The sequence below is a fragment of the Pseudomonas fluorescens genome (assembly GCF_018614655.1).
GTDB lineage: Bacteria > Pseudomonadota > Gammaproteobacteria > Pseudomonadales > Pseudomonadaceae > Aquipseudomonas > Aquipseudomonas fluorescens_BX.
In genome coordinates this window covers 173,015-214,227 of sequence record NZ_JAGGOG010000002.1, presented here as the reverse complement: position 1 = coordinate 214,227, position 41,213 = coordinate 173,015, and the positions used below count along the sequence as shown (strand labels likewise).

General features: G+C 60.1%; 33 protein-coding genes (1 of these 33 cut by a window edge). 25 read left to right on the top strand and 8 right to left on the bottom strand.

Annotated elements, in window-relative coordinates:
* Positions 1–34: 34 nt before the first annotated feature.
* Positions 35–1,561, bottom strand: a complete 1,527-nt coding sequence (gene gpmI / locus J7E41_RS01755) for a 2,3-bisphosphoglycerate-independent phosphoglycerate mutase (RefSeq protein ID WP_214989686.1) — start codon at positions 1,559–1,561, stop codon at positions 35–37.
* Between the two features lie 151 nt (positions 1,562–1,712).
* On the opposite strand from gpmI, the gene J7E41_RS01750 reads away from it, so the two are divergent.
* Genes J7E41_RS01750 through secB form a run of 3 tightly spaced genes read left to right on the top strand, consistent with a single transcriptional unit; the run spans position 1,713 to position 2,910 of the window.
* A complete protein-coding gene (locus J7E41_RS01750; RefSeq protein ID WP_214989685.1) occupies positions 1,713–2,126 on the top strand; it encodes a rhodanese-like domain-containing protein in 414 nt (137 codons plus the stop codon).
* 1 nt (position 2,127) lies between these two features.
* Positions 2,128–2,382: a glutaredoxin 3 gene (gene grxC, locus J7E41_RS01745; RefSeq protein ID WP_214989684.1), complete on the top strand. Its 255-nt coding sequence runs from the start codon at positions 2,128–2,130 to the stop codon at positions 2,380–2,382.
* Between the two features lie 42 nt (positions 2,383–2,424).
* Positions 2,425–2,910: a protein-export chaperone SecB gene (gene secB, locus J7E41_RS01740; RefSeq protein ID WP_169357450.1), complete on the top strand. Its 486-nt coding sequence runs from the start codon at positions 2,425–2,427 to the stop codon at positions 2,908–2,910.
* 163 nt (positions 2,911–3,073) lie between these two features.
* Here secB and J7E41_RS01735 read toward each other — a convergent pair whose 3' ends face one another.
* Complete coding sequence (locus J7E41_RS01735) at positions 3,074–3,529, bottom strand: tRNA (cytidine(34)-2'-O)-methyltransferase (RefSeq protein WP_003218007.1); 456 nt, start codon at positions 3,527–3,529, stop codon at positions 3,074–3,076.
* On the opposite strand from J7E41_RS01735, the gene J7E41_RS01730 reads away from it, so the two are divergent.
* A complete protein-coding gene (locus J7E41_RS01730; protein WP_214989683.1) occupies positions 3,528–3,968 on the top strand; it encodes a hypothetical protein in 441 nt (146 codons plus the stop codon). The two genes, J7E41_RS01735 and J7E41_RS01730, sit on opposite strands and share 2 nt — an antisense overlap.
* A 585-nt stretch (positions 3,969–4,553) precedes the next feature.
* Here the strand turns inward: J7E41_RS01730 and ntrC are convergent.
* From ntrC to glnA, 4 genes are all read right to left on the bottom strand, one after another.
* Complete coding sequence (gene ntrC / locus J7E41_RS01725; protein ID WP_214989682.1) at positions 4,554–5,990, bottom strand: nitrogen regulation protein NR(I); 1,437 nt, start codon at positions 5,988–5,990, stop codon at positions 4,554–4,556.
* A complete protein-coding gene (gene glnL, locus J7E41_RS01720; protein ID WP_155582945.1) occupies positions 5,987–7,072 on the bottom strand; it encodes a nitrogen regulation protein NR(II) in 1,086 nt (361 codons plus the stop codon). Before glnL ends, ntrC begins: the two co-directional genes overlap by 4 nt.
* A gap of 392 nt (positions 7,073–7,464) precedes the next feature.
* Positions 7,465–8,001 (bottom strand): chorismate mutase, encoded by a 537-nt coding sequence (locus J7E41_RS01715; protein ID WP_214989681.1) that lies wholly within the window; start codon positions 7,999–8,001, stop codon positions 7,465–7,467.
* Between the two features lie 196 nt (positions 8,002–8,197).
* Entirely contained in the window at positions 8,198–9,604 is a 1,407-nt protein-coding gene (gene glnA / locus J7E41_RS01710; RefSeq protein WP_155582943.1) for a glutamate--ammonia ligase, read from the bottom strand.
* A 334-nt stretch (positions 9,605–9,938) separates the two neighbouring features.
* On the opposite strand from glnA, the gene thiI reads away from it, so the two are divergent.
* Together thiI and typA are read left to right on the top strand one after the other, a co-directional pair.
* Positions 9,939–11,393, top strand: coding sequence for a tRNA uracil 4-sulfurtransferase ThiI (thiI, locus tag J7E41_RS01705; protein WP_214989680.1), 1,455 nt, complete (start codon positions 9,939–9,941; stop codon positions 11,391–11,393).
* Positions 11,394–11,532: 139 nt separating this feature from the next.
* On the top strand, positions 11,533–13,353 hold the full coding sequence (typA, locus tag J7E41_RS01700) for a translational GTPase TypA (RefSeq protein WP_169357454.1): 1,821 nt from the start codon (positions 11,533–11,535) through the stop codon (positions 13,351–13,353).
* A gap of 201 nt (positions 13,354–13,554) precedes the next feature.
* Here typA and J7E41_RS01695 read toward each other — a convergent pair whose 3' ends face one another.
* A complete protein-coding gene (locus tag J7E41_RS01695; RefSeq protein WP_169357455.1) occupies positions 13,555–13,989 on the bottom strand; it encodes a YkgJ family cysteine cluster protein in 435 nt (144 codons plus the stop codon).
* 241 nt (positions 13,990–14,230) lie between these two features.
* Here J7E41_RS01695 and J7E41_RS01690 point away from each other — a divergent pair, with 241 nt between their 5' ends.
* From J7E41_RS01690 to J7E41_RS01665, 6 genes are all read left to right on the top strand, one after another.
* On the top strand, positions 14,231–16,681 hold the full coding sequence (locus J7E41_RS01690; RefSeq protein WP_214989679.1) for a glycogen/starch/alpha-glucan phosphorylase: 2,451 nt from the start codon (positions 14,231–14,233) through the stop codon (positions 16,679–16,681).
* Between the two features lie 154 nt (positions 16,682–16,835).
* Complete coding sequence (locus J7E41_RS01685; protein ID WP_214989678.1) at positions 16,836–20,420, top strand: DUF2339 domain-containing protein; 3,585 nt, start codon at positions 16,836–16,838, stop codon at positions 20,418–20,420.
* Entirely contained in the window at positions 20,420–21,769 is a 1,350-nt protein-coding gene (locus J7E41_RS01680) for a DUF3999 domain-containing protein (protein ID WP_214989878.1), read from the top strand. The genes J7E41_RS01685 and J7E41_RS01680 overlap by 1 nt, the downstream gene beginning before the upstream one ends.
* A 110-nt stretch (positions 21,770–21,879) precedes the next feature.
* Positions 21,880–22,890 carry a class 1 fructose-bisphosphatase gene (locus J7E41_RS01675; RefSeq protein WP_214989677.1) on the top strand — a complete coding sequence of 337 codons (1,011 nt, stop codon included), beginning with the start codon at positions 21,880–21,882 and terminating at the stop codon, positions 22,888–22,890.
* Between the two features lie 251 nt (positions 22,891–23,141).
* On the top strand, positions 23,142–23,396 hold the full coding sequence (locus J7E41_RS01670; RefSeq protein WP_214989676.1) for an outer membrane protein assembly factor BamE: 255 nt from the start codon (positions 23,142–23,144) through the stop codon (positions 23,394–23,396).
* Between the two features lie 30 nt (positions 23,397–23,426).
* Positions 23,427–23,996, top strand: a complete 570-nt coding sequence (locus J7E41_RS01665) for a lipocalin family protein (protein WP_214989675.1) — start codon at positions 23,427–23,429, stop codon at positions 23,994–23,996.
* 129 nt (positions 23,997–24,125) lie between these two features.
* Here the strand turns inward: J7E41_RS01665 and J7E41_RS01660 are convergent, their stop codons facing one another.
* Positions 24,126–25,490 (bottom strand): formimidoylglutamate deiminase, encoded by a 1,365-nt coding sequence (locus J7E41_RS01660; RefSeq protein ID WP_214989674.1) that lies wholly within the window; start codon positions 25,488–25,490, stop codon positions 24,126–24,128.
* Positions 25,491–25,636: 146 nt separating this feature from the next.
* Between J7E41_RS01660 and hutC the strand changes: the two genes are divergently transcribed.
* The 13 genes from hutC to J7E41_RS01595 form a co-directional block, all read left to right on the top strand.
* Positions 25,637–26,347: a histidine utilization repressor gene (hutC, locus tag J7E41_RS01655; RefSeq protein WP_214989876.1), complete on the top strand. Its 711-nt coding sequence runs from the start codon at positions 25,637–25,639 to the stop codon at positions 26,345–26,347.
* On the top strand, positions 26,344–26,925 hold the full coding sequence (locus tag J7E41_RS01650; RefSeq protein ID WP_214989673.1) for a HutD/Ves family protein: 582 nt from the start codon (positions 26,344–26,346) through the stop codon (positions 26,923–26,925). The genes hutC and J7E41_RS01650 overlap by 4 nt, the downstream gene beginning before the upstream one ends.
* Before the next feature lie 300 nt (positions 26,926–27,225).
* The gene (hutU, locus tag J7E41_RS01645; protein WP_214989672.1) at positions 27,226–28,899 is read left to right on the top strand and encodes a urocanate hydratase; all 1,674 of its coding nucleotides are present in this window, start codon (positions 27,226–27,228) and stop codon (positions 28,897–28,899) included.
* Positions 28,900–29,055: 156 nt separating this feature from the next.
* Entirely contained in the window at positions 29,056–30,513 is a 1,458-nt protein-coding gene (locus J7E41_RS01640) for a purine-cytosine permease family protein (protein ID WP_214989671.1), read from the top strand.
* A gap of 68 nt (positions 30,514–30,581) precedes the next feature.
* A complete protein-coding gene (locus J7E41_RS01635) occupies positions 30,582–31,550 on the top strand; it encodes an ABC transporter substrate-binding protein (protein WP_214989670.1) in 969 nt (322 codons plus the stop codon).
* 71 nt (positions 31,551–31,621) lie between these two features.
* Positions 31,622–32,473: an ABC transporter permease gene (locus J7E41_RS01630; RefSeq protein WP_169357465.1), complete on the top strand. Its 852-nt coding sequence runs from the start codon at positions 31,622–31,624 to the stop codon at positions 32,471–32,473.
* Complete coding sequence (locus J7E41_RS01625; RefSeq protein WP_214989669.1) at positions 32,470–33,294, top strand: quaternary amine ABC transporter ATP-binding protein; 825 nt, start codon at positions 32,470–32,472, stop codon at positions 33,292–33,294. The genes J7E41_RS01630 and J7E41_RS01625 overlap by 4 nt, the downstream gene beginning before the upstream one ends.
* Before the next feature lie 152 nt (positions 33,295–33,446).
* Positions 33,447–34,970, top strand: coding sequence for an HAL/PAL/TAL family ammonia-lyase (locus J7E41_RS01620; RefSeq protein WP_214989668.1), 1,524 nt, complete (start codon positions 33,447–33,449; stop codon positions 34,968–34,970).
* 115 nt (positions 34,971–35,085) lie between these two features.
* A complete protein-coding gene (hutH, locus tag J7E41_RS01615) occupies positions 35,086–36,624 on the top strand; it encodes a histidine ammonia-lyase (RefSeq protein ID WP_214989667.1) in 1,539 nt (512 codons plus the stop codon).
* Between the two features lie 163 nt (positions 36,625–36,787).
* Positions 36,788–38,197 carry an amino acid permease gene (locus J7E41_RS01610; protein ID WP_214989666.1) on the top strand — a complete coding sequence of 470 codons (1,410 nt, stop codon included), beginning with the start codon at positions 36,788–36,790 and terminating at the stop codon, positions 38,195–38,197.
* Between the two features lie 15 nt (positions 38,198–38,212).
* A complete protein-coding gene (hutI, locus tag J7E41_RS01605) occupies positions 38,213–39,418 on the top strand; it encodes an imidazolonepropionase (RefSeq protein ID WP_214989665.1) in 1,206 nt (401 codons plus the stop codon).
* Between the two features lie 29 nt (positions 39,419–39,447).
* Positions 39,448–40,248 carry an N-formylglutamate deformylase gene (gene hutG / locus J7E41_RS01600; protein ID WP_214989664.1) on the top strand — a complete coding sequence of 267 codons (801 nt, stop codon included), beginning with the start codon at positions 39,448–39,450 and terminating at the stop codon, positions 40,246–40,248.
* A gap of 183 nt (positions 40,249–40,431) precedes the next feature.
* A protein-coding gene (locus tag J7E41_RS01595; RefSeq protein WP_214989663.1) for a choline ABC transporter substrate-binding protein crosses the window boundary here: on the top strand, positions 40,432–41,213 show its 5' portion. It continues 166 nt past the right edge of the window; the window shows 782 of its 948 coding nt (coding positions 1–782); it begins with the start codon at positions 40,432–40,434; the stop codon falls past the right edge of the window.

Below are 41,213 nucleotides of genomic sequence, written 5' to 3'. Positions count from 1 at the left end.
GCAAGCCCGCTCCCACACTGTTTTGTATGGTGCTTTAGACCAGGATTGAGGTGCCAGTCATCTCTTTCGGCTTTTCCAGCCCCATCAGTTTCAGCATGGTCGGCGCCACGTCTGCCAGTACGCCGCCTTCACGCACTTTCAGGTCGCGCTTGCCGACGTAGATGAACGGTACCGGTTCGGTGGTGTGAGCGGTGTGGGCTTGACCGGTGGTTTCGTCGGACATCTGCTCGCAGTTGCCATGGTCGGCGGTGATCAATGCTTCGCCGCCGACTTTTTCCAGGGCGTCGACGATACGGCCGACGCACAGGTCCAGGCATTCCACGGCTTTGACTGCGGCTTCCAGGTTGCCGCTGTGGCCGACCATGTCGCCGTTGGCGTAGTTGACGACAATCACGTCATAACGCTGGTGCTCGATGGCATCGACGATTTTGTCGGTGACTTCCGGCGCGCTCATTTCCGGTTGCAGGTCGTAGGTGGCGACCTTTGGCGATGGGATGAGGATGCGTTCTTCGCCCGGGAACGGTTCTTCGCGACCGCCGGAGAAGAAGAAGGTCACGTGGGCGTACTTCTCGGTTTCGGCTATGCGCAGTTGGGTCTTGCCGTTTTTCGCCAGGTAATCACCCAGCACGTTTTCCAGGCTGCCCGGGGCGAAAGCCGACGGGGCCGGGATGTTGGCGGCGTATTGGGTGAGCATCACAAATTCGACTTTCGGCTGGCGGGCGCGCTCGAAGTCCTTGAAGCCAGCATCGACAAACACGTGGCTCAGTTCGCGGGCACGGTCGGCACGGAAGTTCATGAACACCACGGCATCGCCATCTTCAATCCTGACCGGCTCGCCAATGGTGGTGGCCTTGACGAATTCATCGCTCTCGCCACGGGCGTAGGCGGCTTCGAGGCCTTCCTGGGCGGTGGCGGCGTTGAACTCGGCGTTGCCGTCGACGATCAGGTTGTAGGCCTGGGACACGCGGTCCCAGCGGTTATCACGGTCCATGGCGAAGTAGCGGCCCACCAGGCTGGCGATGCGGCCCTTGCCCAAGGCGGCAAAGGTGGCGTCCAGCAGTTCGATGGACGATTGCGCGCTTTTCGGCGGGGTGTCGCGGCCGTCGAGGAAGGCGTGCAGATAGATCTTTTCGGCGCCGCGCTTGTAGGCCAGTTCGGCCATGGCGATCAGGTGGTCCTGGTGGCTATGCACGCCGCCGTCCGACAGCAGGCCCATGAAATGCACGGCCTTGCCGGCGGCGACGGCCTTATCTACCGCCGCGCAGATGGTCGGGTTTTCGAAAAACTCGCCGTCGCGGATGGCTTTGGTCACGCGGGTGAAGTCCTGGTATACCACTCGTCCGGCGCCCAGGTTCATGTGCCCGACTTCCGAGTTGCCCATCTGGCCGTCCGGCAGGCCCACGTCCATGCCTGAACCGGAGATGAGGCCGTTGGGTACGGTGGCGGTCAGACGGTCCAGTACAGGCTTTCTGGCCGAGTACACGGCGTTGTCGTGGTGGCTTTCACTGTGTCCGAAGCCATCGAGAATTATCAGGACCAAAGGTTTAGGCGTGGTAGTCATAGATCCTCTCGCGGCGGTAATTAATGAAGGCGATTGAAAAGGGAGTGGCAGTTTAAAGCGAAGTTCCGGTGGCGTCACCGCTTTACGGGGGTTGGCCGACCATGGCGGCTGTGTATACTTACCGCCATTTTAACGCCCTGGAACCTCCTTGATGGTTGATCACCTGATTGCATTCGCCACAACCCACTATTTGCTCGCCGGTGCGTTCGTCGTACTGCTGGCACTGCTGATCGCTCACGAAATGAGCCGCGGTGGCCGCAGCCTCAGCACGGCCGAGCTGACCGCACTGGTCAACAAGGATGAGGCCGTCGTTGTCGACATCCGTCCCGCCAAGGATTTCGCCGCCGGTCACATTGTCGGTGCGTTGAACATGCCCCAGGACAAGCTGATTTCGCGCTTGGCCGAGCTGGAAAAGCACAAGGCCAAGACCATCATTCTGGTGGATGCCCAGGGCCAGCACTCCGGCACTCATGCCCGTGAGATGCTGAAAACCGGTTTCACCGCCGCCAAACTGTCCGGCGGTATCTCCAGCTGGCGCGCTGATAACCTGCCGTTGGTGAAGTGATATGAGCCAGGTTGTCGTTTATTCCAGCGATTGGTGCCCTTACTGCATGCGAGCCAAGGCTCTGCTTGAGAAAAAGGGCGTTGCCTTCGAAGAGATCAAGGTCGATGGCAAACCTCAGGTGCGCGCCGAAATGGCCCAGATGGCGGGACGCACGTCCGTGCCGCAGATCTGGATCGGTGACAAGCATGTCGGTGGTTGCGATGACCTGTTCGCTCTGGAGCGTGCCGGTAAATTGGACACGCTGCTTCACGTCTGACTCCTAAACCCTAAAAGACCCCAAGATCAAGAAGGATCTGAGATGACTGACCAACAGAACACCGAAGCGGCAGCAGAAGAGGCTCAAGGCCCACAATTTTCCCTGCAGCGTATTTACGTGCGTGACTTGTCGTTCGAAGCGCCAAAAAGCCCGGCGATCTTCCGTCAGGAATGGAGCCCAAGCGTTGCTCTGGATCTGAACACCCGCCAAAAGGCCCTGGAAGGTGACTTCCATGAAGTGGTGCTGACCCTGTCGGTAACCGTCAAGAATGGCGAAGAAGTGGCCTTCATTGCTGAAGTGCAGCAGGCCGGTATCTTCCTGATCCAGGGTCTGGACGAAGCGTCCATGAGCCACACCCTGGGTGCGTTCTGCCCGAACATCCTGTTCCCGTATGCCCGTGAGACCCTGGACAGCCTGGTCACCCGTGGCTCGTTCCCTGCGCTGATGCTGGCTCCGGTGAACTTCGATGCCCTGTACGCGCAAGAGCTGCAGCGCATGCAACAGGAAGGCGCGCCGACGGTTCAGTAAGTCATTCCGAACCCGACGCAAGTCCACATGTGGGAGCTGGTTTGTGTGGGAGCGGGCTTGCTCGCGAAGAGGGTGCATCAGTCACCAGATATATTGACTGACACACCGTCTTCGCGAGCAAGCCCGCTCCCACACAAGCCCGCTCCCACATTTGTTTTGTGTGTTACTTGAAGCCCAGTTGCCGCCAGCCTTCATAGACCGCAACCGCCACGGTGTTGGACAGGTTCAGGCTGCGGCAGCCTTCGCGCATGGGCAGGCGCAGGCGATGGCCATCGGGCAGCGCGTCGAGGACGTCTGCCGGCAGGCCACGGCTTTCCGGACCGAACAGGAAGGCGTCGCCTTCAGCAAAGCTGGCATCATGAAACGGTCGCGAGCCTTTGGTGGTGAAGGCAAACAGCCGGGGATGGTTCAGGCTTTCCAGGCAGCTGGCGAGGTCGGCATGGCGTTGCAGGGTGGCGTACTCGTGATAGTCCAGCCCGGCGCGGCGAAGGCGCTTGTCGTCCATGTCGAAGCCCAGCGGCTCGATCAAGTGCAGGTGGCAGCCACTGTTGGCGCAGAGCCTGATAACGTTGCCGGTATTCGGCGGAATTTCTGGTTGAAAAAGGATGACGTGAAACATGCACGGCTCCGAAGGCAAAGATGCGCTGCATTCTACCCCTGAAGAAGACCCCAGGCCGAAGCTATTGCCAAGGGTTTTAGGCTCGCTGGCGATTGTCGGCTTGATGGTGGGCTTGATGATCGGTCGGCTGACCACGCCTGACCCGGTTGAGTTGCAGCAGGTTGAGCCGATGGTCGATGGCGTAGTGGTGTGGTTCAACAGTGAGCCCAAGCTGCACGGCGAGCATATCGACGGCACGGTGGCGTTGTTGTTCGACGCCCTTGGCAAGGCTCAAGGCGGGCAATTGAAGGTTAACGACAAGGATGTGAACTGGCGGCTGCGCAAGACCGATGGCGGCTTGCTGCTGAATCTGGTGGCGGCCAGGCCGTTGCGCGGGGAGTGGTCGGGAGAGAAGGTCGATGGTCGCTGGCGGTTGGAGATCCATCTCCAGGAGCAATAAAAGAGGGAATCCCCGGCCTGCCTGTACCAAGGTTCCCAAAACGGGCTGGGGCTACGGGCGAGCTGCCTCATAAGCCCCGGGTATAAAGAAGGGAGTTCCCGGCCTGCCTGTACCAGGGCTCCCAAAACGGCTATGGGGCGCGACGCGATTCGCATCAAGCACCCCGGGTGTAAAGAGGGGACTCTCGGCCTGCCTGTACCAAGGTCCCCGAAACTGGGTAGTGATAGAGGTATTGCAGGGCGCGTGCCAGAGTTGCGGGGCTGTGCAAAAAAACTTGTGCAGAAAGCGCAAAGCCCCGGATTACGGGGCTTTGGTGTTTCTGGCGTGGGGTGTTTCTTACGCAAGGCGGGTGTTTCAGGCTTTGGATAAGTGCGCGATGCCGGTTCGTGGTGCATTGAAGCGGTGCACGGTCTCAAGCCTTTTGAAGATCTAAATGTGGGAGCGGCGGTGCGACGATTCGACTTGCTCGCGAATGCGGTGCATCAGTCACCAGATATATTGACTGACACATCGAATTCGCGAGCAAGTCGAATCGTCGCACCGCCGCTCCCACATTTAGATCTTCAGTGGAATGGAGGGCGGCGATCAGCCCTCATCGCTCTCGTCATCATCCCCACCGTCAACCTTCATCCCCAGCTCCTTGATCTTGCGGGTCAAGGTGTTGCGGCCCCAGCCCAGCAGCACGGCGGCATCGCGGCGGCGACCGGCGGTGTGCTTGAGGGCGGTTTCAATCATGATCCGCTCGAAGGCCGGCACGGCACTGTCCAGCAGGTTCGACTGGCCACGGGCCAACGCCTGATCAGCCCACTGGCGCAGCGCCTGTTCCCAGTTGGTCACCGGGGCCGAATCCTGAGGCAGGCTCAGCAGCTCCGGTGGCAGGTCGCTGATGTGCACCTCGCGCCCGGACGCCATCACCGTGATCCAGCGGCAGGTATTTTCCAGCTGGCGCACGTTGCCCGGCCACGGCAGGTTCTTCAGGTATTCCTCGGTTTCGCTTTTCAGCAGCTTCGGCTCAACGGCCAACTCTTGCGCGGCGCGGCTGAGGAAGTGGCGGGCCAGGGTCGGGATGTCTTCACGGCGGTCCGACATCCGTGGAATGTGGATGCGGATCACATTCAGGCGGTGGAACAAGTCTTCGCGGAATTTCCCGGCATGCACCAGGGTTTCCAGGTTCTGATGGGTGGCGGCGATGATCCGCACATCAACCTTGACCGGCGTATGCCCGCCGACCCGGTAAAACTCGCCGTCCGCCAATACCCGCAGCAGGCGCGTCTGAGTATCCGCCGGCATGTCGCCGATTTCATCGAGAAAGAGCGTGCCGCCATCGGCCTGTTCAAAACGGCCACGGCGCAGGTTGGCCGCACCGGTGAACGCACCTTTTTCATGGCCGAACAGTTCGGACTCCATCAAGTCCTTTGGAATCGCTGCCATGTTCAAGGCGATGAACGGCGACGCCGCCCGTGGGCTGTGACGGTGCAGGGCGTGGGCCACCAACTCTTTACCGGTGCCCGATTCGCCGTTGATCAGCACGGTGATGTTGGAATGGCTCAAGCGCCCGATAGCGCGAAACACTTCCTGCATCGCCGGCGCTTCACCGATGATTTCCGGGGTGCGGGTCAGGGTCGGCGGCGCTTCCTGGTTCTGCTGTTCCTGGGCGTGCTGGTTGGCACGCTTGACCAGCGCCACGGCTTCGTCGACATCGAATGGCTTGGGCAAGTACTCAAAGGCACCGCCCTGATAGGACGCGACAGCGCTGTCCAGGTCCGAGTGCGCCGTCATGATGATCACTGGCAGGCGCGGGTGCTGCTCGCGAATCCGCGCCAGCAAGTCCAGGCCACTGGCGCCGGGCATGCGGATGTCCGAGATGATCACGTCGGGCTGCTGGCGGGCCAGACGGCTCATCACCCCGTCGGCGCTGTCGAAGCTTTGGGTGGTCATGCCTTCCTGTTGCAAGGCTTTCTCCAGGACCCAGCGGATAGAACGGTCGTCATCGACGATCCAGACAGTTTCACTACGGCTCATGTCGATGGGGCTCCTTGTTCCAGTGGCAGAAAGATCGAGAAGGTGGTGTGGCCAGGATGGCTTTCACATTCGATCAAGCCCTGGTGCTGGCTGATGATGTTCTGGGTAATGGCCAGGCCCAGCCCGGTACCGTCCGGGCGGCCGCTGACCATGGGGAAGAAGATGGTTTCCTGCAGTTCGGCGGGGATGCCCGGGCCGTTGTCGATGATCTCGACCTTGGTCACCAGCCGATGGCGCACATGGCCAATGGTGAACTGGCGCAAGGCACGGGTGCGCAGGCTGATGCGGCCCAGGCGCAGCTCGTTCTGGCTGCTGATGGCCTGCATGGCGTTGCGCACGATGTTGAGCACCGCTTGAATCATTTGTTCGCGGTCGATCAACACGTCGGGAATGCTGGGGTCGTAGTCACGCACCAGAGTGATGCAGCCCTGGCTTTCGGCTTCAACCAGGTGGCAAACGCGCTCCAGCACTTCATGGACGTTGGTCATCGCCAGCGACGGTAGCTTGTTGGAGCCGAGCATACGGTCTACCAGGTTACGCAGGCGGTCGGCTTCTTCGATGATGACGTTGGTGTAGTCCTTGAGGTTTTCGTCCGGCAGCTCGCGGGCCAGCAACTGCGCCGCGCCGCGAATTCCGCCCAGCGGGTTCTTGATCTCATGGGCCAGGCCGCGTACCAGCATCTTGCTGGTTTCCTGCTTGGACAGTTGCGCCTCTTCCTTGGTGATCCGCAGTAGACGGTCACGGGGATGGACTTCCAGCAAGAGCAGCGTGGCACCGTGGCTCAGGATTGGGGTCACAGCGTAGTCGACGGTGAGGGTCTGGCCGGTGAGGGCCGTGAGCATCGCTTCGCGCTTGGTGAACGGGTGTGCCTGCTCCACGGCTTGACGCAAGGAACTCAAGGCCTCGGCGGACTCGGTGAACAGTTCGCTGATGAATTGCCCATGGCTGCGCTGACCGCTGATGGCCAGCAGCATCTCTGCCGCGGGGTTCATGTACTCAAGGCGCAGTTCGTCGTTGAGCAGGATGGTCGCGGTGGTCAGGTTGTCGAGTAGCAAACGGTGCAGTGCGTCGCTGATGGTCATTAGGACCTCTTTTGGAGCAAGGCGCAGGCTTGAGGCGCGCGCTGATACAAGGAAAATGCAAAAACCAAACCAAGGCTCCGAAAAGAAGCGTTAAAGCCCTGAAATAGGGGTTTAAGGCGCGAAACTGTGGCGTTCTGCCAGCTTGGGCGGGAAGTTTCGAACCAAAATGGGCTGGGTTAGTGGAAAGGGTGCAAGGTGTTGCACCAATATAGTGCGGTTTTGCAAAGTCTGTTCAGGAACTGCTCGACGATCGTTCCCTGTAGCCGCTGCCGAGGTACGAGGCTGCGATGCGTGTCCGCAGGACCGCCGCCTTGGGGCTGCTACGTCGGAATGCCGCATCAAGCCCATCGCAGCCTCGTGCCTCGGCAGCGGCTACAAGATTTTCAGCGGCTTCAGTTCTTGTAGATACACAGCTCGGCCGTGGCGCGGGTCATTGCCAGTTGGCGCAGCGGGTCGTTTAGAGGTTTGTGATTCGCCTGGGCCAGCCATTGCGGGCACTGCGGGTTGGTGCGTTCCGGGGTGAAATCCGCGAGCTGTTGCAGCAGGCGCTTTTGCAACTGGTCCAGTTGCGGGCGAATGGTCCCGACCAAATCAGGGCGCGGGTCATCGGGCGCCTTGCCTTGCAGTTGCCAGTCGGACAGGTGGGCGTACTGCACCAATTTATTCGCTTCGATCTGTGCCGAGAAAAATTGCTCGGCCGCCGCCGCTGCCAGTGCGTACGTTGGCGCCTGAGCGACCACGCTGGCAATCACGTCTTGCTCCCTGGCCCGGTCTTCGACAGGTTTGTGGCTGTCCCATTTGCTCAAAGCTACCTGGTCGGCAATCGCCAGGCGTTCGGCGATGCTGTTGAGCAGCGGGGCGAGGGTGGGCGGCGCGGCGGATGTACTGGCGCTGACTAACATCAAGACAAACACGAATCGAAATTTCAAAGGAGATCCCCCTGTAGGAGCGAGCTTGCTCGCGAAGGCCGTTAACGATAACGCGTAAATGTTGAAGAAATGCAGCGTATTCAAGTTTTCACGAGCAAGAACTAGGCGTCCCCCTCGCTCCTACAAAATCCAGGCAAAAAAAAGACCTCCCGAAGGAGGTCTTTCTCGTCACGCTACGTCAAGCAGCGCTACCGGATCAGCAGCTGTAGTACAGCTCATATTCCAGTGGGTGTACGAAGGTGCGGACCTTGATTTCTTCTTCGCTTTTCAGGGCGATGTAGGCATCGATAAAGTCGTCGCTGAACACGCCGCCTTTGGTCAGGAACGCACGGCCCTTGTCCAGCTCTTCCAGGGCTTCTTTCAGGCTGCCGCACACTTGTGGGATCTCTTTGGCCTCTTCAGGCGGCAGGTCATACAAGTTTTTGTCGGCGGCGTCGCCTGGGTGGATCTTGTTCTGGATACCGTCCAGACCGGCCATTACCAGGGCCGCGAAAGCCAGGTACGGGTTGGCAGCCGGATCCGGGAAGCGTGCTTCGATACGGCGAGCGCGAGGGCTGGACACGTAAGGAATACGGATCGAAGCGGAACGGTTGCGAGCCGAGTAGGCCAGCATTACCGGAGCTTCGAAACCTGGGACCAGACGCTTGTAGGAGTTGGTCGACGGGTTGGTGAAGCCGTTCAGGGCCTTACCGTGCTTGATGATGCCGCCGATGAAGTACAGGGCGGTGTCGGACAGGCCGGCATAACCTTCGCCAGCGAAGGTGTTCTTGCCATCTTTGGCGATGGACAGGTGAACGTGCATACCCGAACCGTTATCGCCGTACAGCGGCTTAGGCATGAAGGTAGCGGTACGGCCGTAGGCATCAGCCACGTTGTGTACGCAGTACTTCAGGGTCTGGACTTCGTCAGCCTTGGCTACCAGGGTGTTGAACTTCACACCGATTTCGTTCTGGCCGGCAGTCGCCACTTCGTGGTGGTGAACTTCGATGACCAGGCCCATTTCTTCCATGGCGTTGCACATGGAGGTACGGATTTCGTGGTCGTGGTCGAACGGAGGAACCGGGAAGTAGCCGCCTTTGATACCTGGACGGTGGCCTTTGTTGCCGCCTTCGATGTCCTGGTCGGACATCCACGAACCTTGTTCGGAGTAGATTTTGAACATGGAACCGGAGATGTCGGACTTGAACTTCACTTGGTCGAAGATGAAGAACTCAGGCTCCGGGCCTACGAATACGGTGTCGCCGATACCGGTGGACTTCAGGTATTCCTCGGCACGCTTGGCGATCGCACGTGGGTCACGGTCGTAGCCTTGCATGGTCGACGGCTCGATCACGTCACAGACGATGATCAGCGTTGGGTCTTCGGTGAATGGGTCGAGCACGGCGGTGCTGTCGTCCGGCATCAGGATCATGTCGGAAGCTTCAATGCCTTTCCAGCCGGCGATGGAGGAGCCGTCGAACATTTTGCCTTCTTCGAAGAAAGCATCATCCAGCGCGTCGCGAGCCGGCATGGTCACGTGGTGCTGAGTGCCTTTGGTGTCCGTGAAGCGCAGATCAATCCATTTGACGTCATGATCTTTGATGAGTTGAACCGACTTCGACATAGTGTCCTCCGGGTGGCTTCGGGCTGGGGTAGTGGAGTTAGCCCTTAGAATGTGGGTGATGCCGGCGCGAATACTCGACCAAGGCAACCTGCCTCACAAGGGAGCAAATTGCATGCCAGTGCGCCAACATGGCCTTTTTGCCTCAAAATGGCCCCTATAAAGGTGCAATCCGTTAAAACGGTACAAATTGCGCACTGCAATGTAGCGTTAAAAACCTCAAATGCCCCGTTTTAGTGCGCGCAAAGCCGTTTGTATATTAACTGGTTAAACCTTGAGCTATTTCCGCTATAATCCGCGCCCCCCTTTTTCGGCTGGCCCTGTGCGCGCTGTTTCCATGAAATTAATCGTTAAAGTCTTCCCCGAGATCACCATCAAGAGCCGACCGGTACGGATGCGTTTCATCCGTCAATTGGCCAAGAACATCCGTGCCGTGCTCCGCGATCTGGACCCGGCTGTGGTGGTGAACGGCGTGTGGGACAATCTCGAGTTGGAAACCCGCATTACCGACCCCAAAGCCTTGAAGGACATGACCGAACGCCTGAGCTGCATGCCGGGCATCGCGCATTTCCTGCAGGTTGACGAGTACCCGCTGGGGGACTTCGACGACATCACCGAGAAGTGCAAACAGCACTTCGGCGCCGAGCTCGAAGGCAAGATCTTTTCTGTGCGCTGCAAGCGTGCCGGCAAGCACCCGTTCAGCTCCATGGATGTCGAAAAATACGTCGGCAGCAAGCTGCGTCGCGAGTGCGGCGCCGCCGGGATTTCCCTGAAAGAGCCGCAAATCGAAGTGCGGATGGAAATTCGCGACCAACGGTTGTTTGTGATTCACAGCCAGCACAACAGCATCGGCGGCTACCCACTGGGTGCCCTGGAACAGACCCTGGTGTTGATGTCCGGTGGTTTCGATTCCACCGTGGCGGCCTACCAGATCATGCGCCGCGGGCTGATGAGCCACTTCTGCTTCTTTAACCTGGGCGGGCGTGCACACGAATTGGGCGTGATGGAAGTTGCGCACTATATCTGGAAGAAGTACGGCAGCTCCCAGCGGGTGCTGTTTGTCAGCGTACCGTTCGAGGAAGTCCTGGGAGAAATTCTCGGCAAAGTCGATAACAGTCATATGGGCGTAGTATTGAAGCGTATGATGTTGCGCGCTGCGTCCCGGATTGCCGATCGACTGCAGATCGAGGCGCTGGTTACCGGTGAAGCGATTTCCCAGGTGTCCAGCCAGACGCTGCCGAACCTGTCGTTGATCGACTGTGTGACCGAGAAGCTGGTATTGCGCCCGCTGATCGCCAGTCACAAACAGGACATCATCGACCTGGCGACCGAGATCGGCACCGCCGACTTCGCCAAGCACATGCCTGAATACTGCGGGGTCATCTCGGTGAACCCCAAGACCCACGCCAAGCGTCACCGCGTGGAGTACGAAGAACAACAGTTCGACATGGCGATTCTGGAGCGTGCGCTCGAGAACGCCAAACTGGTGCCAATCGATCGCGTGATCGACGAACTGGGCCAGGATTTGCAGATCGAAGAAGTCAGTGAGGCGCTGGCCGGCCAAATCGTCATCGACATCCGTCACCCGGATGCCACTGAAGATGAGCCGCTGGACATTGCTGGCATCGACGTACAAACGTTGCCGTTCTATGCATTGAACGCACGTTTCAAGGAACTGGATGACAGCCGTCAGTACCTGTTGTATTGCGACAAAGGCGTGATGAGTCGCCTGCATGCCCACCATTTGCTCAGTGAGGGGCATGCCAATGTGCGCGTTTATCGACCGAGCTAAGAGCCCGGGGCTGTTTGCCTGTGGCCTGCGTCACCGGCCCCCCGACTCTGCCGTCAAGCTGTAACGGCAAGGCCTGACTCTACTGTTAATCGCTGCCACGACCTGTCAGCACACCGAATCCTCTGATCGAGATACACAAGTGATCGAAAATCTACGCAACATCGCCATCATTGCTCACGTTGACCATGGTAAGACCACCCTGGTAGACAAACTCTTGCGTCAATCCGGCACCCTGGAGCGCAACGAGCTCAACGACGAGCGCGTGATGGACTCCAACGACCAGGAGAAAGAGCGCGGTATTACCATTCTGGCGAAAAACACCGCCATCAACTGGAACGGCTACCACATCAACATCGTGGACACCCCGGGCCACGCCGACTTCGGCGGCGAAGTTGAACGTGTAATGTCGATGGTTGACTCCGTTCTGCTGCTGGTTGACGCTCAAGACGGCCCTATGCCGCAAACCCGTTTCGTGACCAAGAAGGCTTTCGAAGCCGGCCTGCGTCCAATCGTGGTCATCAACAAGGTTGACCGTCCAGGCGCGCGTCCGGACTGGGTTCTGGACCAGATCTTCGACCTGTTCGACAACCTGGGTGCTACCGAAGAACAGCTGGACTTCAAAGTCGTCTACGCCTCGGCCCTGAACGGTATTGCCGGTCTGGAACACACCGACATGGCTGAAGACATGACCCCGCTGTACCAGTCGATCGTCGACAACGTACCTGCGCCGAAAGTCGACCGCGATGGTCCGTTCCAGATGCAAATCTCCGCACTGGACTACAACAGCTTCCTGGGCATTATCGGCGTTGGCCGTATCGCTCGTGGTCGCGTCAAGCCTAACACCCAGGTTGTTGCGATCGATGCTGATGGCAAGCGCCGCAACGGCCGTATCCTGAAGCTGATGGGTCACCACGGTCTGCACCGTGTAGACGTTGAAGAAGCAGCTGCCGGCGACATCGTCTGCATCAGCGGCTTCGAGTCGCTGTTCATCTCCGACACTCTGTGCGACCCACAGAACGTTGAAGCGATGAAGCCGCTGACTGTTGATGAACCAACCGTTTCGATGACCTTCCAGGTTAACGACTCGCCGTTCTGCGGCCGTGAAGGCAAGTTCGTCACCAGCCGTAACATCAAAGAGCGTCTGGACAAAGAACTGCTCTACAACGTTGCCCTGCGCGTTGAAGAAGGCGACACCGCTGACAAGTTCAAAGTCTCCGGCCGTGGTGAGCTGCACCTCTCGGTACTGATCGAAACCATGCGTCGCGAAGGCTTCGAAATGGGTGTTGGTCGTCCGGAAGTGATCATCCGTATGGTTGACGGCGTGAAGCACGAACCGTACGAAAACGTGACCATCGACCTGCCAGAAGAATCGCAAGGTTCGATCATGGAACAGATCGGTATCCGTAAAGGCGACCTGACCAACATGGTTCCGGATGGCAAGGGCCGTGTGCGCCTTGAGTACAACATCCCGGCACGTGGCTTGATCGGTTTCCGTAACGAGTTCCTGACCCTGACCTCCGGTGCAGGCATCCTGACCTCGATCTTCGACCGTTACGACGTGATGAAGTCCGGCGACATGTCCGGCCGTCAGAACGGCGTGCTGGTTTCGGTTGCTACCGGTAAGGCTCTGACTTACTCGCTGGAAACCCTGCAAGCTCGCGGCAAACTGTTCCTGGGTCACGGTGAAGACGTGTACGAAGGTCAAATCGTCGGCATCAACAGCCGCGACAACGACCTGGGCGTCAACCCAACCAAAGGCAAGAAGCTCGACAACATGCGTGCTTCGGGTAAAGACGAAACCATCGCTTTGGTTCCGCCTATCCGCTTCACGCTGGAGCAGGCTCTGGAATTCGTTCAAGAAGACGAATTGTGCGAAGTCACTCCTAAGTCCATCCGTCTTCGTAAGAAGATCCTGGGCGAAAGCGAGCGTACCCGCGCTGCGAAGAAGTCCGGTAACTAAGTCTCTTAGTTAGCTGACAAAAAAACGCCCCCGACCGCAAGGTCGGGGGCGTTTTTGTTTGTCTGGGGTTTGTGCGGTGACTTTGCCGGCCCCTTCGCGAGCAAGCCCGCTCCCACCTTTGACCGTGTTCCTTCAGGATGAACGCGGTCAAAGGTGGGAGCGGGCTTGCTCGCGAAGGCGGTGGTTCAGGCAACAACAAACTCAGAACTTATCGAGCGTCCGGAAATTAGTCTCGCGTACCACTTCTTTCGGCTTGTACGCGCAATACCCTGGGCGCGGCCCGATCTTGGGGTGATTGCGGCAAGTATCCGGGCGCTTGTCATAAATAGTGCAGAAACGGGTCTTACGATCCAGGTACAGGCAATCGTTGTTGCTCATGCGCTGCAGGGTGAAGATCTCGGATTTTGAGTTGAAGCGCTCGACGATGCCTTCCTTCTGCAACCGCTTGGCGATGTTCTTCGGCGGATCACCACGCTCGAACTCATCGACGATGCCAATCCGGATCAGGTCCTTGATCTTCACCTCGACCGGCAGGGTGCAGCAGCTGGACACGCAGCCGCCGCACATATGGCTTGAGTACTTCTGCCAAGTCTCGAGACGGTCGAGTTCCGCGGCGGCGATCAGTTGAGGCTTCATCAGGTTTCCAAGAGGGGCGTTATCCGGGCGCGGGATCATACCGGGATTGGTGGTTTTTTGAACAATATTTTGCAGGTTTCAGCTCAAAGGCGGCGTTGAGGAGTAAACGGGCACGCCCCCTGCATCCTTTTCCAGGCAATTGGGGATGATTGAAAAAACTGCCGAACCGCAGGCTTCGTCGTTTGTCAGACCGTCTAGGCTCCAGTATTTCCCTTCTTCTATCTCGCCCGAGGTCGCACCGATGTCTCAGGAACCGCTTGTACGAGAAGCAGAGGTAGCCGCATTTCGCGATGCCGTCTTGACCAAACTCACCTATGCGGTGGGCAAGGATCCCGATCACGCGTTCGACCACGACTGGTTCGAGGCCATTGCCTTGGCTGCGCGGGACCATATGGTCGACCACTGGATGGACCATACTCGGCATATCTACCGCAAGGGACAGAAGCGGGTCTATTACCTCTCCCTGGAGTTCCTGATCGGCCGCCTGCTCTTTGACAGCTTGAGCAACCTCGGGCTGCTGGACGTAGCGCGCGAAGCCTTGAGCGAGCTGGGTGTGGATCTGGAGCGCATTCGCCTGCTGGAGCCCGATGCGGCCCTGGGCAACGGTGGCCTTGGGCGGTTGGCCGCGTGCTTCATGGAAAGCATGTCGACCTTGGGGATTGCCGGCCACGGCTATGGCATCCGCTATGAGCATGGTTTGTTCCGCCAGGCGATTGTCGATGGCTGGCAGCAGGAGCAGACCGAACGCTGGCTGGATTTCGGCAACCCGTGGGAGTTCGAGCGGGCTGAAGTGATTTACCCGATCGGCTTTGGTGGGGCTGTGGAGACTGTGCTGGACGCCGCCGGCAAGTCGATCCAGGTCTGGACACCCAATGAAACCGTACGGGCGGTGGCCTATGACACGCCGGTCGTCGGCTGGCGCGGCGCCAGCGTCAACACCTTGCGGCTGTGGCGTGCGCGGGCGGTGGAAGACTTGCACCTGGAGCGCTTCAACGCCGGTGACCACCTCGGTGCCGTGGCAGAGGTGGCCCGTGCCGAAAGCATCTCCCGAGTGCTTTACCCGGCGGACAGCACCGAAGCAGGGCAGGAACTGCGCCTGCGCCAGGAATATTTCTTCGTCTCCGCCTCGTTGCAGGATTTGCTGCGTCGCCACAAAAACATGCACGGTTCCGTTCTGAGTCTTGGCGAACACGCGGCCATCCAGCTTAACGACACCCACCCGTCCATCGCCGTGGCCGAGTTGATGCGCCAGTTGGTGGACCTGCACGACATTCCCTGGGATGCAGCCTGGGATGTCACTGTCGAAACCCTGTCGTATACCAACCACACGCTGCTCCCTGAGGCACTGGAAACCTGGCCGGTGGGCTTGATGGAACGCATGCTGCCGCGGCACATGCAGATCATCTACCTGATCAACGCTCAGCACATCGACTCGCTACGGGCCAAGGGTATCCATGATTTCGATGTGCTTCGGGCGGTGTCGCTGATCGAAGAAGACAACGGTCGCCGTGTGCGCATGGGTAACCTGGCGTTCCTCGGCTCCCACAGCGTCAACGGCGTGTCCGGCCTGCATACCCAGTTGATGCGCAGCACGGTGTTCTCCGAACTGCACAAGCTTTACCCGGAGCGGATCAACAACAAGACCAACGGCATTACTTTCCGCCGCTGGCTGTTCCTGGCCAACCCCAAGCTCACGGTGATGTTGGTGGAAGCCCTGGGCCCGGATATTCTCGACAACATCGAGCAGCGTCTGGTGGAACTGGAAACGTTTGCCGAGAAGCAGGCCTTCCGCAAAGCCTTCGCTGAGCAGCGCCTGCACAGTAAAAGGGCGCTGGCGGACATCATTCACGAGCGCCTGGGGATTTCGGTCAATCCGGCGGCGATGTTCGACGTGCAGGTCAAGCGGATCCACGAGTACAAGCGCCAACTGCTGAACCTGATGCACACCGTCGCCCTGTACCAGGCGATCCGCGCCGAGCCGGAAACCGATTGGGTACCCCGGGTGAAGATCTTTGCCGGCAAGGCGGCGGCGAGCTATCACCAGGCCAAGCTGATCATCAAACTGACCAACGACATCGCCCGTACGGTGAACAACGATCCGACAGTGCGTGGTTTGCTCAAGGTGGTGTTCCTGCCCAACTACAACGTCAGCCTGGCGGAAAGCATCATTCCGGCGGCTGACCTGTCGGAGCAGATTTCCACTGCCGGCTTCGAGGCGTCGGGTACCAGTAACATGAAGTTCGGCCTCAACGGCGCGTTGACCATTGGCACGATGGACGGTGCCAACGTCGAGATGTGCGAGCGTGTGGGGGCCGAGCACATGTTTATCTTCGGCCTCAGCGCCCAGCAGGTGGAGGCGCGTAAGCACGCCGGCGAATTCAACGCCGGGCCGGACATTGCCGCCTCCCATCGTTTGAACGATGTGCTGCAAGCGATTCGTGGTGGCGTGTTCTCGCCGGATGATCCGGGTCGTTATGCCGGATTGATCGATTCGTTGATCGACTACGACCGATTCCTGGTATGTGCCGATTTTGACTCCTACTGGCACGCCCAGGCGCGGGTCGAGGCGCACTGGCACGACTCTAAAGAGTGGTGGCGTTCGGCGGTGCTCAACACGGCGCGTATGGGCTGGTTCTCATCGGACCGGACGATCAGGGAGTACGCGACGGAGATTTGGAAAGCGTTGGACTGAGATTTTCTAAATCTGTGTCTCAAGGCCCTACGTTTATTGGGCCTTGTCGATATACTTAGTGCCAGTTTGATCGGCACGGACCTGTAGCCGCAGCCTGCGGCAGCGGCTACAGGTTTGGCATTTGCCCGCCTTGGGCTGCTTAGGGATATCGACCATGCAATGGATCTTCATGCTGATTGGGTTGCTGTTCGGTTGGACAGTTGATGAGTCGTTCACTGATGCGCTCATCGGCGGGCTGTTTGGTTTAGGGATTGGCCAGGCGATTCGTCTCTGGATGCTGGTCTCGCAGACCAACGAGCAGGGCCGTCAGTTGGAGTCGACCAAGCATGCATTGAAGGCGGTCGAACAACGCCTGGCGTTGCTGGAAAGGCCTGGTGCAGAGCCGGCCGTATCCAGTGCTGCAGTTGAGTCCCCCAAGCCCCCCGAAGCTTTTTTTACCGAAGATCCAATTCCCGATACCCCAGCGGCAGCGCCACCCTCGGAGCTTGTCTGGGATTTGCCCGTCGATCTGGAACCTGCCTACTCCGCGATAGCGGCCGAACCGAGTCGCCCTCTGCCAGCGGACGTCTGGAGTGCTGCACCAGTTGAGCGCGCCCCTGAGCGGCCGGCTGCGCCGGTTGTGCCACGCGGCCCCAACTTCATCGAGCGCGCCATCAGCGGCGCCCGCAACTGGCTGTTCGGCGGCAATACCGTGCTGCGGGTGGGCGTGGTGCTGTTGTTCCTCGGCCTGGCCTTCCTGCTGCGCTATGCCACTGAAGGCATGGTCGTCCCAATCGAACTGCGTTACGCCGGCGTTGCTGCCTGTGCCGTGTGCTTGCTGGGCTTGGGCTGGTGGTTGCGACTGCGCAACAGCAACTACGGGTTGATGCTGCAAGGCACCGGTGTCGCCGTGCTGTACCTGACGGTGTTCGCGGCCATGCGCCTGCACCCGTTACTGGATCCAGGTGCTGCGCTCGGCTTGCTGGTAGCGGTCACGGTGTTCTCGGCAATCCTGGCGATTACCCAGAACGCCCTGGGCCTGGCGTGCGCTGCGGCCCTTGGCGGGTTCGCCGCGCCGATACTCACGTCTACCGGTGCGGGCAGCCATGTGGCGTTGTTCAGCTACTTTGCGTTGTTGAACGCGGGCATCCTGGGGATCGCCTGGTTCAAGGCCTGGCGTCTGCTCAACCTGATTGGTTTTGTCGGTACCTTCGGCATCGGCTTCGCCTGGGGCATGCGTTCCTATACGCCGGAGTTGCTCCGGAGTACCGAGCCATTCCTGGTGCTGTTTTTCCTGATGTACCTGGCTATCGGCCTGTTGTTCGCCCGGCGAAAACTGCTGGAGATGACTGACGCCCCTGAAGACTACAGCCGTGATGCGTTGCTGCGCTGGTCGGCAACCAAGGGTGATTATGTCGACGGCAGTATGCTGTTCGGCCCGCCGTTGGTGGGTTTTGGCTTGCAGTTCGCGCTGGTGCAACACTTGGAGTTTGCCGCTGCGTTCAGTGCGTTGGGCCTGGGCATCATCTACATGGGCCTGGCTCGTCTGCTTCGCGGTGGTCGTGCCTTGTTGCTGGCGGAAACCTGCCTGGCCCTGGGGGTGATCTTTGCCAGCCTGGCCATTCCTCTGGGGCTGGATGCACGCTGGACCGCGGCCGCCTGGGCGGTGGAAGGTGCCGGGATTTTCTGGCTGGGCTTGCGCCAACAGCGGCCGTTGGCTCGCGCTTTCGGCTTGCTGTTGCAGGTAGGTTCGGCGGTGGCGTTCCTCAGTGAGCTGCGTGCGGGCCAGAGCAATTTGTTGGACGGTGCACCGCTGGGCGCTTTGCTGTTGGGCGCCGCATTACTGTTCAGCTTCTATCAGTTGCGCAAAGCCCCGCTGGAGCAAGCATCAGACTGGGAGCGTCAAGGGTTACCGGTACTGGCCAGTGTCGGCCTGGGCTTCCTGTATTTGCTCGCACCATTGCTGCTGTCTACTCACGGTACGGCCATCAGTTGGGCGTTGGCGGGGCTGGTGACCTTGGTGGTCGGGCTGCGCATCGGTTCGCGGACCTTCCTGTTCACCGCGTTTACCGTGCAGTTGCTGGGCGGTGCGCTGTTCCTGCTGCGCTTGCAGGGTGCGAGCAGCGATTCGGGGGCCGTCTTCAGTGCGGGCTGGAGCGGATTGCTCACCGCCTCGTTGATTGGCCTGGCCTTGATTGGCGGCATGCTGCTGGCAGCACGGGATGACATGGTGCGCAACGATGTGCGTTTGTTGCGCGGCCTGTCGGTGGTGCTGTTGGCCGGGCTGGTGTTGATCAACCTCGCGGTGCTGTTTGTCCTCCCTTGGGAGACGGCCAGCGGCGTATGGGCGGCCAGTGGTTTGCTGATCATCTGGCTGAGCCTGTACCTGCAACAGCGAGTCAGTTTTGTCTTTGGGCTGCTGCTGCAGGTGATTGGCGGCGGCTCTTTCCTGCTGACGATACCGGACCTGTTGGGGCCGCTGACCAGCGAAGGTTTGCGCCCGCTGGGTCATAGTGGTTTCTGGACGCCGATGGTCCTGGGGCTGGCCGCGTTGGTGGGCGCTTGGCGCTTGCAACGAGGGAGCCAGTCGCCGGTGTTTGACGCGCTGAAACTGCATCAGTTGTCCGATCTGCTGCTGGTGTGGGGCGCGGCATGGTGGACGTTGGCGCTGACCAGCGAAGTGCTGCGTTTCGCGCCACAGGCTGTGCAGGACACCTTGTTGTTGGCCGTCGCCGCCGTGAGTGTGGCGATCTGGGCGGTGCTGGCCCTGCGCATGCAATGGGCGTCGCTGGGGCTGCTGTGCACGCTGTTGATACCGGCGGCGGGCGTGGTGTTGCTGGGAGCTTGGGATTCGCGTTACCACCCGGCGGCGAACTTCGCCTGGTTGGCCTGGATCGCGGTGTTTGTCGTGCACTTCATCTCCCTGCGCCGCCTGGCCTTGATCATCCCGGAAAAAATCTTGAGCGCCGCCCATGTACTGGGCTGCTGGCTATTGATTGGCGTGCTGGCGCTGGAGCTGCGTTATGGCCTGTTGCTGCTGTCGGAGCAGTACAACGCCTGGCGCTGGCTGGGTTGGGCGATTCTGCCGAGCCTGTACCTGGTGTTCGCGGCCGCGCCACGCGGTTGGCCATGGCCGGTGTCCGTCTACCCGCGCGAATATCGCGTGTTTGTCGCATTGCCTTTGGCGGTGTTGATGTTGGGCTGGTTCTGGCTGGCCAACATTTTCAGCGACGGGACTGCCGAACCACTGCCTTATTTGCCGCTGCTCAATCCCCTGGACCTGGGATTGTTGTTCGCGTTGTCGGGTGTGTATGTGTGGTCGCGCAGTGCGGCGCCACAGATGGGTGTTCGGGGTGAACAGATTGCCCAGGGCGTCGCGGGTATTTCGTTGTTCGTCTTCTTCACTGCGTTGGTGATGCGTACTGCGCACCATTGGGGCGGCGTGCCGTTCCAGCTGGATGCGTTGCTGGAGTCGATGCTGGTCCAGGCCGGTCTGTCGATTGTCTGGACCCTGATTGCCCTGAGTCTGATGATCGGCGGCCATTTGCGCCATCGTCGCGAAGTGTGGCTGATCGGTGCGGCACTGATTGCCGTAGTGGTGGCGAAGTTGTTCTTTGTCGAGCTGAGCAACCGGGGTGGCCTGGCGCGGATCGTGTCGTTTATCGGCGTCGGCGTGCTGTTGCTGGTGGTGGGTTATTTCGCACCACTGCCACCCAAACGCGTTGAGTCTGTAGTTGAAACTGAAGGAGCGTCCTCTTGATCGGCAAGCTGAGTGTGGTGGTGTTGGGCCTGTGTACAACGTTATCGACATGGGCCCGGGAAACGCCCGCTGACTTCACCACTCAGGTATCGCTGACGGTGAGTGGCGAAGGGCCGTGGTATCGCCTGGAGCTGCCGCTGGCGGTGCAATTGAGCGCTCGTCAGGCGGACTTGAGTGATGTGCGGGTGTTCAACGCCGCTGGCGAGCCTCAGGCTTATGCATTGGCCCGGCAGTCGGCGCAACTGTCGGAAAGTCGCAGCGTGGCCAACGTCAAATGGTTCCCGCTGTACGCCTCGGCCTCGGCCCGCGAGGCAACGACCAGCGTGCGCGTGCAATCCAGTGCCAATGGCACGCTGGTGCAAGTGCAGCCGGCGAGTCACTCGGAAGCGGGCGAGGAAGTACTGCGTGGCTGGCTGCTGGACGCCAGCGCGATCAAGGCGCCGTTGCAACAACTGATTCTCGACTGGGCCAGTGAGCGCGACGGCTTTCAGCGCTTCAGTATTGAGGCCAGCGACGACTTGCAAAACTGGCGATCGTGGGGGGATGGGCAAGTCGCCCGGTTGTCCTTCGCCGACGAGCGGGTCGAGCAGCATGAAGTCGGTTTGCCAGGGCAGTCGGCGCGTTACCTGCGCTTGTTGTGGAAAGGTCAGGCAGCTCCGGTCCTGACGTCGGCCCAGTTGGAGAGTGCCAGCGTCCACAGCCTGCCGTTGCCGCTGGTGTGGTCGCAGCCACTGGCGGGCAGTCGGATGAAGGCAGGAGAATACAGTTGGCAGTTGCCCACCGGGCTGAATGTCGAACGCTTGCGCATCGAATTGAGTCAGCCCAACAGCCTGGCGCCGGTGACGTTGTCCGGGCGGCGGGAGAGCAATCAGGCCTGGCAGCCACTGAGCAGCGGCTTGCTCTATCGGCTAACCCAGAACGGTCAGGACGTGGTGCAGGATGAATTGCAGTTGCCGGGGCAGACGGTGACCCAGCTCAAGCTGGACGTGGATGAGCGTGGCGGTGGCCTGGGCGTTGAAGCGCCAGCCTTGAGTTTTGCCGTGCGCGCCACGCAACTGGTGTTCCTGGCGCGGGGCGAGCCACCGTTTACCCTGGCGCTGGGCAATCCTTCAGTGAAAGGGGCGAATTTGCCGCTGTCGACACTGATTCCCGATTACAGCGTCGAGCGTCTGGCCGGTTTGGGTCAGGCCAAGGTAGCGGGGCAGGGGGTGATCAGTACGCCCGCCGCCCCAGCGCCTGTGGGCACTGACTGGAAGAAACTCGGCTTGTGGGCCGTGTTGCTGCTGGGTGTGGCGGCGCTGGGGGCGATGGCCTACAGTTTGCTGCGCAGGCCACCGGTCGAGCCTTAACGACGACTCATGAACTCTATCGGAGTTAAATCCTCTGATAGGAGGAAATACGCCTCGACTCGCGCTAAACTGCGCGGGTTTTTAGCCCCCCCCATTCTCCGGAGCCTTCCATGTCCCGCGTTACCCTGAGTCGCTATTTGATCGAGCAGACCCGCAGCAACAACACGCCTGCCGATCTGCGCTTCCTTATCGAAGTGGTGGCGCGTGCTTGCAAGGAAATCAGCCACGCCGTTTCCAAAGGCGCGCTGGGCGGCGTCCTGGGCAGCATGGGCACTGAAAACGTTCAAGGCGAAGTGCAGAAGAAGCTCGACGTGATTTCCAACGAAATCCTCCTTGAAGCCAACGAATGGGGCGGTCACCTGGCCGGTATGGCGTCCGAAGAAATGGACAATGCCTACCAGATCCCGGGCAAATACCCGAAAGGTGCCTACCTGTTGGTATTCGACCCGCTGGACGGTTCGTCGAACATCGACATCAATGCGCCGGTCGGTACCATCTTCTCGGTTCTGCGTTGCCCGAACGAATACCTGAGCCAGAACGAGCCTTTGAACGAAAAGGCCTTCCTGCAGCCAGGCACCGAGCAGGTCGCAGCCGGCTATGCCATCTACGGCCCGCAGACCATGCTGGTGCTGACCCTGGGTGATGGCGTCAAGGGCTTTACCCTGGACCGTGAAATGGGCAGCTTCGTGCTGACCCACGAAGACATTTCTATTCCTGCGACCACCCAGGAATTTGCCATTAACATGTCCAACCAGCGCCACTGGGAAGCTCCGGTCAAGCGCTACGTGAACGAGTTGATGGAAGGCGAGGAAGGCCCGCTGAAGAAGAACTTCAACATGCGTTGGGTCGCCGCGATGGTCGCCGACGTACACCGCATCCTGACCCGTGGTGGCCTGTTCATGTACCCACGTGACAGCCGCGAGCCGTCCAAACCGGGCAAATTGCGCCTGATGTACGAAGCCAACCCGATGTCGTTCCTGGTAGAGCAAGCGGGCGGAGCGTCCACCGACGGCCACCAGCGTATTCTCGACATCCAGCCTGACGGCCTGCACCAGCGTGTAGCGGTGTTCCTGGGTTCGAAAGAAGAAGTTGAGCGTGTGACGGGTTATCACAAGGCCTGATTAAGTCCCCTTGTGGCGAGCGGGCTTGCCCCGCGTTGGGCTGCGCAGCAGCCCTAAATTCTGACATTTCGTTTTTCTGACCCGCAGCAGCGCCCTTTATCGAGGGGGGCTGCTTCGCACCCCAACGCGGGGCAAGCCCGCTCGCCACAAAGGGCTTTTTTGTTTTCGTCTTTCGGGAACCAGACCCCCCTTTTCCCTTCTAAGCTTCTGGCAGACCCCCCAGGCTGCTTTGTCTCTCCAGGAGCTATTCCATGTCGTTACGCCGTCTTGCCCTGTTGTCGTTTTGCGTGCTTTTAGCCGCTTGCAGCAAGGTCACCCAAGAAAATTACACGAAGCTTTCGGCAGGCATGCCCAAGGCCGAGGTGGAGTCGTTGCTGGGTAAGCCGACTGATTGTTCCGGCGCGCTGGGCATGTCCAGTTGCACCTGGGGCGATAAAAACAGCTTTATCAGCGTGCAATTCGCCGGTGACAAAGTTCTGATGTTCTCCGGGCAAGGCCTGAAGTAAACCGGGGCGAAAGCCTGCGGGAGAAAAACAATGATGCGTTTTGTTCTCTACCTCTGCGCCAGCCTGTTTTTGGCGGGCTGCGCCAGCCATTCTGGCGATGATCTGCAACCCAAGACCGTTGGCAGCGTCAATCTCCACCGTTACCAGGGCACCTGGTACGAGTTGGCCCGTTTGCCGATGTACTTCCAGCGCAACTGTGAGCAGTCCGAGGCCCGTTATTCCTTGCTGCCTGATGGCGACATGTCAGTGTTTAACCGCTGCCTGACGGCCGACTGGAAGTGGGAAGAAGCCAAGGGTACGGCGACTCCGCAGGTTGCCGGCAAGACCGACAAACTCTGGGTTGAATTCAATAATTGGTTTACCGCGTTGCTGCCGGGCGTCACCAAGGGCGATTACTGGGTGCTGTATGTCAGCGATGACTACAAGACCGCTATCGTCGGCAGCCCGAGTCGGCGTTATATGTGGCTGCTGTCCCGCACGCCAACGGTCAGCGCGGATACTCGCGAAGACCTGCTGAGCAGGGCGCGGCAACAGGGTTACGACACCACCCGTTTGATCTGGCGAACGTCGGACAAGCAGATGGCGAAGGCTTCGCAGTAGTTTAAGAGCACCATCGATCTAATGTGGGAGCGGGCTTGCTCGCGAAGGCGTAGTGTCAGTCGCCAAATGTATTGACTGATCCACCGCCTTCGCGAGCAAGCCCGCTCCCACATTTGTTATGTGTCGCTCTTAAGCCAACAAATCCCGCAAGACCTGAGTAAACGCCCGGCTGCTGTCTTCTTCGCCAGCATGATGCCCGTCGCGAATCACCCACTGGCCGTTGACCAGTACATCCCGCACTTGGCGATCTCCTCCGGCAAACAGCCAGCGGTTCAGAATCCCGTCTTCACTGGCCGTCGCCAGGTACGGATCATTGCCGTCCAGTACCAGCCAGTCGGCGCGCTTGCCGACTTCCAGTCGACCAATCGGTTGCCCCAATGCCTGGGCACCGCCGTCGAGCGCCGCATCAAACAGCGTACGGCCGACCATCGGTTGATCGCTGCGGTACAGCCGGTTACGCCGCTGATCCCGCAGACGCTGGCCGTATTCCAACCAACGCAATTCTTCCACCACGCTCAGTGAGACATGGCTGTCGGAACCAATCCCCATGCGCCCGCCCTGGGCCAGGAAGTCCACGGCCGGGAAAATCCCATCGCCCAGGTTGGCTTCGGTGGTCAGGCACAGGCCGGCAATCGCCCGGCTCTTGGCCATTAGCGTGACCTCTTCCGGATTGGCGTGGGTGGCGTGTACCAGGCACCAGCGTTGATCGACCTCGGTATTTTCGTATAGCCATTGCAGCGGACGACGGCCGCTCCAGCTCAGGCAATCGTCGACTTCCTTTTGCTGTTCGGCGATGTGGATATGGATCGGGCACGCCTTGTCGCTGGCGGCCAACACTTCGCTGATCTGCTGCGGCGTAACGGCGCGCAGCGAGTGGAAGCACAGGCCCAGTTGCTGCGCCGGTTGCGCCGCCAGGATCGGTTGCAGGCGCGACTGCAGGTTCAGGTAGTTTTCGGTGCTGTTGATAAAACGCCGCTGGCCTTCGTTGGGTGCCTGGCCGCCGAAGCCGGAGTGGCTGTACAGCACCGGCAGCAACGTCAGGCCGATACCGCTGCTGGTTGCGGCCTGGCTGATCTGCCGGGACAGCTCTGTCGGGTCGGCGTAAGGCTGGCCGCTGACGTCGTGGTGTACGTAATGAAATTCAGCGACGCAGGTGTAGCCGGCCTTGAGCATCTCGATATACAGCTGGCGGGCGATGACCTGAAGTTGCTCGGGGCTGATCTTGCCCACCATGCGATACATCAGGTCGCGCCAGGTCCAGAAGCTGTCATTGGGGTTGCCGGCCACTTCCGCCAGCCCCGCCATGGCACGCTGAAACGCGTGGGAATGCAGGTTGGGCATGCCTGGTAGCAGCGGGCCCCTGAGCCGTTCGGCACCATCTGCATGGGCATTGGCCTCAACTTTGGTCAGCATGCCGTCGGCGCTGACTTCAAGACGTACATCATTGGCCCATCCATTAGGCAGCAGCGCGCGTTCGGCAAAGAAAGCGGACATGGTTCGTGCACCCCATCGTGTGTTATTTGTATATACATATACAGACGTTTGCCTGCTCGGTAAACTCCGGCAAGCTAGGCTTCTTTTTTCACCTGCAAGGATTTCCTGTGCCGACTCCGCCTGCCAACTCCTCGCTGGCTGCCCACATGGACGAAAGTCCGGCGCCCTTGTATGCCCGCGTCAAACAGATGATCAGCCAACAGATTCTGAGCGGAAACTGGCCGCCCCATTACCGTGTGCCATCGGAAAGCGAACTGGTCAGCCAGTTGGGTTTCAGCCGCATGACCATCAACCGTGCCCTGCGTGAATTGACCGCCGAAGGCCTGTTGGTGCGTATGCAAGGCGTTGGTACGTTCGTGGCCGAGCCCAAAAGCCAGTCGGCGTTGTTCGAAGTGCACAATATTGCTGATGAGATTGCTTCCCGTGGCCATCGCCACACCTGCAAGGTCATCACCCTCGGTGAAGAGGCGGCGGGTTCCGAGCGCGCCGTGGCCCTGGAGATGCGCGAAGGCGGGCGGGTGTTCCACTCGTTGATCGTGCACTACGAAAACGACATCCCGGTGCAAATCGAAGACCGTTTCGTCAACGCGCTGGTAGCGCCGGAATACTTGCAGCAGGACTTCACCCAGCAAACGCCGTATGCCTATCTGAACCAGGTCGCGCCGCTGACCGAAGGCGAGCACGTGGTCGAAGCCATCCTCGCCGATGCTGACGAATGCAAGCTGCTGCAAATCGAAACCGGCGAGCCGTGCCTGCTGATCCGCCGTCGCACGTGGTCCGGCCGCCAGCCAGTGACCGCCGCCCGTTTGATCCACCCCGGTTCCCGTCATAGCCTGGAAGGACGTTTCAGTAAATGAGTGAAGTGAAAGTCTGGCGCGCGTCCGATTACGTGCGCATGCCGTGGAAAAACGGCGGCGGCAGTACCGAAGAAATCACCCGCGATGCCGGTGAGGGACTGGACGGTTTTGGCTGGCGACTGTCGATTGCTGACATTGCCGAATCAGGTGGGTTCTCAAGCTTTGCCGGGTACCAGCGGATCATTACCGTGCTGCAAGGCGCGGGCATGATACTGACAGTGGATGGCGAAGATACGCGTGGCCTGTTACCGCTGGATCCGTTCCCGTTCAAGGGTGAAAGCCAAGTGTCCTGCCGGTTGGTGGGCGGGCCGATCCGTGATTTCAACCTGATTTACTCGCCGCAACGCTATCGGGCGCGGTTGCAGTGGATGGATGGGGCGCAGCGCTTCTTCAGTGCAGCGCAGACGCTGTTGGTGTTCAGCGTGGCGGATGAAGTGGCCGTGCTTGGTGAAGTGTTGAGCCGCCACGATTGCCTGCAATTGAACGGTAACACTGGCTTGCTGGATGTATCGGTCACCGGCCGATGCTGCGTGATCGAACTGACCGCCGCTCCCACATTTGATCATCACAAGGTCTGAAATCTGTTTCCCCACCCCCGCACCAACTTGTTACCGAACGCCCCAGCGTGGCGCAAAACTGTGCCTTGGTAACAAGCCTCCCTCGCTTCAAAAAACCGCTGTAAGAAATTTCATCAAGCCGCGAAGCCTTAATTTCAAAGGCTTTCACACCCCTCACTAAAAAATCTTCAGTCCTTGCCAGGCAAGTTGGCCGCTTGATTGCATATGCTTGTATGTACAAGTAAAGATGTGTGCGTAAGAGTCCATGAACATCCTCTTCGCACCAATCATGTTCGCGCATAGCGTTGAGGAGTTTTTTTCGTGACTACCAAGCCTACAAAATACCGTGACGTGGAAATTCGCGCGGCTCGCGGCAACAAGCTCACCGCCAAAAGCTGGCTGACCGAAGCGCCGCTGCGCATGCTGATGAACAACCTCGACCCACAAGTGGCCGAGAACCCGAAAGAATTGGTGGTGTACGGCGGTATTGGCCGGGCGGCACGTAACTGGGAATGCTACGACCAGATCGTCGAAAGCCTGACCAACCTCAATGACGACGAAACCCTGCTGGTGCAATCCGGCAAGCCGGTTGGCGTGTTCAAGACCCACAGCAACGCCCCGCGTGTGCTGATCGCCAACTCCAACCTGGTACCGCACTGGGCCAGCTGGGAACATTTCAACGAGCTGGATGCCAAGGGCCTGGCCATGTACGGCCAGATGACCGCCGGCAGCTGGATCTACATCGGTAGCCAAGGCATCGTCCAGGGCACCTACGAAACCTTCGTCGAAGCCGGTCGTCAGCACTACAACAGTGATCTGAAGGGCCGCTGGGTCCTGACCGCCGGCCTGGGCGGCATGGGCGGCGCTCAGCCGCTGGCCGCCACGTTGGCCGGCGCGTGCTCGCTGAACATTGAATGCCAGCAGGTCAGTATCGATTTCCGCTTGAGCAGCCGCTATGTCGATGAGCAGGCCACCGACCTCGACGACGCGCTGGCTCGCATCGACAAATACACCAAGGAAGGCAAGGCAATCTCCATCGCTCTGCTCGGTAACGCCGCTGAAATCCTTCCGGAACTGGTCAAGCGTGGCGTGCGCCCGGACATGGTCACCGACCAGACCAGCGCCCATGACCCGCTCAATGGTTACCTGCCGGCCGGCTGGACCTGGGACCAATACCGCGCGCGCGCCAAGACCGAACCGGCTGCCGTGATCAAGGCCGCCAAGCAATCGATGGCCGTGCACGTTAAAGCGATGTTGGACTTCCAGAAAATGGGCGTACCGACGTTCGACTACGGCAACAACATCCGTCAGATGGCGCAAGAAGAAGGCGTGGAAAACGCATTCGACTTCCCGGGTTTCGTTCCGGCTTACATTCGTCCACTGTTCTGCCGTGGCATCGGCCCATTCCGTTGGGCTGCACTGTCGGGCGACCCGCAAGACATCTACAAGACTGACGCTAAAGTAAAAGAACTGATCCCGGACGATGCCCATCTGCACAACTGGCTGGACATGGCTCGCGAGCGCATCAGCTTCCAGGGTCTGCCGGCGCGGATCTGCTGGGTTGGCCTGGGCCAGCGCGCCAAGTTGGGCCTGGCATTCAACGAAATGGTGCGCAGCGGTGAGTTGTCGGCACCGGTGGTGATCGGTCGCGACCACTTGGACTCCGGCTCCGTAGCCAGCCCGAACCGCGAAACCGAATCCATGCAAGATGGTTCTGATGCCGTGTCCGACTGGCCACTGCTCAACGCTTTGCTCAACACCGCCAGCGGCGCGACCTGGGTCTCGCTGCACCACGGTGGCGGCGTCGGTATGGGCTTCTCGCAGCACTCGGGCATGGTGATTGTCTGCGACGGTACCGACGAAGCGGCTGAGCGTATTGCGCGCGTGCTGCACAACGACCCGGCCACGGGCGTGATGCGTCACGCCGATGCCGGTTACCAGATCGCCATTGATTGCGCCAAGGAGCAGGGCCTGAACTTGCCGATGATCAAATAACAAATGTGGGAGCGGGCTTGCTCGCGAATGCGGTGGGTCAGTTACAGAAGTATTGACGGATAGTCCGCTTTCGCGAGCAAGTCGAATCGTCGCACCGCCCCTCCCACATTTGATTTGCGTTGCACACAAAAACAATCCATCAGAGGTTGAACACACATGGCTGCAAAAGACGCTCGTGCAAGCACTACCCCGTTGATCGAAAGACGTTCGATCGACTACATCCCGGAAGCGGAAAGACACGGTCGTCTATTTAGCCAGTTCACCTTGTGGATGGGTGCCAACCTGCAAATCACCGCGATTGTCACCGGGGCCCTGGCCGTGGTGCTGGGCGGTGACGTGTTCTGGTCGTTGATCGGTCTGTTGATCGGTCAACTGCTGGGCGGCGGCGTCATGGCGTTGCATGCGGCACAAGGGCCCAGGCTTGGGCTGCCGCAGATGATCTCCAGCCGGGTACAGTTCGGTGTTTATGGCGCGGCCATCCCGATCGTCCTGGTCTGTTTGATGTACCTCGGTTTCACCGCAACGGGGACCGTGCTTTCCGGTCAGGCGCTGGGCCAGTTGTTTGGTGTCAGCGACAGCATCGGTATCCTTATCTTCGCCAGTGTCATCGTGCTGGTCACGGTGCTCGGTTATCGGGTGATCCATTTCATCGGCCGTGTCGCTAGCGTCATTGGCGTGATTGCCTTTGTCTACCTGTTCAGTCGCCTGATGAGCCAGACCGACATTGGTGCACTCCTGCAAATCCGTCACTTCAGCTGGAGCAGCTTCCTGCTCGCGGTGTCGCTCGCAGCATCCTGGCAAATCGCCTTCGGCCCTTACGTGGCTGACTATTCACGCTACCTGCCGAGCAAGACGTCCTCGGTGAAAACCTTTCTGGCCGCTGGCGCGGGTTCGGTCATTGGCGCGCAGGTGGCGATGATCCTGGGCGTGTTTGCCGCCGCCATGTCCAACGGGCAATTTGCCGGTCACGAAGTGGCCTACATCGTCGGGTTGGGCGGCACCGGTGCCACTGCTGCGCTGCTGTACTTCAGCATCGCGTTCGGCAAGGTCACCATCTCCACGCTGAACTCCTACGGCAGCTTCATGTGCATTGCGACCATCATCAGCGGCTTCCGTGGTCGCCTGGAGGTCACGCGCTTGCAGCGCCTGGTGTTCGTGCTGGTCATCGTCGGTACTGCGACTTTGATCGCGTTGCTCGGTCAGCACTCGTTCCTGGGGGCTTTTAAGTCCTTCATCCTGTTCCTGCTGGCATTCTTTACGCCATGGAGTGCGATCAACCTGGTGGACTACTACTGCATCACCCGTGATCGCTATGACGTGCCGGCGCTGGCCGATCCGAACGGTCGCTACGGCCGTTGGAACCCGCTCGGTATCAGCGTCTATGTATTCGGTGTACTGGTGCAATTGCCGTTCATCTCCACCAAGTTCTATACCGGTCCGCTGGTGGCGGCCCTGGGGGATGTGGATATTTCCTGGATCATCGGTCTGGTACTGCCCGCAGCCCTGTATTACGTGTGTGCGAAAAAATGGCACGGCGCAATTCCTGAACACTTGATCCTGCCGGTAGAGCAGGGCGCTGCACCAACGACAAGCGGGCTGGCTGCACAAGCCTGAGGGGACGTGGACAAGGCAGGATGCCTTTTGACTGCCGTAATCCATTTCATGATTGGGAGCGTCACACAATGAAAATGAATAAGACCCTGCTGACTACGTTGCTTGCAGCAGGCTTGCTCGCCAGCGCTGGTGCCTCTCAGGCGGCGGGCTGGTGCGAGTCGGGCAAGCCGGTGAAATTCGCCGGCCTGAATTGGGAAAGCGGCATGTTGCTGACCGATGTCCTGCAAATCGTTTTGGAAAAAGGCTACGACTGCAAGACCGACAGCCTGCCGGGCAACTCCATCACCATGGAAAATGCCCTGGGCAGCAATGACATCCAGATCTTCGCCGAAGAGTGGGTGGGCCGCAGCGAGGTCTGGAACAAGGCCGAGAAGGCCGGGAAAGTTGTCGGTGTCGGCGCTCCGGTCGTGGGCGCCATCGAAGGCTGGTACGTGCCGCGCTATGTGATCGAAGGCGATGCCAAGCGCAAGCTGGAAGCCAAGGCGCCAGGCCTGAAAACCATCGCCGACCTGGGCAAGTACTCCGCTGTGTTCAAGGATCAGGAAGAGCCGTCCAAGGGGCGTTTCTACAACTGCCCGGCCGGCTGGACCTGTGAGCTGGACAACAGCGAAATGCTCAAGAGCTACGGTCTGGAAAGCACCTACACCAACTTCCGCCCGGGCACCGGCCCAGCGCTGGATGCCGCTGTGCTGTCGAGCTACAAACGTGGCGAGCCGATCTTGTTCTACTACTGGTCGCCTACGCCGCTGATGGGCCAGGTCGACCTGGTGAAGCTGGAAGAAAAACCAGGCGTGGATAAAAGCGTGACCATCAAGGTCGGCCTGTCCAAGACTTTCCACGAACAGGCCCCGGAGCTGGTGGCGGTGCTGGAGAAGGTCAACCTGCCGATCGACCTGCTGAACCAGAACCTCGCACGCATGACCAAAGAGCGAATCGAGTCGCCAAAACTGGCGAAAATTTTCCTCAAGGAACATCCTGAAATCTGGCACGCATGGGTGAGCGACGACGCAGCCAAGAAAATCGACGCGGCCTTGTAGGTTGAGCGTTCCCGGTTGCCTCCACAGGTAACCGGGCGCCCGGCCACAACCCACTGGATCGAGAGCACGATATGTTTCCTGAAAGTTTTACGTTTTCCATCGCCGACTGGGTCAACAGTTGGGTGGATTCGCTGGTGACCAACTACGGCGATGTGTTTCGGCACATCTCTGACACCCTGCTTTGGGCCATCGTCAACCTGGAAGGCGTGCTGCGTGCAGCGCCCTGGTGGTTGATGCTGGCGATCGTCGGCGGTATTGCCTGGCATGCCACCCGCAAGGTCGTCATGACTGCGGTGATCGTTGGCCTGCTGTTCCTGGTGGGCGCAGTCGGGCTGTGGGACAAGCTGATGCAGACCCTGGCACTGATGATGGTGGCCACGGTGATCTCGGTACTGATCGGCATTCCTCTGGGGATTCTTTCGGCCCGCAGCAATCGCCTGCGTTCGGTGTTGATGCCGCTGCTGGACATCATGCAAACCATGCCCAGCTTCGTGTACCTGATTCCGGTGCTGATGCTCTTCGGCCTGGGCAAGGTCCCGGCGATTTTCGCCACGGTGATCTACGCCGCGCCGCCGCTGATTCGTCTGACAGACCTGGGCATTCGCCAGGTGGACGGCGAAGTCATGGAAGCCATCAACGCCTTCGGCGCCAACCGTTGGCAGCAACTGTTCGGCGTGCAATTGCCGCTGGCCCTGCCCAGCATCATGGCCGGGATCAACCAGACCACCATGATGGCGCTGTCGATGGTAGTGATTGCCTCGATGATCGGCGCTCGTGGCTTGGGTGAAGACGTGCTGGTAGGTATCCAGACTCTCAACGTGGGGCGCGGCCTTGAAGCCGGTCTGGCGATTGTGATTCTTGCAGTGGTCATCGACCGCATTACCCAGGCCTATGGTCGTCCACGGCATGAGGCGAGCAAATGACTACTGTCAGCAAGATTGAAGTCAAAAACGTATTCAAGATTTTCGGCGCTCGCTCCAAGGATGCGCTGGCGCTTATCGGCCAGGGCAAGACCAAGGACCAGGTACTGGCCGAGACCGGTTGCGTGGTGGGCGTGAACGACCTGTCCCTGAGCATCGGCACCGGCGAAATCTTCGTGATCATGGGCTTGTCGGGCTCCGGCAAATCCACGTTGGTGCGCCACTTCAATCGCCTGATCGACCCCACCAGCGGCGCGATCCTGGTGGACGGCGAAGACATCCTGCAACTGGACATGGAAGCCCTGCGCCAGTTCCGTCGACACAAGATCAGCATGGTGTTCCAGAGCTTCGGCCTGCTGCCCCACAAGAGCGTGCTGGACAACGTCGCCTACGGTCTGAAAGTGCGCGGCGAAACCAAGCAAGTGTGTGCCGAACGGGCACTGCACTGGATCGAGACCGTGGGCCTCAAGGGCTACGAAAACAAATACCCGCACCAGCTTTCCGGCGGCATGCGCCAACGGGTGGGCCTGGCCCGTGCACTGGCGGCCGACACCGACATCATCCTGATGGACGAAGCCTTCAGTGCGCTCGACCCGCTGATCCGTGCCGAGATGCAGGACCAGTTGCTGGAGCTGCAAAAGACCCTGCACAAGACCATCGTGTTCATCACCCACGACCTCGACGAGGCCGTGCGCATCGGCAACCGCATTGCGATTCTCAAGGACGGCAAGCTGATCCAGGTCGGCACCCCGCGAGAGATCCTGCATTCGCCGGCGGATGAGTATGTGGACCGCTTTGTTCAGCGGCGGGCGGCGGTGGTCTGATCCCGAATGTGTGGTGAGCCGGCTGGCCTCTTCGCGAGCAAGCCCGCTCCCACATTTGATCGGGTTCACACAGGTCAAAGGTGGGAGCGGGCTTGCTCGCGAAGAGGCCGGCAAAGCTGCACAAGAATTCAGGTTTTAGGAAGAGACTAAAGATGTCCCAGGCTGAAAAAATCATCATCGCCGACGCTCCGATGCGTTGGCAGGACGTGGTCGCTGTGGCCCGTCACGGTGCGGTCCTTGAACTGTCGGGCCAGGCCTGGGCGCGGATCGACAATGCCCAGGCCATCGTCCAGCGCATCGTCACCAGCGGTGAGCGTGCCTATGGCGTCAACACCGGCCTCGGCGCCTTGTGCAACGTCTCGCTCGAGGGCGAGCAACTGAGCCAGCTGTCGCGCAATACGCTGCTGAGCCACGCCTGTGGCGTAGGTGCACCGCTGAGCGACGAGCAGACTCGAGCAATCATCTGCGCCGCGATCGTCAACTACAGCCACGGCAAATCCGGGCTGCACCCGCAGGTGATTCATTCGCTGCTGGCGCTGTTGAACCATGGGATCAAACCACAAGTACCGTCTCAGGGTTCGGTGGGTTACCTGACGCATATGGCTCATGTCGGCATCACGTTGCTCGGCGTCGGCACTGTCAGTTACCGGGGCCGTATCGTTCCGGCGCATGAAGCCCTGGCGGCCGAAAAATTGCAGGTTGTGGTGCTAGGCGCCAAGGACGGCCTGTGCCTGGTCAACGGCACGCCGTGCATGACCGGCCTCAGCTGCCTGGCCCTGGATGACGCGCACCGTCTGCTGCAATGGGCCGACGTGATCGGAGCCATGAGCTTCGAAGCCCAGCGCGGTCAGATCGACGCGTTCGATGAAGAAATTATCGCCCTCAAGCCACACCCGGGTATGCAGCAAGTGGGTATTAACCTGCGTGCGCTGCTGGACGACAGTGAAGTGATCGCCACCAGCAAAGGGATTCGTACTCAAGACGCGTTGAGCATCCGTTCGATTCCCCAGGTCCACGGCGCGGCTCGTGATCAGTTGGAACATGCCACCCGGCAGATCGAAACCGAACTCAACGGCGCCACCGACAACCCGCTGCTGCTTGGCACCCCGGACAACTACCGCGTGGTGTCTCAGGCTAACCCGCACGGGCAGTCCGTGGCGTTGGCGGCCGACATGCTGGCCATCGCCATGGCGGAAATCGGCTCGATCGCCGAGCGTCGCCTGGACCGGCTGATTAACCCCCACGTCAGCGGCTTGCCGGCTTTCCTGGTGAGTAACCCCGGGGTCAACTCCGGGATGATGATCGTGCAGTACGTGGCCGCGTCGCTCTGTGGGCAAAACCGCCAACTGGCGCAACCGGCGGTGCTCGACAACTTCGTGACCTCGGGCCTGCAGGAAGATCACCTGAGCATGGGCACCAATGCCGCGCTGAAGCTGCATCAAGTGCTGGAGAACGTCACCCAGGTCCTCGCCATCGAGTACCTGCTGGCGGCCCAGGCTTTCGAATTTCTCAAGGAACAACGTTTCGGCGCGGGCACTGATACTGCCTGGCGCTTATTGCGTGAACATGTCCCGGCCTACGACCAGGACCGTTGGTTGGCGCCGGACATCGCGACGACGGCAGCGCTGCTTAAAGACCCCGCCGTGCTGCAACGAACACTACCGAATTTGCACTGAAAATTTTTCCAACAATAACCAGCGTGCCAAGCCGTCAGTCACTCAAAAAGAGGACAACGGCGGATAACGGAAGCATCCGGAGCGACTGGTAGTTAACAACACTCTCAAAAGGAGCATGAATGTGACTGCGCTAAAACTGATTCCAGGCCAACTGAGCCTTGCCCAACTGCGTGCCATCTACCAGCAGCCGGTAACCCTCAGCCTGGATGACAGCGCCTCGGCCCAGATCGAAGCCAGTGTCGCCTGTGTGGAGCAGATTCTCGCCGAGAACCGCACCGCTTACGGCATCAACACCGGTTTCGGCCTGCTGGCCTCGACCCGTATCGCCAGCGAAGACCTGGAAAACCTCCAGCGTTCCCTGGTGTTGTCCCACGCCGCCGGCGTCGGTGAGCCCATCAGCGATGCGCTGGTGCGGCTGGTCATGGTGCTCAAGGTCAACAGCCTGAGCCGCGGTTTCTCCGGGATTCGCCGGCAAGTGATCGACGCGCTGATCGCCCTGATCAACGCCGAGGTGTATCCGCACATTCCTCTCAAGGGTTCGGTGGGTGCATCCGGTGACTTGGCACCGTTGGCGCACATGTCGCTGGTACTGCTGGGTGAAGGCAAGGCGCGCTACAAGGGCGAATGGCTGGAAGCCACCGAAGCGCTGAAAGTCGCCGGTCTGGCACCGCTGACCCTGGCCGCGAAAGAGGGCCTGGCGCTGCTCAACGGCACCCAGGTGTCTACCGCGTTTGCCCTGCGTGGCCTGTTCGAAGGCGAAGACCTGTTCGCCGGCGCTCTGGCCTGTGGCGGCCTGACGGTTGAAGCCGTGCTGGGTTCGCGCTCGCCGTTTGATGCACGCATTCACGCAGCCCGTGGTCAACGCGGCCAGATCGACTCCGCAGCCGCCTACCGCGACCTGTTGGGCGAGAGCAGCGAAGTATCCAAGTCCCACCAGAACTGCGACAAGGTTCAGGACCCGTACTCCCTGCGCTGCCAGCCGCAAGTCATGGGCGCCTGCCTGACCCAGTTCCGCCAGGCGGCCGAAGTGCTGGTGATCGAAGCCAACGCGGTTTCCGATAACCCGTTGGTGTTCGCTGCCGAAGGTGACGTGATTTCCGGTGGTAACTTCCACGCAGAACCTGTCGCCATGGCCGCTGACAACATGGCCCTGGCCATCGCTGAAATTGGCTCCCTGAGCGAGCGTCGTATCTCGTTGATGATGGACAAACACATGTCGCAACTGCCGCCGTTCCTGGTGGCCAATGGCGGCGTGAACTCCGGCTTCATGATCGCCCAGGTGACGGCAGCGGCCTTGGCCAGTGAGAACAAGGCACTGTCCCACCCTCATAGCGTGGACAGCCTGCCGACGTCGGCCAACCAGGAAGACCACGTTTCCATGGCGCCAGCCGCCGGCAAACGCCTGTGGGAAATGGCCGAGAACGTGCGCGGCATTCTGGCGGTGGAATGGCTGGCGGCTTGCCAGGGCCTTGACCTGCGCGATGGCCTGAAGACCTCGCCCAAGCTGGAAAAAGCCCGTGGCATCCTGCGCGGTAAAGTGCCGTTTTATGAGAAGGACCGTTTCTTCGCTCCGGATATCAATGCCGCCAGTGAGTTGCTCGCCAGTCGTTGCTTGAATGAGTTGGTGCCGGCGAAGTTGTTGCCGAGCTTGTAACCCGCAATACCTGTAGCCGCTGTCGAGGTACGAGGCTGCGATGCGTGTCCGCAGGACCGCCCTCGGGGGTCGCTACGCAACCCATCGCAGCCTCGTGCCTCGACAGCGGCTACAGCGTTACAGCGTTCAGGTTTTCTCCGATAAGAACAATTAGGGACGAGAAATGCACCAGCAAGAAAAGGGTTTGAAACGCGGGCTGTCCGCCCGTCATATTCGCTTCATGGCACTGGGGTCGGCGATCGGCACCGGGCTGTTCTATGGTTCTGCCTCGGCTATCCAGATGGCCGGCCCGGCTGTGTTGCTGGCCTACCTGATCGGTGGCGCCGCCGTGTTTATGGTCATGCGTGCCCTCGGCGAGATGGCCGTGCACGACCCGGTGTCCGGCTCGTTCGGCCACTACGCCAGCACCTACCTGGGACCGATGTCGGGCTTTATCCTCGGCTGGACCTACGCCTTTGAAATGATCATCGTCTGCCTGGCCGATGTCACCGCCTTTGGCATCTACATGGGCTTCTGGTTTCCCGAAGTCGCCCGCTGGGTCTGGGTGTTGGGCATTGTCTTCGTGATCGGTGGCCTGAACCTGTGCAACGTCAAAGTCTTTGGCGAAATGGAGTTCTGGCTGTCGCTGCTCAAGGTGGCGGCCATTGTCGCGATGATCCTCGGTGGTTTCGGCATCATGCTGTTCGGTATTCATTCGGCGACGGATGCACCGGCCACAGGCCTGAGTAATCTGTGGGCCCATGGTGGGTTCATGCCTAACGGCATCGGCGGTCTGATCGCCTCCTTTGCGGTGGTGATGTTTGCCTTCGGCGGGATTGAAATCATCGGCATCACCGCCGGTGAAGCCCAGGACCCGCAACGCGTTATTCCCAAGGCGATCAACGCCGTGCCGCTGCGCATCCTGTTGTTCTACGTGCTGACCCTGTTTGTGCTGATGGCGATCTATCCATGGCCGCAAATCGGCAGCCAGGGCAGCCCGTTCGTGCAGATCTTCAGCAACCTGGGCATCGGCTCTGCGGCAACCATCCTCAACATCGTGGTGATCTCGGCTGCGGTCTCGGCCATCAACAGCGACATCTTCGGCGCCGGCCGCATGATGTACGGCCTGGCCCAGCAAGGTCATGCCCCCAAAGGGTTTGCCCAACTGTCGAAACAAGGCGTGCCGTGGATGACCGTGGTGGTGATGGGCATCGCATTGCTGGGCGGCGTGGTGCTCAACTACCTGATCCCGGAAAACGTGTTCCTAGTGATCGCGTCGCTGGCAACCTTTGCTACCGTTTGGGTGTGGCTGATGATCCTGGTGACCCAAGTGGCAATGCGTCGCTCGATGACCAAGGCGCAAATCGCCGAACTGAAATTCCCGGTACCGTTCTGGCCTTACGCACCCGCAGCGGCCATCGTGTTCATGCTGTTTATCTTCGGCGTGCTGGGTTATTTCCCGGACACCCAGGCCGCCCTTATGGTCGGTGCCGTGTGGATCGTGCTGCTGATCGTCGCTTACCTGCTGTGGGTCAAGCCTGCGGCCGGTCAAGCGGCCAAGGTTCATTACGACCCGGCTTTGACTCATCGATAACTGACGGAGACTTGGATGAAAACGCTTTGGCAACACTGCCACGTCGCAACCATGGCCCAGGGCAAGTACTCGATCATCGAGGATGCCGCCATGGTGACGGCCGGTACGCTGATCGAGTGGATCGGCCCACGGGCCGAGCTGCCGAACGGCGACTACGCTCAGGTCCATGACCTGCAAGAGGCGTGGGTCACACCGGGGCTGATCGACTGCCACACCCACACGGTGTTTGGCGGCAATCGCAGCGGTGAATTCGAGCAGCGGCTCGAAGGCGTGAGCTACGCCGAAATCGCAGCCAAAGGTGGCGGTATTGCCAGCACCGTGCGCGCCACCCGCGCTGCCAGCGAAGAGGAGTTGTTCGCCAGCGCCCACAAGCGCCTGCGCAGTTTGCTGCGCGACGGTGTGACTACGGTGGAGATCAAGTCCGGCTACGGCCTGGACCTGGCCTGCGAACGCAAGATTTTGCGGGTGATCCGTCGCTTGGGCGCCGAGCTGCCGGTCAGCGTGCGCAGCACCTGCCTGGCGGCCCACGCGTTGCCGCCGGAATACGCTGATCGTGCCGACGACTACATCGAGCACATCTGCAATGAGATGCTCCCGGCCCTGGCGGCCGAAGGGTTGGTGGATGCGGTCGATGCTTTCTGCGAATACCTGGCGTTTTCGCCTGCGCAGGTGGAGCGGGTGTTTATCGTCGCGCAGCAACTCGGCTTGCCGGTGAAGCTGCATGCCGAGCAACTGTCGTCGCTGCATGGTTCCAGCCTGGCCGCACGTTATCAGGCGTTGTCTGCCGATCACCTGGAATTCATGACCGAAGAAGACGCCATCGCCATGGCCGCTTCCGGCACCGTCGCGGTGCTGCTGCCGGGGGCGTTCTACTTCCTGCGGGAAACCCAGTTGCCGCCGATGGAGGCTCTGCGCAAGCACGACGTGAAGATCGCCATCGCCAGCGACCTCAACCCCGGCACCTCTCCGGCCTTGTCCGTGCGCCTGATGTTGAACATGGCCTGCACCCTGTTCCGTATGACCCCGGAAGAAGCCCTGGCCGGCGCCACGCAACATGCGGCCACGGCCTTGGGCATGGGCGAAACCCACGGTTCGCTGGAAGTGGGCAAGGTCGCGGACTTCGTCGCCTGGCAGATCGATCGTCCTGCCGACCTGGCCTACTGGCTGGGTGGCGAGCTGGATAAACGCGTCGTGCGCCACGGCGTCGACGTCACTGTTTAAGGCTGCCTTTGTGAATGAGGAGTACCGTTGTGGATAAGGTTCTGAGCTTCAAACAAGGCCGTGTGCCGCTGCTGATCAGCATGCCCCACGCGGGTCTGCGCCTGACACCAGCCGTCGAGGCAGGCTTGATTCCCGAGGCGCAAAGCTTGCCGGACACTGACTGGCATATCCCCACGCTTTACGACTTCGCTGACGAGCTGGGCGCCAGCACCTTGGCTGCCGAGTACTCGCGATTTGTCATCGACCTCAACCGGCCCTCTGACGACAAACCGTTGTACGTCGGCGCTACCACCGGCCTGTACCCGGCAACGCTGTTCGACGGTGTGCCGTTGTTCCGCGAAGGGCTGGAGCCTTCGAAAGCCGAGCGCGCGACTTACCTGGAGCAGGTCTGGACGCCGTACCACCGTACCCTGCAAGAGGAACTGGCCCGGCTCAAGGCCGAGTTCGGCTACGCGCTGCTGTTTGATGCCCACTCGATCCGCTCGGTGATCCCGCACCTGTTCGATGGCAAGTTGCCGGACTTCAACCTCGGCACCTTTAATGGCGCTTCCTGTGATCCGCAACTGGCCAGTCAACTGGAAGCCATCTGCGCCGGTCATCCGCAGTACAGCCATGTGCTCAATGGTCGCTTCAAGGGTGGCCATATCACCCGGCACTACGGTAACCCGGCGCAAAACATTCATGCGGTGCAGCTGGAGCTGGGGCAGTGCACGTATATGGAAGAATTTGAGCCGTTCAAGTACCGGGCGGATTTGGCTGAGCCGACGCGGGAGGTATTGAAGGCGCTGTTGGAAGGGTTCCTGGCGTGGGGGCAAAAGCACTACCGGTAAGAACCACCAGGGTCTGGGGCTGCTGCGCAGCCCGACGGGGACAAGCCTCCTCGCCACAGTCGCCCCTGTGCAAATCCCTGTCGCCACAGGTCGCTTTTATCGAGGTTTCGCTGGGTAAGGTGTTGGGTACGGCGCTTCAGACGCCATCCCCGACAATAAAAACTGCCGAGTGAGACCTCTTTCATGAAAAGACTGTTCAACCGTTGTTTGTTGATCCTCACCGGCACCGCACTCCTGAGTGCCAACGCCATGGCCGCTGACCCGGCCGTCTGCAAAACCGTACGCATGGGCGTGGTCAGTTGGACCGACGTGGTGGCCACCAGCGGCATGGCCGACGTGTTGCTCACCGGCCTCGGCTACGACAGCAAGCAAACCAGCGCCGTGCAGCAAATCATCTTTGCCGGCATCCGCGACAAGCGTCTGGATATTTTCCTCGGCTACTGGAAACCGGCGATGGACAACAACATCGCACCGTTCCTGGCGGCCAAGCAGGTGAAGGTATTTGATACGCCGAGCTTGTCCGACGCCCAGGCCACTTTGGCGGTGCCGCAGTACGTTTCTGATGCGGGCCTGAAAACCTTCGCTGACATTGCCCGCTTCAAGCAGCAATTGGGCGGCAAGCTCTACGGCATCGAGCCGGGCAGCGGCGCCAACACCGATATCCAGAAAATGATCGACGACAACCGGTTTGGCCTCGGTGGCTTCAAGCTGATTGCTTCCGGCGAAGCGGGCATGCTGGCGGCAGTGCAGCGGGCGGTGAATCGCAAGGAGTTTGTGGTGTTTGTCGGTTGGACCCCGCACCCGATGAATATCAATATGAAGATGGCCTACCTGACCGGCAGCGAAGGCGTCTTCGGTCCTGATGAGGGCGCGGCCACGGTTTCCACCGTCACCGCCCCGGATTACGCACAACGTTGCCCGAACGTTAACCGCCTGCTGGAAAACCTTACATTCACCGCCGCCCA

Excerpts from the sequence above, each read along its gene's own strand:
- J7E41_RS01650 (WP_214989673.1), top strand. The coding sequence starts at position 26,344 with ATGAGTGAAGTGAAAGTCTGGCGCGCGTCCGATTACGTGCGCATGCCG.
- J7E41_RS01685 (WP_214989678.1), top strand. The coding sequence starts at position 16,836 with ATGCAATGGATCTTCATGCTGATTGGGTTGCTGTTCGGTTGGACAGTT.
- J7E41_RS01750 (WP_214989685.1), top strand. The coding sequence starts at position 1,713 with ATGGTTGATCACCTGATTGCATTCGCCACAACCCACTATTTGCTCGCC.
- J7E41_RS01610 (WP_214989666.1), top strand. The coding sequence starts at position 36,788 with ATGCACCAGCAAGAAAAGGGTTTGAAACGCGGGCTGTCCGCCCGTCAT.
- J7E41_RS01730 (WP_214989683.1), top strand. The coding sequence starts at position 3,528 with ATGCACGGCTCCGAAGGCAAAGATGCGCTGCATTCTACCCCTGAAGAA.
- J7E41_RS01675 (WP_214989677.1), top strand. The coding sequence starts at position 21,880 with ATGTCCCGCGTTACCCTGAGTCGCTATTTGATCGAGCAGACCCGCAGC.
- hutH (WP_214989667.1), top strand. The coding sequence starts at position 35,086 with ATGAATGTGACTGCGCTAAAACTGATTCCAGGCCAACTGAGCCTTGCC.
- J7E41_RS01660 (WP_214989674.1), bottom strand. The coding sequence starts at position 25,490 with ATGTCCGCTTTCTTTGCCGAACGCGCGCTGCTGCCTAATGGATGGGCC.
- J7E41_RS01640 (WP_214989671.1), top strand. The coding sequence starts at position 29,056 with ATGGCTGCAAAAGACGCTCGTGCAAGCACTACCCCGTTGATCGAAAGA.
- J7E41_RS01735 (WP_003218007.1), bottom strand. The coding sequence starts at position 3,529 with ATGTTTCACGTCATCCTTTTTCAACCAGAAATTCCGCCGAATACCGGC.
- ntrC (WP_214989682.1), bottom strand. The coding sequence starts at position 5,990 with ATGAGCCGTAGTGAAACTGTCTGGATCGTCGATGACGACCGTTCTATC.
- J7E41_RS01620 (WP_214989668.1), top strand. The coding sequence starts at position 33,447 with ATGTCCCAGGCTGAAAAAATCATCATCGCCGACGCTCCGATGCGTTGG.
- J7E41_RS01695 (WP_169357455.1), bottom strand. The coding sequence starts at position 13,989 with ATGAAGCCTCAACTGATCGCCGCCGCGGAACTCGACCGTCTCGAGACT.
- gpmI (WP_214989686.1), bottom strand. The coding sequence starts at position 1,561 with ATGACTACCACGCCTAAACCTTTGGTCCTGATAATTCTCGATGGCTTC.
- glnA (WP_155582943.1), bottom strand. The coding sequence starts at position 9,604 with ATGTCGAAGTCGGTTCAACTCATCAAAGATCATGACGTCAAATGGATT.
- hutI (WP_214989665.1), top strand. The coding sequence starts at position 38,213 with ATGAAAACGCTTTGGCAACACTGCCACGTCGCAACCATGGCCCAGGGC.
- J7E41_RS01625 (WP_214989669.1), top strand. The coding sequence starts at position 32,470 with ATGACTACTGTCAGCAAGATTGAAGTCAAAAACGTATTCAAGATTTTC.
- J7E41_RS01690 (WP_214989679.1), top strand. The coding sequence starts at position 14,231 with ATGTCTCAGGAACCGCTTGTACGAGAAGCAGAGGTAGCCGCATTTCGC.
- glnL (WP_155582945.1), bottom strand. The coding sequence starts at position 7,072 with ATGACCATCAGCGACGCACTGCACCGTTTGCTACTCGACAACCTGACC.
- J7E41_RS01670 (WP_214989676.1), top strand. The coding sequence starts at position 23,142 with ATGTCGTTACGCCGTCTTGCCCTGTTGTCGTTTTGCGTGCTTTTAGCC.
- thiI (WP_214989680.1), top strand. The coding sequence starts at position 9,939 with ATGAAATTAATCGTTAAAGTCTTCCCCGAGATCACCATCAAGAGCCGA.
- hutC (WP_214989876.1), top strand. The coding sequence starts at position 25,637 with ATGGACGAAAGTCCGGCGCCCTTGTATGCCCGCGTCAAACAGATGATC.
- grxC (WP_214989684.1), top strand. The coding sequence starts at position 2,128 with ATGAGCCAGGTTGTCGTTTATTCCAGCGATTGGTGCCCTTACTGCATG.
- J7E41_RS01635 (WP_214989670.1), top strand. The coding sequence starts at position 30,582 with ATGAAAATGAATAAGACCCTGCTGACTACGTTGCTTGCAGCAGGCTTG.
- J7E41_RS01665 (WP_214989675.1), top strand. The coding sequence starts at position 23,427 with ATGATGCGTTTTGTTCTCTACCTCTGCGCCAGCCTGTTTTTGGCGGGC.
- secB (WP_169357450.1), top strand. The coding sequence starts at position 2,425 with ATGACTGACCAACAGAACACCGAAGCGGCAGCAGAAGAGGCTCAAGGC.
- J7E41_RS01630 (WP_169357465.1), top strand. The coding sequence starts at position 31,622 with ATGTTTCCTGAAAGTTTTACGTTTTCCATCGCCGACTGGGTCAACAGT.